48 protein-coding genes (2 of these 48 running past the window's edge) are annotated in these 57671 nt (G+C 42.7%); 12 read left to right on the top strand and 36 right to left on the bottom strand.

Annotated elements, in window-relative coordinates; genetic code table 11:
• From J0L60_07170 to J0L60_07160, 3 genes are all read left to right on the top strand, one after another.
• Positions 1-1737: the 3' portion of an HNH endonuclease gene (locus J0L60_07170; protein ID MBN8545899.1), read on the top strand. The gene continues 15 nt to the left of window position 1, outside the view; only the last 1737 of its 1752 coding nucleotides appear in the window; its start codon lies off the left edge, out of view; the stop codon is at positions 1735-1737.
• A gap of 268 nt (positions 1738-2005) precedes the next feature.
• Complete coding sequence (locus J0L60_07165; protein MBN8545898.1) at positions 2006-2254, top strand: DUF2442 domain-containing protein; 249 nt, start codon at positions 2006-2008, stop codon at positions 2252-2254.
• A 166-nt stretch (positions 2255-2420) separates the two neighbouring features.
• The gene (locus J0L60_07160; GenBank protein ID MBN8545897.1) at positions 2421-4295 is read left to right on the top strand and encodes a T9SS type A sorting domain-containing protein; all 1875 of its coding nucleotides are present in this window, start codon (positions 2421-2423) and stop codon (positions 4293-4295) included.
• Positions 4296-4342: 47 nt separating this feature from the next.
• Here J0L60_07160 and J0L60_07155 read toward each other — a convergent pair whose 3' ends face one another.
• Genes J0L60_07155 through J0L60_07140 form a run of 4 tightly spaced genes read right to left on the bottom strand, consistent with a single transcriptional unit; the run spans position 4343 to position 8258 of the window.
• Positions 4343-5743, bottom strand: a complete 1401-nt coding sequence (locus tag J0L60_07155; GenBank protein MBN8545896.1) for a ferrous iron transporter B — start codon at positions 5741-5743, stop codon at positions 4343-4345.
• Positions 5744-5800: 57 nt separating this feature from the next.
• Positions 5801-6568: a 50S ribosome-binding GTPase gene (locus J0L60_07150; protein ID MBN8545895.1), complete on the bottom strand. Its 768-nt coding sequence runs from the start codon at positions 6566-6568 to the stop codon at positions 5801-5803.
• Between the two features lie 2 nt (positions 6569-6570).
• Complete coding sequence (locus J0L60_07145; protein ID MBN8545894.1) at positions 6571-7587, bottom strand: metal-dependent transcriptional regulator; 1017 nt, start codon at positions 7585-7587, stop codon at positions 6571-6573.
• Positions 7584-8258: a metal-dependent transcriptional regulator gene (locus J0L60_07140; protein MBN8545893.1), complete on the bottom strand. Its 675-nt coding sequence runs from the start codon at positions 8256-8258 to the stop codon at positions 7584-7586. The genes J0L60_07145 and J0L60_07140 overlap by 4 nt, the downstream gene beginning before the upstream one ends.
• 110 nt (positions 8259-8368) lie before the next feature.
• Between J0L60_07140 and J0L60_07135 the strand changes: the two genes are divergently transcribed.
• Both J0L60_07135 and J0L60_07130 read left to right on the top strand, forming a co-directional pair.
• Positions 8369-8725, top strand: coding sequence for a hypothetical protein (locus tag J0L60_07135; GenBank protein MBN8545892.1), 357 nt, complete (start codon positions 8369-8371; stop codon positions 8723-8725).
• Positions 8726-8751: 26 nt separating this feature from the next.
• Positions 8752-9321, top strand: a complete 570-nt coding sequence (locus J0L60_07130) for a hypothetical protein (GenBank protein MBN8545891.1) — start codon at positions 8752-8754, stop codon at positions 9319-9321.
• On the opposite strand, the gene J0L60_07125 is transcribed toward J0L60_07130, so the two are convergent.
• From J0L60_07125 to J0L60_07075, 11 genes are all read right to left on the bottom strand, one after another.
• The gene (locus J0L60_07125) at positions 9322-11859 is read right to left on the bottom strand and encodes a SpoIIE family protein phosphatase (GenBank protein MBN8545890.1); all 2538 of its coding nucleotides are present in this window, start codon (positions 11857-11859) and stop codon (positions 9322-9324) included.
• Positions 11856-13535 carry a SpoIIE family protein phosphatase gene (locus J0L60_07120; GenBank protein MBN8545889.1) on the bottom strand — a complete coding sequence of 560 codons (1680 nt, stop codon included), beginning with the start codon at positions 13533-13535 and terminating at the stop codon, positions 11856-11858. Before J0L60_07120 ends, J0L60_07125 begins: the two co-directional genes overlap by 4 nt.
• 2 nt (positions 13536-13537) lie before the next feature.
• Entirely contained in the window at positions 13538-13969 is a 432-nt protein-coding gene (locus tag J0L60_07115) for an ATP-binding protein (GenBank protein MBN8545888.1), read from the bottom strand.
• 5 nt (positions 13970-13974) lie between these two features.
• Positions 13975-14331 carry an STAS domain-containing protein gene (locus tag J0L60_07110; GenBank protein MBN8545887.1) on the bottom strand — a complete coding sequence of 119 codons (357 nt, stop codon included), beginning with the start codon at positions 14329-14331 and terminating at the stop codon, positions 13975-13977.
• Positions 14331-16388: a SpoIIE family protein phosphatase gene (locus J0L60_07105; GenBank protein MBN8545886.1), complete on the bottom strand. Its 2058-nt coding sequence runs from the start codon at positions 16386-16388 to the stop codon at positions 14331-14333. The genes J0L60_07110 and J0L60_07105 overlap by 1 nt, the downstream gene beginning before the upstream one ends.
• Before the next feature lie 159 nt (positions 16389-16547).
• Positions 16548-18131, bottom strand: a complete 1584-nt coding sequence (locus tag J0L60_07100) for a hypothetical protein (protein MBN8545885.1) — start codon at positions 18129-18131, stop codon at positions 16548-16550.
• The gene (locus J0L60_07095; protein ID MBN8545884.1) at positions 18128-18733 is read right to left on the bottom strand and encodes an RNA polymerase sigma factor; all 606 of its coding nucleotides are present in this window, start codon (positions 18731-18733) and stop codon (positions 18128-18130) included. Before J0L60_07095 ends, J0L60_07100 begins: the two co-directional genes overlap by 4 nt.
• A 268-nt stretch (positions 18734-19001) precedes the next feature.
• Positions 19002-23390 (bottom strand): choice-of-anchor A family protein, encoded by a 4389-nt coding sequence (locus tag J0L60_07090; GenBank protein MBN8545883.1) that lies wholly within the window; start codon positions 23388-23390, stop codon positions 19002-19004.
• A gap of 405 nt (positions 23391-23795) precedes the next feature.
• Positions 23796-24206, bottom strand: coding sequence for a hypothetical protein (locus J0L60_07085; GenBank protein MBN8545882.1), 411 nt, complete (start codon positions 24204-24206; stop codon positions 23796-23798).
• 576 nt (positions 24207-24782) lie between these two features.
• Positions 24783-25457 carry a T9SS type A sorting domain-containing protein gene (locus J0L60_07080; GenBank protein ID MBN8545881.1) on the bottom strand — a complete coding sequence of 225 codons (675 nt, stop codon included), beginning with the start codon at positions 25455-25457 and terminating at the stop codon, positions 24783-24785.
• Between the two features lie 1388 nt (positions 25458-26845).
• Entirely contained in the window at positions 26846-28267 is a 1422-nt protein-coding gene (locus J0L60_07075) for a hypothetical protein (GenBank protein MBN8545880.1), read from the bottom strand.
• Between the two features lie 245 nt (positions 28268-28512).
• On the opposite strand from J0L60_07075, the gene J0L60_07070 reads away from it, so the two are divergent.
• From J0L60_07070 to J0L60_07060, 3 genes are all read left to right on the top strand, one after another.
• Positions 28513-28848: an STAS domain-containing protein gene (locus J0L60_07070; GenBank protein ID MBN8545879.1), complete on the top strand. Its 336-nt coding sequence runs from the start codon at positions 28513-28515 to the stop codon at positions 28846-28848.
• A gap of 18 nt (positions 28849-28866) precedes the next feature.
• Positions 28867-30135 (top strand): adenylosuccinate synthase, encoded by a 1269-nt coding sequence (locus tag J0L60_07065; protein MBN8545878.1) that lies wholly within the window; start codon positions 28867-28869, stop codon positions 30133-30135.
• 88 nt (positions 30136-30223) lie between these two features.
• A complete protein-coding gene (locus tag J0L60_07060) occupies positions 30224-31447 on the top strand; it encodes a HAMP domain-containing histidine kinase (GenBank protein MBN8545877.1) in 1224 nt (407 codons plus the stop codon).
• Here J0L60_07060 and J0L60_07055 read toward each other — a convergent pair.
• The 4 genes from J0L60_07055 to J0L60_07040 form a co-directional block, all read right to left on the bottom strand.
• Positions 31444-35433: a PAS domain S-box protein gene (locus J0L60_07055; GenBank protein ID MBN8545876.1), complete on the bottom strand. Its 3990-nt coding sequence runs from the start codon at positions 35431-35433 to the stop codon at positions 31444-31446. The two genes, J0L60_07060 and J0L60_07055, sit on opposite strands and share 4 nt — an antisense overlap.
• A gap of 201 nt (positions 35434-35634) precedes the next feature.
• Positions 35635-36537 (bottom strand): DUF58 domain-containing protein, encoded by a 903-nt coding sequence (locus J0L60_07050; GenBank protein ID MBN8545875.1) that lies wholly within the window; start codon positions 36535-36537, stop codon positions 35635-35637.
• 19 nt (positions 36538-36556) lie between these two features.
• Positions 36557-37096 carry a tetratricopeptide repeat protein gene (locus J0L60_07045; GenBank protein MBN8545874.1) on the bottom strand — a complete coding sequence of 180 codons (540 nt, stop codon included), beginning with the start codon at positions 37094-37096 and terminating at the stop codon, positions 36557-36559.
• A 285-nt stretch (positions 37097-37381) separates the two neighbouring features.
• The gene (locus tag J0L60_07040; protein MBN8545873.1) at positions 37382-38290 is read right to left on the bottom strand and encodes a Stp1/IreP family PP2C-type Ser/Thr phosphatase; all 909 of its coding nucleotides are present in this window, start codon (positions 38288-38290) and stop codon (positions 37382-37384) included.
• A 211-nt stretch (positions 38291-38501) separates the two neighbouring features.
• Between J0L60_07040 and J0L60_07035 the strand changes: the two genes are divergently transcribed.
• Positions 38502-39455 (top strand): hypothetical protein, encoded by a 954-nt coding sequence (locus J0L60_07035; GenBank protein ID MBN8545872.1) that lies wholly within the window; start codon positions 38502-38504, stop codon positions 39453-39455.
• A 2-nt stretch (positions 39456-39457) separates the two neighbouring features.
• Here J0L60_07035 and J0L60_07030 read toward each other — a convergent pair whose 3' ends face one another.
• From J0L60_07030 to J0L60_06975, 12 genes are all read right to left on the bottom strand, one after another.
• Positions 39458-40231, bottom strand: a complete 774-nt coding sequence (locus tag J0L60_07030) for a TIGR02757 family protein (GenBank protein ID MBN8545871.1) — start codon at positions 40229-40231, stop codon at positions 39458-39460.
• Between the two features lie 5 nt (positions 40232-40236).
• Positions 40237-40845: an N-acetylmuramoyl-L-alanine amidase gene (locus J0L60_07025; protein ID MBN8545870.1), complete on the bottom strand. Its 609-nt coding sequence runs from the start codon at positions 40843-40845 to the stop codon at positions 40237-40239.
• Entirely contained in the window at positions 40842-41366 is a 525-nt protein-coding gene (locus tag J0L60_07020; protein MBN8545869.1) for a hypothetical protein, read from the bottom strand. Before J0L60_07020 ends, J0L60_07025 begins: the two co-directional genes overlap by 4 nt.
• Entirely contained in the window at positions 41359-41658 is a 300-nt protein-coding gene (locus J0L60_07015; GenBank protein ID MBN8545868.1) for a hypothetical protein, read from the bottom strand. The genes J0L60_07020 and J0L60_07015 overlap by 8 nt, the downstream gene beginning before the upstream one ends.
• 11 nt (positions 41659-41669) lie before the next feature.
• On the bottom strand, positions 41670-42380 hold the full coding sequence (locus J0L60_07010; GenBank protein MBN8545867.1) for a hypothetical protein: 711 nt from the start codon (positions 42378-42380) through the stop codon (positions 41670-41672).
• Positions 42381-42388: 8 nt separating this feature from the next.
• Positions 42389-42685, bottom strand: a complete 297-nt coding sequence (locus J0L60_07005; protein MBN8545866.1) for a hypothetical protein — start codon at positions 42683-42685, stop codon at positions 42389-42391.
• Complete coding sequence (locus J0L60_07000; protein MBN8545865.1) at positions 42682-44904, bottom strand: hypothetical protein; 2223 nt, start codon at positions 44902-44904, stop codon at positions 42682-42684. The genes J0L60_07005 and J0L60_07000 overlap by 4 nt, the downstream gene beginning before the upstream one ends.
• Positions 44905-44908: 4 nt before the next feature.
• The gene (locus tag J0L60_06995; GenBank protein ID MBN8545864.1) at positions 44909-45634 is read right to left on the bottom strand and encodes a hypothetical protein; all 726 of its coding nucleotides are present in this window, start codon (positions 45632-45634) and stop codon (positions 44909-44911) included.
• Between the two features lie 11 nt (positions 45635-45645).
• Positions 45646-46272, bottom strand: a complete 627-nt coding sequence (locus tag J0L60_06990; GenBank protein MBN8545863.1) for a hypothetical protein — start codon at positions 46270-46272, stop codon at positions 45646-45648.
• Complete coding sequence (locus J0L60_06985) at positions 46269-46517, bottom strand: hypothetical protein (protein ID MBN8545862.1); 249 nt, start codon at positions 46515-46517, stop codon at positions 46269-46271. The genes J0L60_06990 and J0L60_06985 overlap by 4 nt, the downstream gene beginning before the upstream one ends.
• Positions 46518-46622: 105 nt before the next feature.
• Positions 46623-47819: a DUF5309 family protein gene (locus J0L60_06980; GenBank protein ID MBN8545861.1), complete on the bottom strand. Its 1197-nt coding sequence runs from the start codon at positions 47817-47819 to the stop codon at positions 46623-46625.
• Between the two features lie 10 nt (positions 47820-47829).
• Positions 47830-48237 carry a hypothetical protein gene (locus J0L60_06975; GenBank protein ID MBN8545860.1) on the bottom strand — a complete coding sequence of 136 codons (408 nt, stop codon included), beginning with the start codon at positions 48235-48237 and terminating at the stop codon, positions 47830-47832.
• 221 nt (positions 48238-48458) lie between these two features.
• On the opposite strand from J0L60_06975, the gene J0L60_06970 reads away from it, so the two are divergent.
• The 3 genes from J0L60_06970 (at position 48459) to J0L60_06960 (ending at position 52215) form a co-directional block, all read left to right on the top strand.
• Entirely contained in the window at positions 48459-48899 is a 441-nt protein-coding gene (locus tag J0L60_06970) for a thioredoxin family protein (GenBank protein MBN8545859.1), read from the top strand.
• Between the two features lie 85 nt (positions 48900-48984).
• Positions 48985-50934: a response regulator gene (locus J0L60_06965; protein MBN8545858.1), complete on the top strand. Its 1950-nt coding sequence runs from the start codon at positions 48985-48987 to the stop codon at positions 50932-50934.
• Positions 50935-51066: 132 nt separating this feature from the next.
• Positions 51067-52215, top strand: a complete 1149-nt coding sequence (locus J0L60_06960) for a glycosyltransferase family 4 protein (GenBank protein ID MBN8545857.1) — start codon at positions 51067-51069, stop codon at positions 52213-52215.
• Positions 52216-52236: 21 nt separating this feature from the next.
• Here the strand turns inward: J0L60_06960 and J0L60_06955 are convergent, their stop codons facing one another.
• From J0L60_06955 to fabF, 5 genes are all read right to left on the bottom strand, one after another.
• Positions 52237-52731, bottom strand: a complete 495-nt coding sequence (locus J0L60_06955; protein ID MBN8545856.1) for a glutathione peroxidase — start codon at positions 52729-52731, stop codon at positions 52237-52239.
• A 268-nt stretch (positions 52732-52999) separates the two neighbouring features.
• Positions 53000-53464, bottom strand: coding sequence for a TerB family tellurite resistance protein (locus J0L60_06950; protein ID MBN8545855.1), 465 nt, complete (start codon positions 53462-53464; stop codon positions 53000-53002).
• 14 nt (positions 53465-53478) lie between these two features.
• Positions 53479-55002 (bottom strand): 4-alpha-glucanotransferase, encoded by a 1524-nt coding sequence (malQ, locus tag J0L60_06945; GenBank protein ID MBN8545854.1) that lies wholly within the window; start codon positions 55000-55002, stop codon positions 53479-53481.
• A 21-nt stretch (positions 55003-55023) separates the two neighbouring features.
• A complete protein-coding gene (locus J0L60_06940) occupies positions 55024-56433 on the bottom strand; it encodes a T9SS type A sorting domain-containing protein (protein ID MBN8545853.1) in 1410 nt (469 codons plus the stop codon).
• Positions 56434-56457: 24 nt separating this feature from the next.
• Positions 56458-57671: the 3' portion of a beta-ketoacyl-ACP synthase II gene (gene fabF / locus J0L60_06935; protein MBN8545852.1), read on the bottom strand. Its footprint extends 40 nt past the window's final position; 1214 of the gene's 1254 nt are visible here — the last part of the coding sequence; its start codon lies off the right edge, out of view — the gene reads right to left on this strand; it ends in the stop codon at positions 56458-56460.

Raw genomic sequence — 57671 nt, 5'->3', positions numbered from 1 at the left:
CGATTTGGGCTGAGCAGATATATACCACCAGAAATCCGAAGATTACTTAGAAAAGAAGCTGGTTATGGATGTGTAATATGCGGAAACATCATAATTGAATATGAACATATTGAACCTGAGTTCAAAGATGCACTTGAACATGATCCGAATAAGATGACAATACTCTGTCCAGGATGTCATGCAAATGTCACCAAAGAACTAATAGCCAAATCGACTGTTTGGGAGGCAAAAAGAAACCCGATAGTCAAGAATCAAGGCTCTGCAACTCATAAACTTTTTGTTGGAAATGCTAAAGTCTTAAAGATCAAAATTGGAGACACAATTTTCAGCAATGCCAAATCAATAATTGAGATTGATGACAAAGTAATTCTTCAGATACTTCCACCTGAAGCAAAAGAAGCTCCGTTTCGAATAAATGCATCTTTTTTTGATGGTAATAATGAATTTGTCGCGGCGATCATCAATAACGAATTAAATGTTTTTTCCACCGTACTTGATTTTGAAAATAAAAAAAACAGATTTAGCATTTGGAATGAGAATGAAGAAAAACTCTTGGAGCTAACCGTTCTCGCACCGAATACAATTTCAGTTGAAGAAATCAATTTACGATATAACGGCGTATCAGTTTTAGGGAATACATCGGATGGTTTTCGAGTAGATAATGGACGAGAGAGCATTGAACTTCCAAAAGGTGAAACAATGATTTCAGAAGCAAATTATGGTATTTTTGTCAAAGGTGGGGTAATTAACTTGGGGATGGATAATGTGGTCAGATTAAACAAAAAAGATGGGAGTTCTAAATTATTACCAGGCAATTATTCTATCCACAATGGTAATTTGGGTTTTGTCACAAAAGAAGATGGGTCTCAAATGATTGAGTTTAAATCTCAAGGTCCAGACAGTTATATGACTATTGGTATGGATTCAATATCTGAAGAATTATCATCGAAAGTTCAATTTCCAAATTATGAGGGAAAATGCAAGTGTGGGTCAGAGAGATTTTACAATAATTGTTGTAAAGCAAGTTTTGACAAAATTGTTAAGATTCTGAATGACTTAAGAGTAATAAGAATGTTTAACAATGAAAAACTTAATAGATATAATTTTAAGTTCTCTGTAGAACCTGGTCTAACTCGACCTTATCATGTTTCTTATAATTCAGAATTGAATGAGGTAGAACTAAAAATTAAGGGGAAAGAAGTAATAAGTGTTGGACTAGTCGCAAAGGGAATGAGTTTTGCTCTAATCGCAGATAGATATAATAAGGTTTTTGCATTATTCAAGAATAAAAAAGATATAAACATTGTAGCTTATAGGCTAATCAACCTAATCTCTGATATTTTTTGTACTAATGTGCCCAGAAAACATAATATTGATATGGAACAATTCGGCCGAGAACATCTCTTTCTTTGTTCGAAGGAACTGGAGAATTTTGAATTTTTCACTCCTTGTGATGCGAAGATAATTATGCTAGCAAGCTGCTATTTAAATTTTAATTATATGTGTTTTTTCCTTCCAGAAAATGGAAAGGAAAGTATTCTTAATAAATTTGACACTTTGCCAGATAAATCGAAAATGGTGGCATTGGACTTAATTAGGATAATCAATCATAATGATCCATATTCAGTGGGAAATTTTCTAAATACATACATTTCTGTTTTGTCTTTCGAAAAATTTAATAAGTGCTACGATGATTACATCAAGGCAATTAAACAGTTTGATATTCCACATATTTGATTCTGAATAATATAAAGTTAATCAGAATTATTTGGTATTTGAAGACAAAACCAAAAGCAGCATTCAAATGGCTCCATTCGAAAATTTCCACAATAACTTGAATTATGTTTAAGAGCATCATAATGATTGAACATGCTCGTTTTATTATGGATTTCCTTTTTTTCAAAATAAGTAAGTTGGAAATTTTAGAAAGAAATACAATTTGGTATCTACGAATAAAGGTGAGCCCGTTTTTAAAATTGACCCTTTAAAATAGGTGATCGAAAATATGAATCCAAGAGTTGCATCTGTAAAAACATTGGAAAATTTTAGACTCCTGCTTACATTCACGAACGGTGAAGTAAGAGTCTTTAATATGACACCTTATTTAGATATTGGAATCTTTAAAGAGTTGAAAGATATAGCATACTTCCGAACTGCCAAGGTGTGCCTCGGGACAGTTCAGTGGCAAAATGAACAGGACCTTTGCCCTGAAACATTATATTTAGATAGTGTGCCGGTGGAATTGGGCACCTAAAAATATTATCTATTGAGAAAATCAATTGCTTCTGTTAGGAAAAGCAACATTGACACAATTGCCAAAATCTTATTGCCCTTCTCCCTGCCCCGCGATTTAGATAATTTGCTTATCTTAATCGAAATACTTAAGTTTCAACTCAATATTAATTATTTGCAGGCAAGAGATGAAAAAGTTGATAGCAGCAATATTCATTGCATCAACAGTATTGGCACAAGCCCCTTGGCAGGATCCGGGGTTAAAGATAGAGTACGCCCTTTCTCATAATAATACCACTTCAATCTTCTACCGCGACTACACTTCCATAACGAATAACAATGACCTTGTTATCGAAAACAAATTGTACAGAAAGAATATTAATTCAGGTGAGGAAACCCTCCTTTTTAGCAGCAAAACAATATATTCGGGTACAAATCTTGTTTCGAAAGTGGATGCGGAGTTTCTCTCATTTTCATCGGAGCATCCCGATAGCTTTTACATAGCGGGGCAAATTTCAGGAGATTCCACGGGAGCATTTGTAAAGGGGAAGGGAATTAATATATTCCACCCGAACAAAAAAATTGAGTTCTTCTTCGCTTCAAAACAGAATCCTGGGAAATTTTATGTGAAAATTGACGGCGCTTACAAGGTTTCGTATGATTACTGTAAGACTTTCCAGATACTTCACCAGGTCGAACGGTTTATCTGCATCTCCCCTTTCAATGACAACGAAGTAATCGCCTGGAATTCAGGTGGGATTGTGCGGTCAAATGATGGAGGTATCAATTATACTGATCTATATCAACCGATGTGGTCATATGATTCTGTATCAGTATCTTATACTCGTGACAGTTCATTCCTGCTTTTAACCTCCCGGTCTGTTTATGACTGGATGAACGAAATAAAGTATTCAACACAGGCAGGAAGTGCCGGAACATTCAATTCCGCACTGAAGAGTTTTTTTGGTACGATGCAGGTAATTCCTTATAAATCCCCTTCTGACAGTATCTATTTTTATCAAGCAGATACTCTTTACAGTAAAAAACTGGGAGCACCGGTTTTATCAGGACAAAAGGTGTCGAATATATTTGATACCAGAATTACCGGCACATCTACGATAATAGGATCGACTGATCTTTTCATCTCGACCACCAACAAGATATTCAAAAAAGCAGGTAATGTCTATGAAGAGGTGAAATGGATTACCACTCCTTTGCCGGAACCTGATTTTTACCCTTTGCATGTTGGCGATTTTTGGGTGTACAAGGTGACAGGCTGGTGGGCTGATACTTTTTGGTATCCCATTGACTATACAACCGTCACCCGTGTGATGAGAGATACCCTGGTACCGGGGTGGGGCAAGTTTTTTGTTTCTGACAGATTTAATTCAAATCCCAATTTCCCACAGCTCGAGATGAAGAAAGATAACGGGAAAATATACCAATTAATAAGGTGGGGATCGGATACAACCCATAATATATTATTGACTGAAGATAATTCTCTTAGAAAGGGAGATGTGTCCGATATGAGTGTTTTAGGATCCGGGAACATCTACTGCCGGGTTTCAGATATCAGTTTAAAAGAGCACTTTGGTAAAATGCGTGCCACCAGAGAACTTGAAATTAATTCTTTATATTGGTATCTGGTGAGATCAGTTGATGGTGTTGGGATTGTGGAGGCAAGGTCTTCATTTGATTTCGGAGAAGAGATTTTCAAATTGACAGGTGCTTATGTAAATGGCGTTGTATATGGTGACACCACTACCACCTCTATCGAAGAGGAGGAACAGACACCGGAAACATTCACGGTAAGTCAAAACTTCCCGAACCCGTTTAATGGCAGTACAAAAATCAGTTTTTCACTTCCCGCATCGGGGGAAGTGGTGGTAAGAATATTCAATATCCTCGGACAGGAAGTGATGAGGATAAATCCGGGTAACCTCCCGACAGGGAGGAATGAAGTGCTCCTGACAATGCCGCCACACTTCAATTCAGGAGTTTATCTTTGCCGTTTGGAATTCGGAGATAAAGCGGAGACCAGAAAGATTATTTATTTGAAATAACCGGCAATAGGGATTTTCAAGATTACATCTTCACCCGGTCTCTACTCCTACATCCTCCATATGGTAGCGATAACAAATGTGACAAGGAGCCCCAAAACTATCGGCATGAAGGTGGAAAAGATTGTCCATTTTGCAGAGCCCGTTTCTTTATATATGGTGTAAATTGTCGTTGAGCATGGATTGTGCAACAGAGAAAAAAGCATGAGATTAATTCCCGTGAGCATAGTCCATCCGCCGTGCTGGAGAAGAGCTGCCGTCTGAACTTCGTCAAGATCAAACATGACACCCGCTCCTGCACCCGCACCCGCTACTTTTGCTGACATTACCGTCAGCATCAGAATTGTCGGGATTACGATCTCATTCGCCGGGATGGCAATTATGTAAGCGAGAAAAATGACCCCGTTAAGTCCAAAGAAGATTGCAACAGGATCGGCATACTTGATGAAATGTTCTGCAATCGAAAGATCACCGATATGAATGTTTGCAACAAGCCAGATAACCAGTCCCGCTGGTACGGCAAACACAATAGCTCTCCACAGCACAAAAAGTGTCCTGTCGATTAGTGAAGTGTAAAGCGTCTGCAAAATTCGTGGTGGTCTGTAGGGAGGCAGTTCAAGACTAAAAGTGGAGACTTCCCCTTTCAAAAATGTTTTTGACAGTGACCATGAAACAAGCAGGCTTAAAAATATTCCAAGAAGAGCCACAAAAACTACCGCACCGGCTGATGCAATACCTGCAAGCCAGGGAGGTGCCACAGTTCCGATAAATATTGATGCAATGAGTATCTGAGTGGGCCACCTGCCATTACAGAGAGAGAAATTGTTGGTGATTATTGCTATCAGTCTCTCCCGGGGTGAATCAATAATTCTTGTTGCGACAACTCCGGCAGCATTACAACCGAATCCCATACTCATTGTAAGTGCCTGTTTTCCGTGAGCTCCTGCCCGCCTGAAAATAGAATCAAGATTAAAAGCCACTCTTGGGAGATAGCCAAAATCCTCAAGGAGTGTAAAGAGCGGAAAAAACACCATCATAGGCGGGAGCATTACGCTTATAACCCATGCTCCTGCAAGATATGCTCCATCAATAAGTACCCCCGAAAGCCACCACGGTGCTCCGATATTTGTAAAAAGTTCCTTTAACCAGGGATGACCCCACTCAACCAAAAGAGTGGCAAGCCAGCCAGACGGGTAGTTTGCTCCCACAATTGTTATCCAAAACACGATAGCAAGCATCAGAAGCATTAGTGGGAAACCAAATATCCTGCTTGTCACAAGTTTGTCTATTGTGGTATCGAGCCTGAAGGCTTTTTTTGAGTCACCAAACTTTACTGCTCCCCCTGCTATTGAAGCCGCCTCGGAATAGATTGACTCGACGAGGCTGTCGTGAAAATTTTCACCTCTCTCGATTCTTAAATTTCTTGCTGTTTCCAGAATTTCTTTTTTCATATCTCTAAAATCTTGTGTTCAATACTGTATGGAATCTTCCAAACCAATTAAAATTTTTCATCTGTAAAGTTCTGCAAATTCATCATTTTCGATTGCGTCGATAATTCTTTGATCCCCTTCAAGAAGGCGGATGGCTACCCATCTTGCATTGGGAAGGTCAGGGTATTCTTTTTTTATTTTACTCGTCAATTCAGTTACTGCCGAGGAAATCTCGGGTGAGAGAGAAGAAACTTTTCGGGGTTTACAAATAAAATCCCCTTTTGCCACCTGATTAATATAAGAAAGAAGTGCAGGTATGCCCTCTCCCTGTCGTGCGGAGGCGGGAACCACCGGGATTCCCAGATCCCGTGACAAACTTCTTATATCGACTTCAATACCGTTTCTTTTTGCTTCATCCATCAAATTAACACACAAAACCGCCTTATCCGTAATCTCGAGCACCTGCAACACAAGATTGAGATTCCGCTCGATTCGTGTGGCATCTGCAACAATAATCGTAACATCTGGTTTTCCAAAAAGAATAAAATCACGGGCAATTTCCTCATCGGTACTGGTTGAGAGGAGTGAGTAGGTTCCGGGGAGATCAACTATTTTATATCTGCTCCCGTCATACTCAAATGCTCCCTCGGCTCTTGCCACAGTTTTACCGGGCCAGTTACCTGTGTGTTGCCTTAAACCCGTAAGGGAATTGAAAACAGTACTTTTCCCTGTGTTCGGATTTCCCGCAAGGGCAACTACAAAATTGAACTTGTCAAGATTGAGTCCAAGCCTCTTTAATGAGGCATTTTGATTTGCCGGACAGATTTCACATGCTCCGCCACTCATCTTTAAGCAACCTTTCTTACATTTTTCACAAAAATCAGTCTTGCCTGTTCCAATCTCAATGCAGCAACAGCGCCTCGAACCCTGTAAGCAACGGGGTCACCGGAGGCACTTGACATCTCAAACGAGATAGTGCTGCCGGGAACAAATCCCAGATCCATCAACCGTCTTCGCTGCTGTCCCCTGAGCAACTTTGAAACCTTGTAGATTTCACATTCAAAGCCTTTTTTTAACTTATCCAGTGTAACCAGTTCAAGCGGTTCACTTTCCGATTCTGGTATTTCCATAATCGTCACATTGGAAGTGAGAAGACGCGTGAAGATTTTTTCCTCGCCATCAGCCACAAAAACAGTTTTTCCGTTCTCATTTTCCAGAACCCTGATTGTCAAACCCGGATAGACATTTTCAGCAATTATCTGGTTGTAGACCTCCTGTGGTTCATCCTCAATATGCGTAACTTTGGCAAATGTGTTTCCTGCTGAATCCCTTAGTAAAATCCCTTTTCTCGGTGGCACAAATCCTTCCTTGTCAGGAATCGGATCGCCATCCGGATCATAGAGTGGATTGCCAAGTCGGGAGGCAAGCCTGTCAGCTTCCTCCTCGGAAATTTGATGCTCACGGGCTTCCGCTTCCCTGTGCCATTCAATGCTCGGGGTACCTGTTTTGTCCGCAAGATAACTCTCCCAAAGTCTGTGGATTCGAATGACCTTCAGGGCGTAGCTTCTTCCTGTATCAGTCAGTTCTATTTTTTCATCCTTGACCGAAATAAGTCCGGAGGATTCGAGTTGCTCCCTGAGCTCATTCGATTTTTTTCTTCCTGTCCCAAGTGCTCCACCAATGCTTTCACAGGAACCGTTCCCCTTTTTCGACTCGCAGTCGTAGAGATGCTTCAGTGCATTCTCAAGCAGTTCCTTTTCGATAAATGCCTTTTGCCGTTTCGACCGGAACAGATTTGCCAGTCCGGGAATCATCAACATTACGGCTCCCGACACCAAAACAGAAATTTCATGGATCATTTTCATTGGTCATCCTCCACAGGTACAAGGAAGAGATTCCCTGCCACCTTTTCACTAAGACTGTGAGTAACATTCCCGATAATGACAACAGTTGAGTTGTCGAAAGCAAGCTTTGATTTTACTGTAATTTCCTTATTTAAAGAAAGTCCTATTCCCGAGAAATAATCCATCAGCTCCGAGGAACTGTCGATCACCCTGACAAGTTTGTAGCTCCTGCCTGCTTCACAAGTATGAAGCGGAACAACTGCAGGCACTTCGGGCATGTTTCCTTCCCTGTCAGGTATCGGTTCACCGTGAGGATCAAACTGAGGATGCCCCAGATACCCGTCGAGTTTCTCAATGAGAAAGTCGGAAGTGGAGTGCTCCAAAAGTTCTGCCTCGGCATGTACCTCGCTCCAGGTGAGTCCAAGGATATCCCTGAGAAACAGCTCCCAGATCCGGTGTCGTCGAATGATGTTCAGGGCTTCTTTCCTTCCCTCTTCTGTAAGGGACATTCCCCGGTATTTCTCATAGTTCAGGTATCCCTGCTCTGAGAGTCGCTGCACCATTTCGCTGGTTGCTGCCTTGGATACATCGAGGCGGCTCGCAATCTCTGTGGTCGAAACTGCGTTACCATCACTTCCTGATGAAATCTGGTAGATGGCTTTTAGATAATCTTGTTTTGATATTGTTGGCATAAATTAAGATAATTTGTTATTTAAATTTAGGTATTCCTAACATTTTATACAAGGGAAATTAAAAGACATGCTGTATTTATTTTGAATAATTTAATTGCTATTTTTCAGTTATGAAATTTACTCTCTTTACTTTCTTGCTCGCACTGGTCGGAGTCACCATAGCAGGTGGGCTTATCGGTTATCTTGTCAGAAAGTTTTTTATGAAAGAAGAAAATCAGAACCGGAATGCTGAAGAGGGTATTCAGGCATCGATCGAATATTTCAAGAAGCGTGAAATCATCCGGTGGAGGGGTTCCCTGATTTTATTGCTTTCTGTTGGATTTGCCCTGATAGCTCAACCGGTTGCCTGCAAAATCGGAATCAATCTGAATCCCTTCAACCTGTCGCCTGATCATCAATTTTTCATGCTGGTCTCGGGTGGTGTTTTGATATTGACAGGGCTTTTGTACCTTGCTAAAAACAGATAATTTTAATTGCTAAAACAGGAAAAATCTTGAATAAATTTCTCAGCCGGTCAGTTTTTCTAATTTTCACCTTTTTGATTTTTAATACCACATTGAATGCACAATTTATTAAGCTTCATAAAATTGGAGTTGGCACCGGACTTGGCGTGCTGAAAGGAAACACACCTGAGGAATTTGGTTATTCCGCTCAGGCGTCGGTTGATTTCAAACTCTGGTTTTCTGAGAAATATTATTTCAGAACTGCTGCCTTTTATGCAAGGAAGTTTTCGATTTTGCTGCCAGAAGACAGGTTCGGGAGGAACTACCCTTTTGTGCAGGGGTTCTCACTCAAATTTATGGGGGAACAATTAGTGACAACGCGCATTTCCATAGAAGGTGGTGGCGGACTGGCTATGATAAATGACCGCTCATTTCCCGAGGTCAATTCATGGTCTTTCGGTAGCGGAATTTCCTTCCATACAGTCTTCTACTTTTTTGATAAAACCGTGGAATCTAGAGGGTGGTCTCTACACGCAGGTGTGGAATGGAACATCGGATTTTTTAATACTGTCCCCGAGTTAAATACCATTCAGGCACAGTTGCATTATAATTTTAATTAGCTACTTCACCCTCACTATCAGCGCAGTTTCATCATCATAAGGTTCCCTGTCACCTCTGAAACTTAAGAGTTCTGAAGAAATGACATTATACTGGTCTTCAGGTGACATGTGATTTGTGGAAGAGAAAATTTCCTTGAGCCTGTCGTCTCCGAAAAGTTCGTTTTTGTTGTTCATCATCTCGGTGATTCCGTCTGAGAAGAGCAAAATGGAAGTGTCGGGATGCAACTCCAGACGAACCTCTTCAAGATGCTGATCGAAGAGTTCTCCTCTGTCCAGACCAACCGCAAGACCTTTCGGCTGCAAAAATTTCGTTGTTCCATTATGTGAAATCAGTACGGGTGTGTGTCCTGCCCTGCATACCCTGAGGCAGTTCAAATTTGTATCAAGCCCGATAAGCGTCATTGTGATAAACCAGTTTTTGCCGAGCGAATCGTAAATCTTTTTGTTCAATTCCTTGAGGATTTCAGCGGGTGTCCTGTCAACTGTGCAGAGCATCCTGAGCATCGCCTGCACCCGGGTCATGTGTATAGCAGCCGGAAGCCCCTTACCGCTGACATCTCCTATCACAAGGAAGAATCGTGAATCGGAAACCTTGATGATATCAAAATAATCACCACCAATGTGTGAAGCAGGAATCATTCTTCCGAACATCTCAATGTTGTCACGAACAGGGAAAGATGCGGGGAGGAGAGACTCCTGAATGCTTTTTGCAACATCAATATCCCTCTCGAGCTGGGCTTTCTTTGTCTCTTCAAGGTAAAGCCGGGCATTTTCAACTGACACGGCAATCTGGGAGGCAACAGAACTGATCGACTCAATATCTTTCTCTGCAAAGGGATTTCCGTTATATTTTTCACCAAAAGCAATAAAACCAATCAACCTTCTGCTTACTTTCAGAGGAATAATCAGGACAAAATGTTCCTGTCTGAACCACGCTCTGTCTTCTTTGTTGAAAATGCCGAACGACTCGCCGGTAATTCTCTTCTTCTTTCCCTCATCCAGATAGATTTTATATTTAAGTTCGAAATCGGCGAGTTGTGTGGAAAGGGTTTCTCTTTTTTCACTGTTTCCAAACTCTGTGGCGAGGTGGAACGAATCGTTATTTGTTAGATAAACCGACATTTTTCTTACAAGAATCAGGTCGCGGAAAGTATCTCTGACTGACTTGAGGATGTTTTCCAGTCCCACAATATTGGCAAGTTCTTCACCGTAACTAAGCAGTATCTGATTGTTAAAATACTGATCAGGGAAAAACCGTTTTGTGATAAACAAATGGAATTTATCTTTGGTCCTCTGAAAAACAAGGGCAAATATCACAAAACTGAGGACTGCGACAAAGTTCTTGTACTCCTCCCCGAATATGGTGCCCGCTCCCTGACCGAACCCGTAAATAGAGAGGAAATAGATTACCGCAATGCTGATGGATACACTTCCATACAGGATCGAATTTTTTACAACGATGCTAACATCCATCAACTGGTATTTGAAGATGGCAACCGCAAAAGCAATCGGTATAAGGGTCAGTGTGAGCAGAACTACATAAAATTCAGGATTATTGTAGAAAATGAGAGCATTTCGCGGGGCATAGACGAAGAGTCCCACCACACTTAAGAATCCTAACGCATAGACCCCAGTCAACCAGCGGAGAGGCACCCCTTCTTTTTTCTTCCAGTATTTTACACTGCTCCCTATCAAACTGATCAACCCAAACAATAGTGAAAACACATTCAAAAGATTCACGATTCCTTCTGGATTGATATACGACATCTCATAGTCAGTATAATTAAGCCTCATATGAGTCAGATAAATCGCAAACAAACTCGGGATCATGAAGAAGGAATAGAGTATGTAATGAGAATACTTGTATTTAAGAAGTACACTTTTATGCGGAAAGATCAGGAAAAAGTGGACAAAAATACCCGCCGTGGCACAACTTATAATCAGCCATGGATAGTAATACAAAACGGGAACAGAAAATTCCGGATTGAGGTAGAGAAGGTGATCTATAAATGCTCCCCTGCTCGCATATATCGTTCCGAACACTCCGATGAGATAAAACAAAGTCTGAACCAGACCGTAGGGATTCGAGAAGATAACAAGATATCCCACCATCAGCCAGACAAAATAGAAAATGGCATAGTAAAGATCGGGGTAACTGATAAGTTTTTTCACGAAGACCTTGGTCGTAAAAACCTTGTCGCCCCTCTTTATGGTATATTCAGCATACTGCCCGTAGTCAAGTTTGTTCAGAATCTGTTGAGCGTTGTAAGTGTCATAAACAGGCTCCCCGTTGAGCTTGAGCAGTATATCCTCATTTTTAATTCCTGCCAGATCGACCACACCGCCGGGCTTCACATCTCTGATGTAGATGACCCAGTTTCCGTTCTTCCCTTTGCCGGCAAACCATAGACATTCATCGTTGGAAGTGGTGTTCACAAAAATGAGCTGATAGATACTCAAAAGACCGAGCAGGGCAACCAGCAGAGTTGCAGCATTTATAATAAACTTTCGTTCAAAAAAGAGGCTGTTTATCTTCACTTCTTTTTTACCTTTATCACGATGATTGTGATATCGTCAGACTGAAAAGCACCATTTGCAAAGTCATAGACCGAATGACGAATCCTGTCGAGAATTTCACCTGCGGGAAGTGCTGCCGACTCCCTCACCAGCAATTCGAGAGCCTCATCGCTGAATTCCTCATCCTCGGGGCTTTTAGCTTCAGTAACTCCGTCGGTAAACAAAACGAGGAGATCGTCCTCCTGAAGCTGAATTGTTTCGGTAAGATAGGGTGTAAAAGTTGGCATGACACCAAGAATGATACCTCCCTTGTCGAGGTAAGTTATCTCGCCATCCCTGATAAGAAGCGGAGGGTTGTGCCCTGCATTTACATAGGAAAATTCAAGATTACTGTTATCGAGGATCCCCCAAAAGAATGTGATAAATTTTCCGTCCGAAGTATTATCTGCCACCAGGTTGTTTATCGTCCCTGTGGCATCATCGATGGCAACATTCTGAGTACAAATCGATTTCAAAAATGCCTGCAGGTTTGCCATCAGAAGAGCGGCGGGAACACCTTTCCCCGACACATCCCCGATCGCAACAAAATATTTATGCTCATCCTTTTTGATTATGTCATAATAATCGCCCCCGACCTGTTTTGAAGATATCGATGTGGCGGCAATCTCATAAGCCGGCATAAACGGTATCTCTTTAGGCAGAAGATTTTTTTGGATGTCTTTTGCGAGCTCAAGCTCTTCTTCAAGCTTTTGCTTTTCAAGGGCTTCCCTGAAAAGTCTTTTGTTCTCCAAAGATATTATTGCAAGACTGCCGATGGAGTAAATAAATTCAATGTCAGTTTCAAGAAACAACTGCTGGTTCGCCCTTTTACCGAGCAAAATGAGTCCCTTTGCTTCATTTTGAATCTTCATCGGGACAACAATTTCAACCTTGAGTGATGTGAGGTCAGGATGAAGTTCATCTATCTCATCACCGAGGTAGTGAGTATCGATACTTTTAAGAGCGAGGGAATCTGCAATATCCTTCAATTTCCCCTTGGAAATGGTGGAATCAAGAATTTTCGCTTTCCTCTCTTCAAAAATAATTATGGCATAAACGGAGGAGAGAAAATGCCCGAGAAGAGAGTAAGCAAGAAGTTTGCTGATGCGGGACTCTTCGGTAAGAAGTCCGAATTCCTTGCCGAGTTCAAACAGTGAACTGAGTCTGTTAATCCTTGAATCAAGGTTACGGTTAACCTGTTTAAGTTCCGTTATGTTAAGTGAATTTTCTATCGCCGTGGCAGCAATGTTCAAAATTGTTCTGATAAAATCAAGTTCATCGCTGTTATAAGGCTGCTTCGTAATCTTTTCACCCAATGCGATGTAGCCAAGTTCTTTCCTCGATGAAGATATTTTCTCGACTACTGAAACACCAAGTTTTGAGAAGTACCCCCCCTCAACGAGTTGATCTGAGAACCGGTGACCTGCGGAATTAAACTCCTCCACCAGTTGATGTGGAATTCCTTTTGCGGTTTTTATTTGTGCAGTACCGTTTTCTTCGATAAGCACAAAACCTTTGGTCGTCAGGAATTTTCCAAGACAACTGAAAAGGAGGTTGTTCAGGGTAAAGTCGAGATCAAGACTCGAGTTTACAATCCGGCTGAACTCCACAAGAGCAGAGAGATTTCGCTGGAGTTTAAGTGTTTCAGTATCGGGCATCTTCAGGCAATTTTCTTTTTAAGAACGAGTTTATTGTACTCACCGGTCACCGAGAAATAATCAACCTCATCCATCAATATTTTCATAAGATGGATTCCGAGTCCGCCCCGCTTTTTCTCCTTCAGATATGCAACCATATCAGGATACTTCACCGAGGAGGGATTAAATCCCGTTCCGTGGTCGGTAAGAATTATCGTGCATTCGTTTTCATCACAGATGAAGGTAACCACAATTTCACCTTCCGGGCTGTTTTTGTACGCATGCCTGATAATATTTGAAGATGCTTCATCAACTGCAAGAATTAACTTGTCAACGACTTCCTTGCTGATACTGAAATGCCGCGCGGAATTACCCACGAATTCCCGAATCAGCGCAAGGTTTTCGGTGCTGCTCTTAACTCTCAACTCCAGGTTGTTAGCATTGTTGTTATTCACTTTAGTCAGGCACCTTGTTGTTTAAATTTCGTGAGAGCCCCGTCGACATCAGGAAGAATATCGTAAAGGAGGGGGAATCCCAAAAGATCAAAAATACTGTAAACTGTGGGTTTCATGTTGGCGAGTTTAATGTCGCCTCCATTCTCGCGCATCGTTTCAATGTAAGCCATAAATACACCAAGACCGGCGCTTGAAATATATTCAAGGTCCTGAAAATTGACAACCACTTTATACTTGCTTTTGTCAATCAGTCCGGTGAACGCCGATTCCAATTCAGGCGCCGTATGAGCGTCAAGATAACCGGTGAGTTCAATAATACTGCACTCACTTGCCTCTTTTAAATTGGTTTTAAATTCTGCCATTATTGTTTCTCCGTTTTAATTCTTTTCAGGATCACCAGCGTAATATCATCGTGCTGTGGTTTTGATCCTGCAAATTCAGTTAAATCTTTTACTATCCGGGAAGCGAGATTGTTCACACTTCCGTTATTCTCTGATAGAACAAGAGATTTTAGCCTCTCTGTTCCGAAATCTTTCATAATTTCATTTTTCATCTCATTTACCCCGTCGGTGAAAAGCACGAGCTGCTCCCCTTCGCTTAAGACGAAACACTCTTCAATGAGTTTTTCCTCGAAAAGCCCTGTAAAATTCATTCCGAGACCAAAACCCTGTGGAACTCTCTCCGTGATACCGGTGTCCGATTTGTGTAAAACGGGACAATGCCCCGCCCTCGCAATTGTAAACTCCCCCGTTTCCGGATTGAAAATTCCGTAAACAGCGGTTATAAACACCCTGCGGTCCAGAACCTTCTGTAAAACTTTGTTTGCCTCCACCAGAATCTCTTTGGGAGTAAATTTCATTGTGGCAAAAGATTCGAGTATCCCCTTAAGCTCCGCCATCACAAATGCAGCGGAAATACCTTTCCCCGAAACATCTGCAATTACAAAACCCGTCATCCCGTTTGGAAGTGAAAAGAAATCATAATAGTCACCCCCAACCTCAAATGCCGGTATAAATACAGCGGCAATCTCATATCCCTTTATTACCGGAAGTGAAGCCGGTAGAATCTTTTGCTGCATTTCCCGGGCAACATCGAATTCTTTTTCCAGTCTTTCCTTTTCGATTGACTCCTGAAGCAGGTACGAATTCTCAATCGCAACCGATGCATAATCTGCGAAAGTCTGAATGATGTTTCTCTCCTCGTCGTCATACTCGACTGCATCTTTTTTCAGCAGAATGAGCATTCCGTGTGTCCTCGAATACGAAATCATCGGCACCACATACACAAAAGAGTACTGTTCATCCGTCATCTCGCTCCGGTAAAACTCCTTCAGGTCGAGCATCAGGATCCTTTTTACCGTGGTCAAATCATGTTTAGAGGTGAGGAAAGCTGTCACTTTCTCCGCCGTCACGAATCCAGTCCCCTTAATACCTTCGGTGCGGTTCTTGTCGCCAAAAAGAAAAAGCCATGAAGCATTCGCCCCTGATACATCCAGTGCCAGGTCTGAAATGGTGTCGGATAACTCCTTCGCATCAAAAACCTGATTTATCAGTTTACTGAAATACTGCAGTGACGAAATCTCCTTTGTCCGCCTGTCAAACGCTTCCGCTGTAGGAAGGTGGAACAAAGTAGTAAAAAATAAAACGCCAAAATAAATTATTCCATAAACGGTTATTAGATTATTGAAACGGTAAAAAGCATGTGAGAAACCGGAGAGTAAATTATTGAATCCTGACTGGTCAGAAGACACCGAAAGATAAATTATCAACAGTGCTATCATCAGAACCGAGATCAGCAGCAACTGCCTCTTCTGTCTTTTCTTCAAAAAAGCAATCCACGAAATCTTTAAACTGTTCATGAACATCAAAATCGTGGCAACCACATAGAAGGTTATCTGGATGAACTCGTAATCTGTAAATCTCTTTTCGGAAGTGAATGAAGTGGCAACCGTCAGTGCGATAAAAATAAGCATCGCGTTGAAATAGATGTTCAGATTTTTGCTCTGCTTCAGAAAGAAGAGGTGCCTGAATATCACGAGTGAAGCCACTGATATTATTATTGTCGTAGTATGGAGAATAAGTACGAGCGGCAACACATCCAGCCCGATCAGTTTTTCATATGATACTGATGCTATTGGGAACAGACTGTCGATGGAATTGTAAAGGAGTTTCAGAAAAATACCGATGAAAGTAAGAACAAGGAGTGCAGTGACAAGCCAGGTGGGTTTTGCCTTGTACGACGAAGTCAGCTTTATCGATTCGGATACGAGCACAAAAAGTATGGCGACAGATCCTAACTCCAACACAAGCACGGTCCCAAAACTGTCTCCGGAGATGAAGAAAGTTCTGAAAATGCTAAGTACTACAAATCCGATAATTCCGGGAAGTAAAAACCGGTTGAACAGTGGTGGTATCTGCAAAGAGTGCTCTTACATAATTTTCTGGTAATTGGTAAATAAATTACCAAAAAAGCCCGTCTCTGCAAAATATTGAGTGATGAACGGCTTGGTTTAGTTATGAATTATGAGTTTTTAGTTATTAGTTGCATCTACTCATAATTCATAACTAAAAACTCATAACTAAATAACGACTGCCTTCTTCTCTTTTTTTGGCTTTGGTTTTAGCTGTTTCATTTCGTCGCGGAACTTGTCCATCTCTTCGCGGAATTTATTCATCTCTTCCTGGAACTGTTTCATGTTGCCGTCGAAATTTTTGAACGGGAAATTGAAATTGAATGTGGAATCTTTCCCTTTGAATTTGAAGATCATCAAAGAGTCGAGATTGCCGAGTCCTTTTAAGTCTTCAAGTTTTTCAATCCCCTCGGGGACAACTATTTTGAATCCCGCACTGTCCTTACCGGGGAAATGCATATCGAAATTGAAGCCCTTTGTGGTATCAAACTTGAATTCAAAGATATTTCCTGAACCCGGTACACCCATAGAATCCAGCTTGAACTTAAATCCGAATGGCTCTCCCGGTTTCGAGCCTTCGAAGTTGAAACGAAGGTCGAGGTTTTTCATGCTCAGATCTACGAGTGAATCGAGGCGTTTAAGCACCATGATATCGGGAGTTGCGGCTTCAAATGCCCCTTGCGGTATATCAAACTTCAGAAAATTCGTATCAATGAACACTTTGAATTTGGTGGATTTGGAGGAATCACCGTTTTTCCCGTAATACCCGCCAAATTTGTGTTTGCCCGTGTTAAAGTTTTCTGTTTTGTTAGCAAAGATTGCTGTTTTGTTGGCAACCGGTATGTTAAATTTCGGATCTTTTGTGTTCACCTTGATCGAAGCAATAAACACGGTATCAGGATTGATACAGACATAATCATCTTCATTTTCAGCAAAGTCGATATCCGAGAAAGCAGGCATCGATTCGAGGAAAGCAGCCGGCATCACCTTTGCAAGTGCCTGGTTTTCCGCTGCGATAGCCATAATCTCAGCCTTTAGTGCTTTATTATAGTTCCACAAATTAGCATTTACAGCTACCGTGTTATTCTCGTTTACCAGGATGGCTTTACGAATCTTGCTCTCATATTTCTTCAAAACACCATCCAGCTTGGTTTTCTGATCCTGATTCAGATTCAGCTTTTCGGTGAATTCTTTCAGCGTAATCTTTGAGTCGCCTGCCGTCATTTGTCTGATTGCAATTGAAGCTCCATCTTTCGATCCGTCAAGGCTGATTACATTCGTCCCCATTGAATCAACAGGCAACACTTGCGAAAACGCAAAATTAAAGATGTCATCTCTCGAAAGTTCATCCTCCTGGAAGTAGGGTCTGAGGTTCTTTGTATAAAACTCTACAATATTCCCTTTCTGGTCTTCCACTAGGTTATCGAGGAATTCAGGACTCACTCTAAAGAAAAACATCAGGACAACAGTAAGTACCGCAAGTGATGCTGCAGGTTTTACGAAGGGCTTCCATTTGGCAGTCTTCCTGTTCTCGGTTTTTATAAATTCGTTGAGTCTTGTATAAAAGTAATGGTCCTCAGGTAGTGGCGGCAGTTTCCGGACTGTCTGTTTGATTTTCGCCATTTCCGCATATTTTTCTTTGTACGCAGGGGAATTTTGTACTTTTTCCCTGTAGATAGCCGCCTGATCCTCTCTCAGTTCATTGTCGATCAATGCGGAAATATTCTCAAAATTTTTATCAAATTGCTTCATATTAATTCCTCGCGCCAGGGTTCTAAAATCTTTTTTAGTGCTTCGCGTGCTCTGAAAATTCTTGATTTAACTGTGCCGATATCTGTGCCCGTTGTCTCTGAAATCTCCTGATAGCTGAGACCTTCAAAATCACGAAGAATTAAAGGCTCACGCAATTTATGCGGAAGTTTCGCAACTGCATCCCGTACCATTTCGTTTATATCGAAGTTATCTTTATACCCTCCGGAATCGGGGAGATTGTCTCCTTCATCACCATTAAAAGCTGAAAAAATCGACATGATTTTTTGCTTTCTTACATGATCCCGAATCTTGTTAATGGTTATCGTATACAACCATGTGGTAAACTGCGATTGAAAACGAAACTGTTTCAGCTTCCTGTAAACAGAAAGAAAAACATCCTGACTGATATCATCGATGGATGATGTGTTGCCAAGATTCAGATAGATAAGATTTCTGACTTTCTCTTTGTGTCTGACCACCAGATCTTTAAAAGCCGACTCCTCGCCGTCCTTAAAAGCCTGTATCAGAGCAAAGTCATCTTTCAGACTGAATATATTCTGTGCTGGTTGGGGCATATCTTCATTATTTTGTTTTTCGTTCATAGCTTTTGACGAGCTCCTAAAAGTTTAAGTTCCACGATTGTTGAACTTTGTTTTGCAGAGGATGTGCAAAGATAGGAAAAGAGTTTAAAAGAAGCCAGTTGTTTGTGCTGAGTGGTTTGTGATCATGACATGTGACTCTATTAAAAAACGAACAAAAAAAAGGCTGCCCGTTTCTCGCGGACAGCCTTCAAATTTGAGAGTGTTACTGGATTATTGCATTTTTTGAATTATTGCATTCCATTCGCCTCTCTACACACATCATCCATCATCATTTCATTAAAGTCATTTTCCTGGTGATGCTTACATCGTTTCCGGTCAATCTGTAGATATAGATACCTGAAGGCAGATTTGAAGCATTGAAGTCAAGTGAATGAACACCTGCCGTAAGCTGCTCTGCTGCAAGTTTTGCTACAAGTTCACCGGTGATGCTGAATACCGACACTTCATAGAATCCATCTTTTGGTATGCTTACATTGATTCTTGTAGAAGGATTGAACGGGTTAGGATAGTTCTGTGAAAGATTGAACTGTGTTGGAATCTCAGTCTTTTCTGATTTCACATCTGTAACACCTGAAACAGCCATGTAGATCGATCCATTTGCTGTTCCTGTGTAGATTTTTCCGGTTCCCATTCCGTCAGGTGTGCTGCCGTTTGAAACGATAAGGAGTGAGCTTAATCCAAATCCTCCCATACCGATGCTCGACCATGTGTTTCCGTTGTTGGTCGAAGCGAAAACACCACCTGAATAAGAAGCACCAAATACATTGTCTGCTGCATCTATTCTGAGCTCGTATACATATGTTCCGGGGAAGCTTGTTTTGGTCCAGCTTGTTCCACCGTTGGTTGAGCGGTAAAGTCCGTCACCATAAGTTCCGGCGAAGATGTCACCGTTTGAGTTCGAAGCCATTGCCCAGATGTAGTTGTATCCTACAGTCTGTGATACCCAACTGGCTCCATGATCAACTGATTTGAAGACTCCACCATCGAATGTACCGACAAATACTGTGTTGTTGGCTGTTACAGTTATTCCCGTTACAATAAGGTGTGTTCCAAGTCCTGTATTCGACTGTGTCCATGTAAGTCCACAATTGTTGGAGACATACATTCCCTGTCCCCAGGTTCCTGCGAATACATTTCCAAGAGCGTCTATCCTGATTGTGCGGACATCTTTGTATTGAAGTGTGCTGAGTGTCCATGCGGTTCCGTTATTGGTTCCAATGTAAACACCTGTCACGGTTCCTGCAAGAAGTGTACCATTAGGATGGGTTTCAATTGCCCATACTGCGCCTGAGTAAACCAGCGGGTTAACATGTACCCAGTTTGGATTGTTGCCGGTTCTCTTGTAGATATATCCACTTGCAGTACCTGCATAGATATTGCCGAGGTTGTCTGATTCGAGACATGTAACAACCTGACCTGAAGGTATGTTACCGATCTGCTGCCAGTTACCTGATCCGGAGCCACCACCTGTACCGCCGCCACTTCCACCACCGTTTGATGGGAAATTAGCTACAGCGGATGCAGTATTGTTGGCTGTGTTGAGATCAGAGATGTTTGAACCTGTGATCGAAGCAACATTCACGATGCTCTGATTGGCAGGGATGTTTCCAAGGAACGGAGCGAGGTTGAACTGTCCGCTTCCTGTCATCGACTTAACAATCGTCTGTCCGGTTATGATACCTGCAGGGAAGTTAAGTGCTGCGAGAGGTGCAAGAACCGATCCTTTTACATCTATTCCCGAGATTGTAAGGGAAGTTGCCTGCGGGAAGTTGTAAAGTACATTGTTCATCGCAGTACCGTTAACGAACAATCCACCATGCCAGTTGATTGTTGTTCCTAGGATATTGACCACTACTGCTGAACCGTTTGGTACATTTATTTCGAATGTATGGGCTGCATTAAGATCACTGCCGTTAACTGTAAACACATTAAGATAAGGATCATTGTGTGTAAGGTTCACAGTACCCCACTGGAAAGTGGTGGTTCCGTTTACCGCATAACCGCTAAGCTGTGTGCTGAGGTTCTCAAGATGAGTCTTTGCTGCGGCAAAGTCGATTACTGAAGCGTCATGTCTTAAAGTGCCTTCGTCTATTGAAACGGCTGATATTGGAAGATTTGTAAGACCGCCGTAAGCTACATTACCATTGTAAACACGACCACTTGTGTAGTAAAGGTTTCCGCCAACAACCAGAACATCCTCTGCTCCGTTTGAGTTTGGAAGTTTGTCGCCTACACTGTAGTTTGACAGGTTTGCATTTCCACCAACTGCAAGTTTACCTTCGGTATCTGCAGATGGCTGAATAATGTTTTCAAGAACAAATACATTGTACGGTCTGGCTGGTCCAAGATCGATATTTGCATTGTTCATTGCTGAGCAGTCAACTGTTACATCAATTGTAAGAGTAGCTGAACTTCCGTTCGTAAGAGTTCCAACAGTCCAGTTTCCTGTACCTGATGTGTAGGCTCCCTGTGAAGCAGTTGCTGATACATAGAGAAGTCCTGCAGGAAGTATGTCACTTACAGTTATGCTGCCCGCATCGGCAGGTCCGTTGTTGGTAACTGTGATTGTATAAGTGAGGCTCTGTCCGCAGGTCAAAGTTGAGCTGTTTACGGTTTTTGTGATCTGAAGATCTGCTGCTCCGTAATAGAGACCTGCATCGTTTAAATTGTCGGTTGTTCCGCCAACAAATGTTTTGCATGCTGTTTTTCCTGTTAAAGGATCAACATCAGAGTCAGCATTGTCATCTGAACCCTGATTCTGAGGAGAAAATACATAACCTGAAGGAGCTGTAAATTCAACATAGTAATCGCCTGCAGGGATGTTGTTGAAGTGATACAGTCCGTTTGCATCGGTGGTTGTTGTGGAAACAAGAACTCCGAGGCAGTTATATAATTTAACTGTAACATTTGGAATACCTGCTTCGCCGTTGTCCTGTACACCGTCTTTGTCGATGTCGTTCCATACCTTGTCACCAATGTTTACAGGAAGCTGGTTAATTCCGGCATCAAGTGTAAGATTGGTCTGTCCGCCTGAAATATTGAAGCAGGCGGTCTTTCCGGTTGTAACATCTGCATCTGAATCTTTTGTATCATCAGATCCGGCATCTTTTGGTGAGAAAACATAACCGGAAGGGAGAACGAATTCAACATAGTAACTTCCCCCGCCAATGCTGCAGCAGAACTGGTAGATTCCGTTTGCATCGGTTACAGTGGTAGTAATCAGAGTATTGTTACAGTCGTAAAGTTTTACTGTCACGCCGGGGATTCCGGGTTCATTTGCATCCTGAATACCATCATTATTGAGGTCTTTCCAAACCTTGTCACCAATGGTGATGAAGTTTACATAGAGACCTGCATCAACTGTTGTTTTGTTTTCACCTGCTGCAAGTGTGAAACAAGCAGTTTTACCGTTTGAAGGATCAGCATCCGAATCCAAAGCATCGTCTGATCCGGCATCTTTGGTTGTAAAGATAAATCCTGTAACCTGGCTGAATTTTACATAGTAGCTTCCGGGTTGAACATTAGAGAAGAGGTAGTTGCCGGAGGCATCTGTTGATGTGGTAGCTACGAGGTTATCATCGCAAGTGTAAAGTTTAACGGTAACATTCGAGATACCGGCTTCGCCGTTATCCTGAATGCCGTTGTGGTTTGCATCGTTCCATACTTTGTCACCGAGTGATGCAGGTGCTGGTGGTGTTACATAAAATCCGGCATCAACTGTGATGTTGTTCTGTCCGGCAACTAATGTATAGTTTCCGGTCTTTCCGGTTGTAACATCCGCATCTGAATCTTTTGTGTCATCTGATCCGGCATCTTTTGGTGATGCAGTATAACCTGATGGCTTTGTGAATTCAACGAAATATGTTCCTGCTGAAAGATTGGTAAAGCTGTAGTTGCCGTTGGCGTCTGTGGTTGTTGTGCCGACAAGTACATTTGCCGAGGTGTAAAGTTTTACTGTTACATTTGCGATTCCTGCTTCGCCGTTATCCTGAATACCATTCTGATTTGCATCATTCCATACTTTGTCACCGAGTGATGCCGGTGCTGGTGGTGTAGTCGGGCATGTAAGGAAATTTTGATTAACTGTACCGTTATCAAAGTTTTCATTTATCGAAGTTGCGGCATCGTTGATTTGAGAAAATGTGTAAGGAGAGCTTCCACCGCCAATCTTGGTGTTGGCAATTGCCAGGAACTCACTGACAGTTTTTCCTGCGAAAGTACCCGTCGTGATAACGAGATCTTTTAGCTTCAAAGGATTGGTTCCAAGGTATCCCGCTTCATCATATTTTACATTAAGAAGAAGCGCCATTACCTGTCCGCCAAGAACCCCTGCGGAAGTTGAGGTTGGATTGCTGTAATTCGCATTAAACGCTGCAGAGGTTCCACCTTGAGGCAGGAAATCTTTTACTGCTGACGCACTTGTAAACGAGGCAGTAAAATTGCCGCCCATTACTGCGCCCGATGGAAAAACTGCATTGAAGTATGCATCTCGTATTCCACCCGGGGTGCTGTTGGAAGGACTTCCCCATCCGCCCTGTGTATAGGTCATGAATCCGTTCAGATTGCACGATCCCTGGGCTTGAAGATTCCCAACAGAAACGAAAGTAAACAGGATCACGAGGATCGCGCTGTTTATCAAAGTTTTCGCTGTTTTCATGTTATAGTCCGATTAATTAGTTATTTGAAAAATCGAACTTAATACAGCAATAATTGTGCCAACAGAAATTTTCTTCGTTTTTAGCTTGTTTTCTGCATTTTTCCTTCGTTTTCAGGCTGAATATCGAATATGTAACGCTTCTGATTTTGCCTGAATTTAAATTTGTAATTACGGCACAAAGTGTCTCATTATGAAGCATTTTATTTGTCGACGGATTGGGAAGTGGATTTGGGGTGTAAAAATGCCCCTGATTATTCAGTAAAATGAATGAAAGGGGGATTTCTCAATTGTATACGGTTATTTGTGGAAATATTTGTTTATTCTCATTATGATACAAAAAAAAGGCTCCCCGTTATCACGAGAAGCCTTTAATTCCGGGGACCGGATCTAAAAATTATTAAGTCGTTATGACCAGTTGGTGTTGATGTTCGGCCTTTCAACCACACTTTGCGACTGTCTCTCAAATGTATAATTAACGACTTTGTACCTGGTGAGCGATGCAGTTCTTGGAGCAGGCTTGGATGAACTGATTTTTACCGTTTTCGAAGTGATCTTAGGTGGTTCCACCCTGCCAATTGTCAGAGCTGAAACCGAAGGTTCACCAAATGTATGCGACTGAATATGCGTGGAGATTTGATAATCTTCTTCAATGATCACAGGTGACTCTTTGTAGGGAACCTGAACCTTTGCCCTTTCTACATAAACAGGTGTTGACTTCCCTCTCATCTTGTATGCCACAAAACTGCCAAGAGCGAATACAAATATTACCACAAATGTTCCTTGCGCAATCAGTATCGTTACATCTGTTAAATTCATCGAAATGGTTTCCGTATAAAAATCTGTTAGCTGATCAGTAATCTGCCGTGGTATTCTCAGTCTCCACACCGGGTGAAAAGCACATATCTCTTGGAGATCGTTATGCAATTCGGCAAACACTTTCTATTAAATGCATCTCTATACTTACAAGTTTCGTGCCAACTCGATTTTGCCCAAAAACCATTTCTTTTTCAGACAGTCTAAAACTGCAATAAAGGTCAAAATCAGAAGAAAAAGCCATTTCTATTTTTCAGATATAACAAATTTTAACCATAAGCAACTGTACCATTTAAATACAGTTTTTTCAGAAAATGAGGTAGATATTATTTTTTCGAGGGCAGGGCAGTAAATTTCCTGCGTTTTTGGTGTGAATTGCGGTTTCTCATAATTCTACAGGGAATATCTGCAATTCTCATAATGAGACACAATCCTGGCGGTTAAAAGAAGGTAGCAACAAATAGTACTAAAAGAGAATTATTAAGGAGATTTCTGACAGATGTACAATTTTTACAAAAAAAAAGGTCGTCATCCTCGCGAATGACGACCGAAAATTCCTGCACTATTGAATTATGCAAATTACTGCATCAGAACAAGTTTCTTCGTCTGAGAAAATTCACCGGAACTGAGGGTATAAAAGTAGACTCCGGAACTTAGTCCTCGCGCATCAAAACTGATTTCATAGTTGCCTGCTTCTCTTACTCCATCAACGAGAGTCGCAACCTCTTCGCCTGTCTCATTGTACACCTTCAGAGAGGTCATCCCTGAAACGGGTAACGAGAAGCGAATAACAGTTGTCGGATTGAAAGGATTGGGATAGTTTTGACCAAGTTCAAACTGTCCGGGAACAGAAATTACAATTTCATTCAGAAGCGAATAGATGGTTTCCCTTCCGTCAAAATCGCGTTGAATAAGCCGGTAGTTATATGTCCCGGGTGTGAGATTGTTATCGGAAAATCTGTATTCTACAGGCTTGGTTGAAGTTCCGGCACCCTGAATTTCGGCTGCTTTTATCCAGGAACCGGACGCGGATTTTCTCTCAAGAGTAAATCCGGCGTTGTTCGTTTCGGTTGCTGTTGACCATTCGAGAATAACAGAATTTCCCGACACAGTTGAAGCGAAGTTTGAGAGTTCCACAGGTACAATAACATTACCAAGAGTACCGTTTGTATTTATTTTTTGCCCGTAAATGCCATTTCCAACTCTTTTGTCAGTCCAAAAAGCGAGACCTGCATCGGAAATATCTTTCACCATCTGAAGTCGTCCCTTGTCAGACACAAGCGAAGAGAGGGGCATTGTGCTTCCCCATGCGTTTGTACCGCTGGAGTTGATCATCAGTCCCTGAACAGTGTTGCTGAGTCCGGCTGAATTTCCGACATTATAAACAATATACGCCGAGTTGGAGATTGCTGCAAGATCATATCCGACAATATTGGCTGTGCCTGTCATCGCCCTCAGGGTGATGCCATCATCGGTAAACTGTCTTACACCTGAAGCACTAAACTTCTGTACCGCGAGTCCGTCCTGATTCTGGTCGGAATTTGTGAATCTCCAAAAAGCCATAACTTCATCTGAACCGGTAAGTTTTGCCGCCACAGGGTTCCATTTATGAATTCCGGAAGTGGTGGCACATTCCGCTCCATTTGCCGGGAAAGCGAGGGTTCCATCAGATTTCACTCTCTGCACCCACGCACTTTGGAGATTTATCGAGTTCCGGTCGTCATGCCATGCGACTATCACGCCATTGGCGCCATCAGATTCTGAATATTGTGCTGTAAATGCCATAACCTTTCCAAGGCTTTGCACCCAGACTCCACCGGTACCCCACTGTGCAAAACCGGAAGAATTAAACTTCTGTGCAGCCAGCTTTACTGTTTGGGCGGGGAAATTTCCCGTTGTCACCTTGTGTGAAACTATTACAGATCCGTTATCAGATGGTACTATTTTCGGAAAATTATACCCCTCTGTTGCGGACCCGTAGATGAGAGGAGTTGCTCCCCATTGTTTTGCACCGGTGGCATCAAGTTTTTGCATGTACACTTTATAGGGATTTACTGCATAAATCCAGGCTACAACCACATTTCCATCGGAAGTTACAGCAACTGTGGGATTGGCTTCGTATCCTGTTCCCGATGAGAGAGCCACCCCGTTAGCTCCCCACAAAAATTGCCCGGCTGGAGAAATCTTGTATGCAAAAACATCGAGATCCCCCGATCTTATGTCGGTGAAAACAACAATCGCATTGCTCTGAGCGTCACATGTTAGATCGTAATCCACCAAAGATGAATTTTGTGGATTATTGGAAATAAGCAGACCCTGTGAGCCCCAAAGTTTTACTCCCTCGGGGTTGAGCCGTTGCATGTAAACTGCATAACTCCCGCCTCTGCTGTCAAACCATGAAATGTAGGTGCTGCCATCGGGGCAACTGACAGATTTGGGCAAGTCCTGCTCACCTGTTGTGTCGGCAATCATCAGGTTGACAGTCGGGTCTGATGACCACTGTGCCAGACCCGAAAATGACAATGCAGCGAAAAACAGAATAAAAAGCAGATATCTTTTCATCGCGGACTCCTTTTCCGGTTAATTAAATGTGATGTAACTATTAAATTCACTCAATGGTGTTTGAAACGATTGGATCGTTATTATTTTCCTTTTGAGTTTTTCTCCGTAACTTTTTGACCATAAACGAGGTCTTTTCCTGTCCTTTTGTCACTCCAGACTACAATCGCAGAATTCGATTTATCAAGATCTGCACCAATTCTGCTCCTTTCTGATTCGACCGATGATACATTGAATATCCCGCTTGAATTTTTAAGTCCCGATGAAGGAAGTGTAATCCCCTTGATGGTGGATTTGAACCCTGTAAAATCGGAACTTATATAGAAAAGGGATGCTGATTTCGCAGTTCCAACCACATCAAAATGACTGTAACGGGCTATTCCAATTTTTTCAATTTCCACACCGTCATCGCCCCACAGCTTCTTTCCCTTGGAATCGAATTTCTGTGCGTAAATACCCTCTTCTGACTGGCTGGCATTAGCCATCTTCCAAAAAACGACAATTTCATTGGTCGCAGAGAGTCGGCATGCAACGGAATTATACTTGTTAAATCCTTTCTTTGAAGAGAATTCCGCACCATCTGCAGGAAATGCAAAAGTTCCGTTCGGGTTTATTCTCTGAACCCATCCGCTCTGTATGTTCGTCAGGTTACGGTCATCATACCAGGAAACTATCGCTCCGTTTGCACCGTCACTCGCAACAAAAGGACTGCTAAATTTCATCGCATAACCAATTGACTGAACGGGGACACCCCCTTTTTTCCATTCAATGCTTCCTTTTGCATTAAATTTCTGGGCAAAAAACCGGATCGACTGCCCCGGAAATTTCCCGGTGGAAACAGAATGTACCATAATTACGGAGCCTTTGTCGGATGGAACGAGTAACGGAGTCAGATAGCCCTCCTCATTATTACCGCTTCCGTAGACAACAGGCTTGTCACCCCACAATAATTTACCATCTGCTGATATCATCTGCATGGCAATCTTGTCAACTTCATCTGATGCATTCCAGGCAATTACAAATTTGCCTTCTGTTGTTGCTGCGATCGAAGGGTTAGTCGCTGATCCACTCCCGGAAAGCAGAAGCAGTCCGTCAGCACCCCAGACAAATTTCCCCGCCGGTGATATCATATAGGCAACGGTAGCCATGGATCCGGTCCTGACATCGACAAAAGCAACTACTGCATTATTATTTTTATCAGTAATCAGAGAATAATCAACAAGATATGTGTTTTGTGGATGTTCTGAAATGAGAAGACCCCCTTCACCCCACTGTTTTTTACCTGCAGCATCCAGCCTTTGCATGTAAAGCTTGTATCCGCCATTCCCGTTTGCAAACCAGGAGATGTAGCTGCCACCGTCAGGGCTTGTCGCCACTTTGGGCAAGTCCTGTGACATGGTGGTATCGCCAATTCTGTAATTCTTTGCAGGGTCAGCACTCCACTGGGCAAATGAAGTGATCGAAATCAAAATTAGAATTAAAACGAGTTGAAAAAGACGATGCATTCCGTTTTCCTCAATATTGTGGCTATTAAATGTTAATTACAATTGCAATCGGCAAATTATCATAAAAACAAATAAAATAAAAGCAATTCCTGCTCAGTTTACTATTTTTTCTGTCAAAATTAAAATTATTTAATCACCCTTTTCGATAAATTTTAAAAAATTATTCTTTATATTTTAGTTCTGTAAAAATGTAATTAATCATTCAATAGCTTAAAAAATCAAAGAACCAAGAAACAGGAGTTTCTATGAAAATGAAAGTAACTGAACGGTATGAAGCCATCGTCATTGAACTTAAGGGCAATGTCCTTGGCGGTCCCGAAGCTAATGAGTACAGCGATACCATCAAAAAATTCCTCTCCGAAGGGAAAAAGAATATCGTTGTTGATCTCGGAGAAGTAAAATTTATGAATTCATCCGGTCTCGGCATGCTTATCGCAGGTTTGACCACGGTGAATAAAGAGAATGGTAAACTTAAACTCGCCAATGTTGAAGAAAAAATCCACAGCCTCTTGGTAATTACCAAGCTGGTTACAATTTTTGAAAGCTATCCTTCTGTTGAAGACGCACTGGCAAGTTTCTAATTAAGCAAAAAGAGCATTATGAGTGTAACTGTAATTGTTGGCGGACAGTGGGGCGATGAAGGCAAAGGCAAAATTGTTGATATTCTAAGCGAATCCCATGATATCGTAGCACGATATCAGGGAGGTGCGAACGCCGGCCATACAATCCAGATTAACGGTAAAAAATTCGTCCTCCACCTCATCCCTTCAGGGATTCTAAGGGACGATGTTATTTGTGTTATCGGAAATGGTGTGGTTATCGACCCCGCCGCCCTGCTCGAAGAAATCGAACTTCTGAGGCAAAACAACATTTCAGTTGAGGGAAGACTTTTTATAAGTCAGAATGCCCACCTCATAATGCCCTGGCATAAAATTATCGACTCCCTGAATGAAAAAGGGAAATCGAAGATCGGAACAACTGGTAAAGGTATCGGTCCCTGTTATATCGATAAATATGCGAGAAAGGGAATCAGAATAATCGACCTTCTCGATCCCGTCAAGCTTGAACGAAAAATCAGGGAAAATCTCGAAGAAAAGAATAACCTCCTCGCAGATTACTATAAAAGCGAACGGCTCGATGTTGAAAAGATTGTGGAGACATACCTTGCCTTCGACAGAGCAATCGACCCCTACATAAAGGATGTTCCTGCTTACCTGAACAAAGCTATTACTGATGGCAAATCAGTATTGCTCGAGGGTGCCCAGGGTGCCCTTCTCGATGTCGACCACGGTACATACCCTTATGTGACCTCCTCCCACCCCACAGCGGGAGGTGCATGCACAGGAACAGGTATTCCACCTACAAAAATCGAGGAAGTGACAGCAATTATTAAAGCCTACACCACACGCGTGGGTGAGGGGCCTTTCCCTACAGAACTCCTCGATGAAACAGGAGAGAAACTCAGAGCCAAGGGGTTTGAGTTTGGAGCGACTACAGGAAGACCGCGGAGATGTGGCTGGTTTGATGCATTCCTTGTTAAATATTCCTCCATGGTTAATGGCACCACATCTGTTGCCCTTACCAAGATGGATGTTCTCGATTCATTCCCGGAGATAAAAGTCGCTACAGGCTACATCCATAAGGGAAAACTCCTCTCCAACTTCCCTGTTGATTGCGACATACTGAACGAATGTGAACCTGTTTATGAAACGGTCGAGGGTTGGAACTGTGACACCTCCGGCTGCACTTCATGGAACGATCTTCCCGAAAAGGCAAAAAAATATATCGACTTCATTTCTGAAAAAGCAGGCATGAAAGTCGCCATAGTTTCAGTTGGACCTAACAGGGAGCAAACCTTCTTCGTCTGACAATCTGACGATATTTATTTACATTTTCTTCTTCGTCTCTATCCATTAATTTGGTATTTCCAATTTTACAATTTCCCGGAGACAGACTGTGAAAATGTCGGGCGGTCCGGCTACCGCTAATATCAAAATGGCTCTTATTTTTGCTGCCCTGCTTATTGCTGCCGGTACTCTTTACTATACCCATACCATCGTACAAAAACTTCAAGCGAGAGAAAGACAGATAGTGCAGCTCTATGCCAATACTCTGGAGTATATTGCGAACTCCGAGGACAATACCGATCTGACCTTCCTGCTTGAAAATATTATTCAACCGATCGATTTCGAGGTTATTCTCTCCGATGCAAAGGATAATGTCGATATATCGGGGGCACAGAATTTTCGTAATGTAAAGATGGATTCCACTCTCTCTAAAGACAAATTGCAAAAATTCTTCAGAGATAAGATAATCTCGATGGATGATGCCAATTCCCCCATCCTCGTAAAGCATGTTATGGGAACCGACACTCTCGTGCTGAACAAAATTCATTTTGGTGAATCTACTCTCGTAACCCAGCTCCGGTTTTTCCCCTATGTGCAGATGCTCATTGCATTTCTCTTCATAATTACAGCCTATATAGGATTCAGTCAGATAAAAAGAAGTGAACAGAGCAACATTTGGGTGGGAATGGCGAAGGAAACCGCCCACCAGTTCGGTACCCCTCTTACAAGTCTCATGGGATGGATCGAACTGTTAAAATTGAATTACAGCGATCCCGACAAGGTACTCGACACCGCAGAGGAGATAAACAATGATGTTCATAAATTGAGCAGAATAACTAACAGATTCTCCAAAATCGGGTCAAAAGCAGAACTTAAAAAGGAAAATGTCAAGGACAGCCTTACCGAAATTTACGAGTATTTCAGTAGAAGGCTTCCGCGGCTTGGTAAAAAAGTTGATCTGGTTCTCCAGGGTGATGACCAGGCTGAGGCTTTCATCAACAAGGAACTTTTTGGCTGGGTTATCGAAAATCTTATCAAAAATGCACTCGATGCAATCGACCACTCCACAGGCAGAATTGTTGTGAATGTGGTTCAGGTGAAAAACAAAATTGAAATCGATGTAACCGATAATGGAAAAGGTATCGACCTGAAGAGAAGAAAAGATGTCTTCAGACCGGGTTACAGCACAAAAACCCGGGGGTGGGGACTCGGCTTAAGCCTCTCAAAAAGGATTATTGAAGAGTATCATGCCGGAAAAATTTTCGTCTCAAATTCAATTCCTGGTGAAGGAACAACATTCAAAATTATCCTGAATAGAGCAGGGAATTCCTAATCCTTCATCAGTTCATTGATGCGGGATATAAAATCATCCCTCTTGAATGGCTTCTCGACGAAACACTGGAATCCTGACTCGAGAAACCTCTGTTGATCTCCGGGGAGTGAAAACGCTGTAATTGCAACCAATGGTGTCTTCTGATAGACCTCCATCTCCCTGACGATGTGTGCAATTTCCACTCCGCTCATACCACCAGGAAGATTGATATCAAGGATCAATATGTCAAATTTGTCTTCGCTTAGCAACTCCAGAGCTTCTTCACCGGTATGTGCTACTGTAATGTCATAACTCTTTAGGAGGTACATCTTCATAAGGTTGGCACAGACTGCATCATCTTCGACGATCAGAATCTTTTTCTTGTCCGGATTATCACTTTCCTCATCCTCACCTGTCACTTCATTCTCTGAAATAAAACCAATTTCAAATATCGAACCGGAACCAAACTGACTCTCAACTGTAAGTTCACCAGCCATCAACTCCACATACTTGCGGGCAATGGTAAGCCCAAGACCGGCTCCCTCATATTTTCTTCCGTTGCCCTCACTTACCTGTCTGAAAGGTTCAAATATCTGCTCTTTCATTTCGTCAGGAATACCTATACCTGAGTCGACAACTTTCAGGAATGCAGTTTTTTGTTTCCCGCTCCCCGAAATACCGGTAACCACCTTGACAAATCCTGAATCTGTATATTTGATGGCATTGTTCATGAGATTTCGCAACACCTGCGACAGAAGTTTCTCATCCAGCAAAGCCAGCGGTGCCACATCGCTAAGTTCAATCTCATACCTCAACCTCTTTAACTTCGCTGCTTCCTCAAATTCCCTGAAAATTTTCTGCGCCAGCGAGTTCAGATCGTGAACAGAAAAGAGAGTGTCTGTCTTGTCGGATTCGAGATTTGAGAGGTCAAGGAGCGAATTTAATGTGTCGCGAAGTCTCTCGCCTCCATTAACTATTGATGAAAGCATCTCCTTGTTCCCCTCATCTTCAACTTCATCCATGAGGATTTCTGCGTAACCCATAATATTGATAAGTGGTGTACGCAATTCGTGACTCATGTTTGCGAGGAAAATACTTTTCAACCTGTTCATCGTCTCGGCTCTTTGCCGGGCATCATTCAATTCTGATTCACGCCGTTTGATGTCTGTTATGTCTCTGAAAATTGCAAGCAGAAGCATCTCACCGTCGTCATATTCCATGAACCGGCTCAGGATGTTTACCCAGATCTTGTCACCGTTTTTCAAGTGAAGTAACGATTCCTGATAATTGGGTATCGACCTCGCTGCAAATTTCGCTTTGTATCTCTCTCGTGCATTTTGATATGCAGACTCATCCAGATAATCGGTAAATATTTTCCCGGTCATATCAGCCTTTGACAAACCAAACAGCTTGCAATAGGCTTCATTTACCATCACGAGCTTCCCCTCGGAATCTGTGAGCCTCATCGGATCGAGAGAGTGTTCCCACAATGTATGGAATCTCTTCTCCCGCTGTGTCAAATCCTGTTCCATTTGTCGTTCCACAGTGATATCATTTTTGATCGCCAGATATCCTGTTATAATACCCAAATGATCTTTAATCGGTGAAAGAGATGCAGATTCCCAGTAAAGTTCACCATTCTTCTTCTTGTTATGGAAAACTCCCTTCCACCCCTCACCTGTGGAAATGGTTTCCCACATGGTTTTATACTCATCCGGCGGTGTTTCGCCTGATTTTAATACTCTTGGGTTTTTCCCCTTCACTTCCTCAAAACTGTAACCCGTAATTTTCTCGAATTGCGGATTGACATACTTGATGTTGCCTTTGGTATCAGTAATAACTATTGAGGCTGTATTTTGCTGTACCGCAAGCAATAAATATCTGTTTTCAAGGTCGGCAGCATTCTTGGAAACGACACTTTTTATCGACTCGCTGAAGAGTGTAAAATGATCCAGATCCCCTTCATCATAATCAGTCTGAGAAACCACTCCAATGGCTATTTCAGGGTACTTCATCTCAAGTGCTGGATATCCAATGAAATGATTAATGTTGGAACCGTGCGAGCCGTAAACTTCCTTTATTCTCATAAAAGGCGTATCGGAATTAAACAGTTCTGACCACTCAGTTGCGATCTGACTCGTTATAAATTCATCGTACCGGAAAGCACTGCTCAGCAATATCTCATCTTTGTAATGGGCAACCAGCACTTCCCCCTCATCGAAGAAAAAGGCTATGCTCTCTTTTGCTTCAGTTACTGCTTTTGCCTCTTCAGCAATTTCACCAAGAAACTCAAGGTTGTTTCCGGAGAGACTCTCTTTGAGCCTTAACAGTGACTCCAGCCTGAGTCTGTTTAATTTTCTTGTCCTCTCGGATTTTTTCTGAGTTGTAACATCGCGAATAAGACAGATAAGTGATCTTTTTTTATTTATTACAACTTTACTCAAGGTGAATTCAAGGTATGCCCTCTTATCTCCGGGTTTGCCCAAACTGACAGAACCCGTAAAAATTTCACCCCCGTTTACTTTGTCAAAAAGTCTTTTCTCTTCCTCTTTCTTCAATTTCAGGAGTTGAAGGAAATTATAATTGGCATTTTCACCGGCTCCAATCAGATCTGCAGCCACCAGATTGTATTCGATTATCCTGAACGAATTAGGATCAAGAAGGAGTATCCCTTCAGGTGAATGGTCAAACAAATAACGGTATCTCTCCTCTGCGGAGCGGGCGGCTGTCTCTATCTGATGCTTCTCGGTTATGTTTTCCATTGAACAATAAAAACTGATTTCAAACTCGGAATTTTTTCTCATTTTGAAGTGAACAATGATTTTTTCTCCGGCCGAATTTAAAAATTCCAGTGTGTCTTCAAGATCATCTTTTCCTGAAGCAATGAAGCGGTCAAATTTTTCGGCTGAGTCTTCCGTAAGCAGATCAGTTATTTTTTTATTCCTGTTACAATCCCCTTTATCATTGAACATTTTGCAAAATTCATCGTTGCAATCGACAATAATTCCGCTACTGTCGAGGATAATGTATGGAACAGGAGCATTTTCGAAGATTGCCTTAAGTTTTTTCCTCCCGTCCTCAACCAGCCTGAGACTTCTTTTCTGCTGATTTAGCGACACCAGGATAAACAGAGATATCGATGCGATTACAGAAGCATAAAGATTCATATCAAGAATGGTGGTCTTCAGTTCCTCTTCACGATATCTGAACAATCCCTCATTCTCAAGCAGGTTTGCTACAAGAAGGAGAAAAAATCCGAGAAGGACATAAAAATTTGTGCGGGTTTTGAACCTGAAAAGTGACCATATTATCCCGGGCATGGCAAGATATTTAAACAAAAATTCCCGCTGATCGCTCATCTGGGTCTGAGCGAATATTGCAATTCCGAGGATATAAAGGGCAAGAAGAAATCCCTCTGCCAGCTTTCTGTTTGGGACTTTTGCGATTTGAAAACTGATACCGGTCTTCGCAAACACAAAAAAGGCAGGAGTAAGATAAAGTATACAGACCCACTCTGCAGTAGCCCACACCTTGATCACCTCGAGGGAACTGGCTGTCTGGTTTGTCAGCAGACTCATGGATATTGCCCCCAATGTCGCAGCCACAAGACTCTTAACAAATCCGCTGACTATGAAATAAAGGATCTCAAATGTATCATCGAACTCTAAAAGATTTGGACTTACGCGAAGCAGGAATTCATACTGTAAAAAGGAGGTGCCGATGTTGGCAAGACTAAAAAGGAATGATAGCAGAAAGCCACTGCCATCGTACATATTAAGAAGAGTATGTGGAATTATCGCCAAAATATAGATCAGAGGATGATCTTTACGGTCAAAATAATATAATGCAGCCAGTAAAACTGCACTTGCCGGCCAAAATGGAGCCACCTGCTCTACCCCAAGATGAATCTCCACTCCAACTGCCACAAAAATGGCATAGAGCAACATGAAGATTGTCAGTTTTATTATCTTGTTTTTCGTGTACAGTTCAGTACCTCCGGGAAGCAATTCTTCCCTCTGATATGGCTTCTAAAAAAATTAAATACCCTTTAACTAAAATAGTAATTTTTCTTACTAATTTTCTTTAAATAGTACATTAATTACTTTTCTTATTAATTATTTTTAATAAAGTATTTCTATCTGAAACTTAATATTTGCAGGCGTTTTAGGGTGTGAGGACGGTCATCCGGCTTTCATGCTGCCGGCAGGTTAGATTCGCTTTCTAAGAAATGTTGAAACCGGCACATCGAACGGCTGCGAAGTGTCGATCAAATTGTAATCGATTCCACTGTTCAAACAACCTGATTTGATTTTGGAGGTAAACGACTCGAAAGCTTCTTTGTATGCTTTTGCAATCTGCTGTGGCTGTGTTGAAATCTCCGACCCGGTTTCCATATCCTTGAAAATGGCATCTTTTGTGAATGCAAAACTTCTTTCAAGCGGATCAACTATTTGAAAAACCACCACCCTGCTCTTGGAGATAGTCAGTTTCTTAATAGCTTCAAGTATCTTTTCAGGGTCTTCGAACAAATCTGAAATTACAATAATCAACCCTCTTCGGGTAATTTTATCTGCAATTCCTGCCACCGACGCCGCTGTATCAGATATGCCCGATCCTTCGGCTGTTGATAACGCTTTCATTATCTCATCAAGGTAAATCCGGGTTGCTTTTGGAGGGAGTATTTTTTCAATTTTGTTACTGTAGAGGTATAAACCGGCAGCATCGTTTTGTTTAATCAGCATGTATGACAAAACTGAGGCGAGTATCTTTCCGTATTCCAGTTTTGAGATGTTGCCTTCAGAGGCAAATCTCATGGAGCCGCTTGTATCCAGAAGAATATGTGCTTTGAGATTTGTCTCTTCTTCGTATTGCTTTATGAAATAACGGTCGGTCTTGCCATAGATCTTCCAGTCAACATCTTTCAGGGAATCGCCCTGAATGTAGGGTCTGTGCTGGGAAAATTCGATACTAAAACCGTGATAAGGGCTTCTGTGCAAACCAAGCATGAAGCCCTCTACCACAAATTTTGTTTTTATGTCTAAAGAGGCGAGCTTTGAAATAACTGCCGGATCAAGATATTTTCTGTGATCCTCGTTCCCTTTCAACGCCATCTAATGGTCAGTTGCCGGCTTATGGATGTGCAACTTCTTTATTGCCGTCCTTGGCTTTTTTGTCCTGTTCTTTAAGTTTTTCATTCAGGAGTTCTTCGGGGGTCTTACCCAAAGTTGCCATGTCATCTTTTGCAATCTTTGAAAGTTCATGATCCGGAAAATTCTTGATCAACAAATTGTAATTCTCGGTTGCATTCTTGATATCATTCAACTCGTTGCCGTATATAAATCCGGAATTGAAAAGAGCTATCGGTGCATAAGGTGATTTTGGAAATTTCTCGAAAACTTTTTTGTAGTTTTCAACCGCAGAAAGTTTGTCTTTTGAGGTCTCTGCCACTTCGGGCATGCGATACAGATTTCCAAGATTAAAATATGCAACTACAAGGCTGTCGCTTTCAGGCATCTCTTTTATCATGGTCTCGTAAACCTTGATTGCATCCTTGAATTTTTTGCCCTCAATCAATTTTTTTGCTTCATCAAGGTATGTCTGTGGATTCTTTCCGCAACCTGCAAACAACAATACCACTAACAAGGCTGAAATAAACGATAATTTTTTCATTTTATTCTCAATTTTTCACAACATATTTAAAAATAATTCAGCTGTAAATCTAATCACCAAACACCTTATAAAAAAGATGAATTTTGATGGACGAGGGATGAATAGTGAAGGTTGAATAGCGAGGGATGAATTGCGAAGGTTGAGTAGCGAGGGATGAATTGCGAGGGATGAATAGCGAAGGTTGAATTGCGAATATTTGTTTTCAGCCTTCAGCCTTCTTCTCTCAGCCCTCCTACTTCAGCCTTCTCCTTTCAGCCTTCAGCCTTCTCCCTTCAGCCTTCTGCCCTATCTAAAAAAGAAGTTGTAGGAGAAATATCCAAGAACAAACACAAGCAATATTGTTGTGATATAGAGGAACCAGATAAAAATATTCTCATATTTTCTGGGTTTATGGACGGGATTCTTATCTACATATCCCAACGGAAGATTACTGCAGCCGGAAATTTCAATCAGTTGAATTGTTATGTTATCCTTCCCGCCGTTGGCATTGGCGGTATCGACAAGAATCTGAGCTGCCTTTTCAATGTTGTTTTTCTTGAGGATTGTTCTGATCTCCCTCTCGGAGACCTCACCGGTGAGTCCATCAGTACAAAGCAACAACCTGTCACCATTATACAGCTTAATAAAATCAGATACTTCGGCGGTAGCTGCGGCACGGGGTCCCAGTGCCTTGGTGATGATATGTTTCTGCTCGTGATTTGCAGCTTTTGAAGCCTTTATTTTTTTACGGTCAACGAGTGACTGGACAAGAGAATGGTCTTTTGTTACCGGAAAAAGTTTCCTGTTTCTGTAAAGATAAATTCTGCTGTCACCTAAATGTGCAAGAGTAAGTTTATCATCCATGATCAAGGCAGCAACTGCAGTCGAACCCATCCCCTCGTACTCGGGTCGCTCCAATGCTATCTGTCTTATCTTTGTGTTCGCTCTCGCGAATGCAGCCTGTAATTCCTTGTACGGTGTGTAATATTCTGTCACACCGTCAAAATGCTCAAGAATTGTATCAACTGCCGTCTTCGAAGCAAGTTCACCTCCGGCTGAACCGCCCATACCGTCGCATACTACAAAGAGGAATCCAAACTCACCTGAAAGGTAGCCGAAATAGTCTTCGTTTCGCTCTCTTTCTTTTCCTGGATCTGTTATCGCTACGGTTTCAACCTGAACATCAATGCGTTCCCGGTCTAATTTCTTGGTCATATTAAAGGTTCAGATTTTTGCACATAAGTTTCTGTATTTATCATCGCAAATTATGAAAAAAATTTTTACATTGATGTGATATTTAAACAGAAATTTGAAATTTGCGATGGAATATCTTAAATTTGAAATTACTTCTGTACGAAAAGCGAAAAGAGCTTTTTAACGGTCTTACTTTGCACAACTTAAAGATGTAAAACGGAGTTTTGCTCATATGTCCCGATCATCACTATTTACTGCCCTCCTTTTGGGCATAATGTCGGTCATAACGCCTGCTCAAAAAAGTGATTCGACTAAAGTAACCTACCCCCCCGGTTTTACGGTCGATTCACTATCGGGTCCGGTCCCTGAGCTTATTTCCACTTCGCCGGCAATTCCCCGTGACCTCTACACAGTCGTTCTGCATTCAAGCACAACAGAAGCTGAAGCAAAAGGGAACGCCAAAGCATGGGCAAACAAAGGACTGAGTATCAAAATTTTTGATGACCCGGCTTTCAAAAAAACAAAATTCAAAGTAACAACAGGATTTTTTAAAAAGAGACTCGATGCCGAACTCCTGAAGCGGGACCTGATCAAGAAATATAAAAACCGAAAATTCTGGGTCAGACAGGTGGATAACCTGATGAAGGAACTGATCTTTAATCCTCCGGTTGTAAAAAAGAATCCGGCAGGATATAAACCTGGGAACAAGGATAATTATTCAATTTCACACCTTGATGATGCATCCCTTTCTGGTCTGTTGAATACCGCAACTTCCCTGATAATTTACGGTATTGATGGAAGTGAAGAGGGTGTGAGCACTCTGGCAAAAGACAATACTCCATTTATACATGTGGAGTTTTTAGGAGGGAATGTAACATCAGCCTCCCTGCAGATGGTTTTTCCAAAAGGGATGGCTCCCTACTCAAGATTTTTCTTCTCTTTTAATCCGGTGAAAAACTTTAATCCTGCAAAGGCTCCCGTGCTGATTACCATGCCCGACCGTGCCAGGCTAATGAAGATCAAAAAGTTTATCGACACTGACCCCTCAACAAACAGTGAGGACAAAAAAAAGCTGACCACAGCTTTAAACTCGGTCAGCAGACAACTCGTTTTCAACAATCTGAGAATTTACCTCTCCAAAACCGACAGTAAATGGTACTTCTGCGGCTTTGAAGAGATAAAATAAACTCAGAACTTCAGCTTCCTCATGCTGATGTGACAGAGGGCGAAATCGTATTTTACGGGATCATCAGGATCGAATTCCCTGAGACGATCTGTAATTTCTGCCGCTGTCTTCCATGATGAATCATTTCTTCTCGTGAGTCCGAGTTCCTTACTGATTCTTGCGATGTGCAAATCGAGCGGAATTATCAGATTCTCTTTCCCCGCCTCTTTCCAGAAACCGAAATCAAGTTCGTCCTCCCGCACCATCCATCTGAGGAAAAGGTTCATCCGCTTGCAGGCACTTCCCCTGTCAGGTTCAGGAAAGAAATGACGGAAACCTCTCGTCAGTCTTCCCGACCTCTCTGCAAAATCAATAAAAGACTTGCTGAAGTGCTGAATCCCCTCTTTCAGACTGCCATTCCTGTCAAACCCCTCCATAAAAAGCGGTTTTAATCCCGTTCCGCCATATTTTGAAATAAAATACTGAATCCCCAGCAGAAGTGTTGCCACATCCTGTGAGGAATAAAACCGGTAATAAAATCCTTCGACCCTCTCCTCAAGATGCACAGAATCCTTCAGCATCTTAAAGGGGGAATCATCCAGCAGTTCAAGCAACCGGTTTACATTTTTAATTATCTGATCGACCGAACCATAAGCGAATTTAGCAGCAAAAAAAGCGGCGAGCTCGATGTCGTGTGGTGAAGTGAATCTGTGGGGAATCTCCAAAGGGTCGGGCGAGAGTTTATCCCGTCCGAATGCTTTATAGTGGAATTCCAGTTTTTCTTTTAGGTCTGACAATCTAATTACAGATATTTATTTAACAGTATTTTAAATTTATTGATATTGAATGCCGGTGTGACATCGAGCTTGCCGGAATAGAGATTGCAATGTTTTACAATTCCCTTATATGCAAGATACGAAGGCGAATATTCAAAATTGTCCTGCACCGACGGTTTTATATCAAAATAACAGCAAAGCCCGGCACATAGTTTTGCGGTTGCTTCATATTGGGCTTCTGTAAATCCCGCAAAGTATCGAAAACCCCGCCATGTGGACTTAAGATCAAAGACTTCCCCTTTGTATTCCTGCCAGCCCGAGCCGGCATTCCAATGAAATTTTCCGTTGATCTCCTTCAGATAACCCTCATTTGCTATCTCAATTCCGATGTTTCTTGAATCATAGGCTGAACCATTCCCGGTGTGATATGCCCAATAGCATGCGGGGAAGAGTTCGATTACTTCACCCGATTTATCGATTGCAAAGGCCGTGGCTATTGCACCTTTTTGCAAATTCCACCAGTCACCGACCCCCGTTGCAGAAGATGAAGCTGTCCCGTGTAGTACAATTTGAGCCTTCGGGAAAACTTCTCTAATAAACTCTCCCTCATTTAAGTGTTTTATTTTTCTTTTCATAATCCTATCATTACCCCCATTCCGATAAATATGTCTGTTTGTTTATTACGCAATCCGTACCCCGGAGCTATGACCAGTCCGAAATGGACCCATTTATTTAGAATATCCGGCTCCTTTTCGATATAAACAGTTTCCACCTCCCTCACCTTCCTTTCTTTGAGTCTCGCTTCAATCTCAAAAAACGAATTTGCATCAAGCGGAGCGGGTGACCTGTATCTTATCCCAAGAGAAAGTGATGAATCAAACATCACGGTATCCATTGAGGCAGCAAATACGGGAGCACGAACCTCCTCCTGTGACGAATCCTTTGAAGCGATAAATACTTCTACTGTATCCACCGTAAAAACCGGCTTTACCTTCTCAATTGTCCGATATTTGATTGTGTAAACAGTATCTCTGACAACTCTCTTTTCAATGATTTGTACTCCCGTTTGCGTGCTCCCGGTGTTGTTTCGTGCCAAAAACCAGAAGATCAATGCTCCCAATACAACACAAACTGCCAGTGCTATCCACCTATTCAATCTTTTTCTCCTCCCGGATATACTCGAAAATCCGCCTGATTGTGTATTCACCGATATAAGTATAAAACAGAATGCTGAAAGATGCCACAAGGAGAATCGACAAAACCGAAGTTGTTATCTCCCCTGTTGTAACATCACCAAGCAGAGTGACTACGGAAGCCGTAATTACCAACAGCCACCTCTTTCTAATATACCCCTTTGCAATCATGTATGCAGCTTCCGTTATAATACTGGTTACAGCACCGTAGAGTGCCAGATACCATACACCCAGAAGACCAAACAATATTTCCATCGATTCCTCCCTCATTTTTTTGATCCGAAGATCAGATTATTTAATTCGTCTGATGCACCAAGCGCAAGCCCGCCACCCGCAATTCCCAAAAGACTGCCAAGGATTGATCCAATTACACCCCCAATACCTGTCTTTCCCTCTTCATAAGCGAGTTTCTTTAAGTCAAGTTCATCTCTTAACATTCTGTTTCTGTCGCCCGACAGTTTCAGATTTCCGAGTAAAGAAAACAAATCACGCTTCGACTGTCTGTCACTCGCTCCGAGAGAGGCGGAAACCGACTCTATTCCAAGCAGCTTGTTTATGGCGTCTTTTCGACTCTCCTCATCGAGTGCAGCAATTTTGGTAACCAGCGAATTTTTGGCGTCCGACTCACTCTCATATATTTTATTCATGGTGTTTGCCGCTACCCCCGATTTGTTTAGACCTGCCTCAACAAGTGATCTTTTTAATTCATCGATCGCTCCACCTCGCGATTTCTCCAGTTCTCTTATTCCAAGAGCTCTCTGTTCGGCAAGAGCCTTGCTCCCCGATGTCACTTCATCATTCAGAGTCTTTTTTATTCCGGAAATACTTGTATTGTAGCTTCCGGCGATTCCGTTGTTTCCGAACATCCCTTTGATTGAGTCTGCCGAAACACTCCCGGGGAAAACACTCCCCAAGGCTGATCTCAGCAGTTCCTCCATTATGTAATTGTAGGTGTCGCCACCTGATGCTCCGGGCATATCCCCTCCTAATTAATTTTAACCCATTTGCTTTTAACTAAAATATATTCACTTGTCTCTTCCCCCGAATCGTATAAGATTCTCGTATGCTCCGGGATTGACTCCGGATTTGGGAGCACAGTTGTTATATATGGAATTGATGCCACTTGCAGCCTTTCTCCCCCCGTGAATAGAAACAATATTTTAATCCCCTCCCGTCTCAGGAGAAAAAATGTACCATCATTGAAACTGCCGTTTTCCGGCAACCGGTCGCCGTGTGCAACAGCAGGTGCAAACCAGTTGCGCATCTCTTCAACTGTCATCATGCCCTGACCCTCCTCGTTTCAAGTTTTATCATTCTTAAAATTTTTATTCCGGTTCCCTTAATCTTTACCGCAATTCTCCGGCAATACTCCCCCGCTCCCGTCATTTGTGACACAGGGGTAATTTTGATCAACTCTGACTCCTCTGTGAGTGAATACCCCGTGGTTAGCTCACCTGAATCGTTTTGAAGTGTAACCGCCAACTCACCGGGGAGTGATTCAAAATATATCCGCAACATTCTAGCCCTCATCAAATCCAGCCCCTGATATGAAAATGCCCTGCCGGTGAGCTCCACTTCCACCTCTGTATCCAGTTCCCCAATGATATCAGAAGCAAAAAGAAGAGAGTGGTACTCACAAATTGTGCCTCCCTTCCAGGCAAGAAGCAGTCCTTCTGCCCCTCCGGCGAAGGTCGCTACTCCTTTCAGACCCGGATGTGTAAATTTATACCAGGAACCGATCTTCTCATCAAAGATGAGCAGCATCGCCGATCCTTCCTTCATCTTCACCGGAAAACAGCACCACCCCCTCTCTGATAGCCAGACAGGCCGATAGAATGAATCAACCTGTGACCATGTCTTGAGCAGCAGCTCACCCGGAGAAGAAATCTCTCCTCCACCGTACCTCCTGATACTTCCATTGGAAAAGAACCAGATTCCGCTTTCCGTTCGAAGAATGGAATTTCTGTCCCTGACACCGGTCTCATCATTCAATGTTACTACACGCCAGGTTACAGGATCACCAGTGGTATATAATTTACTTATGGATGCACCGGAAAAGATCAGGATTCCATCAACATCATCGAAAATGGAGATGATCCCTGAATAGCTCCCCTGTGGAAGGGAAATGACATTCTCGGGTAAAAATGAGAAATAATTTCCCGGTTCAGAAAAAGCCAATGTGGAAGGGAAATGGGTTATCTTTATATTATCGTCAAATGTCTCGGAACCAAGTCCGTCATCACCGAGAGTATCAGTGAATGCAATCTGATTCAGCGTGAGTTTTACAGGATGTCTGAAAAATGTGCTCCCGTCCTTTTTGGTTCTGTAGAGTCTTTTCTCAATTATTCTTGTGGATTCTGCAGAAGGAAGAAACGGAATGTAATTCAGAGTGATTGATGCCATGTTCTCAAACTCTTCACCCGGAGTCAGGATTAATGGTGTCTCGATGTGCCTGCTTGCAGTACCGTTTGCATCAACATAGACAATGCGATACCTGTATCCTGAAGCATTGCAAATTTCTCCTCCCGTTATCAAACCTGTACCTGAGAATACCCTGATGCCGGCTCCATCATTTGAAAATGGAGGTTCAAAATAGTTGATTTCCTGCATTCTGATATTCCCGGTGAACAACCTCCCTTTATTAAAGCAGAATGACAGACCTGATGGAGGTGAAGTAAATTTTGCGATCTGCCACGATGAAAGATCATCATCATGCGACTTGTCGGTATAATCAATCTCATCAGGCGACAGCACTGCCAGTTCGTAATAAATGAAGGGTGAACTCGAGAGAGAGGATGCAGTAACGGCCTTGGTTCTGAAAAGTTTTTTTCTGACCACCCTGGGATCGGAAGGAACGGGTAAATTGCTGATCTCCACTCTGTTGGTACTGCCTGAAAAGCCGGTTGAACCGGTTGTATGCGACCTGAAGGCTGTAAACGGTTGTGATGGAGAGGAGAAATCCCCTTCTCCGGATTCGTAAACCACTACATAGTTATACCACCCATTTGAAATGCTCCCGCCTGTATCGTGCTGCACAACAGTAACGGGAGCATCACCCGATATTACAGGCGGTTCAATTGCCAAAGATGTCACTTCCTCAAATTCCGTTCCACCTGCAACCCTGTTCGAGAATCCGCTGTAAACCAGTGTTCTCCCATCACCTGTTGCCAGAGCTCCACAGATTTCGGAATGCTCCAGTCCTGAACAAACCTCATTCCACGATTCCGTCCCCTCTTTTGAAACATAAAGTTTCCCCCCGGCAATTGCTGCAAGGTACTCACCGCCGGCAGCCCGTTTCAACGAGAAGAGTCCTGAGATTTCAGAAGGCAGGGAAGGAAGGGAGGAGTTTCTCCAACTCCCCCTCCTGACTGGAATTCCACCTTTTCCTTCACTATCGAGTACCAGATTTATCATCTCCTGCACTTCACCTTCTTCAAGCAACAAGGGATCCATCACCTCGTTTATTCTCTTTACAGCTCCAGCCATTATCCATCTGTCCATAGTCTCAATAACCCATATTGTATCTGATATTTTCCGGAAGACCTCTGATATTCTCCTTTGCAAGCCTGCCGCGTTCGCCCTGCTTCTCGAGAAATTTTTGATATGCCGCTGAAATCTCACTCTGAATCTGTTTTGTTTTTACCTGCTTTGCCTCAAGATTCCCCAAAATCCCGTCGATCTCAGCAACCGCCTTCTTGATTACATATTCCTCAAATTCCATGGGTATCGAGGTTTCATCATTGTCATTTACGAGATCTGCTGCAGCTTTGTAATAATAAGCCACAAGTGAATTGACCTCTACAGGTGCAACAAGCACCTGATTTGCAAGTCGCATGAAAACTGCCGATCCTGTGGTCGGTGACAGCCAGGTGTTGTCAATCTGCTCCTTGAATCTCTCCAGATCCACTTCAAATGCAAGACCGTGCGCAACGCCATCACTGCATTCGATGAAGATAATCGATCTGGGACTCTCCAGCATCTGTGGGAAATTCTCCTCATTCAATGCAACCGATACAACGGGCTTTCCGACAAAGGTCGTCGAGCGGATACTCTCGCTCAAAACAACTCTCGTCTCCCACTTTTTCATCCCCAGTCCGTTCAATTCTGTCTGTATCGATCTTTGTGAAAGATTAATTATTCTGTTCAATCTGTTAACAGGAAACAGCGGATTCCCCTGCACATTCGCATCTATAACGATCTGATCCCTGAGTTCTGCCAGTGTTGATGCCATTTTCCCCTCCTTTATAATTGTGACAACAGTTCAATTTTATTGGTGAACATTCCAAAAAACCTGCCGGCTTCTTCACTCTGTTTATCTTTTTCGAGCAGAAGTGCTGCGGCATACGAAATTATTGCTCCTGAAGCATTATCGGGTAATTCACAATTTTGTTCTTCTGATATTCTGCTTCCCTTTCTAATGTAGTTTATTACCACACTGCCGTTTACCGGCGGTACTTCGAAGACCAGTTTACCTCCTCTTAAAAAGGCATACAGGTTTGCCCCATCCGGTTTCAGGAAACGGTTGTGCTCCCGGGAATATCTTGCCATCGAAGTGCTCCGGATCATGCAAGGTTTCAATGATGCTCCCGTTGTGGGAGCACACTTAACTGACAAAAGGTACATGAAATCTGACGGGAGCACAACATCTGCCGCAGTAACAGGTTCGATTGTCTGCTCGGTTTCAAGTGGTGTAAGAAGGAGGGGGAGCTCTCCTTCCACTCCCCCCTCGGCAAAGACAAACAGACAGTAGTTGACCACCTCATCCTGACCGTCATTCAAGGCATCCATTACCTCGGCGTCACTCCAGAATCCTGCCTCCCTCTCATCAAGAAGCGACCTGACCCTCGTGATCATCTCTGCCGTTGTCATTTTTTCTTCCCCCTCTCACCTGTTTTCCCGGTTACTCCCCCTACTGTCTCATTCCCTGCGACCTGCTCAACCCGTATTTCCCCTGTCTCGTGATAGTCCCTCCCAAAAGCCGCAGACCCTTTTAACGCTGCTATCGATTCCTCATCATCTGTGAAGTATACTCCTGTAACCCCCTCGGGAACAAATGAAAACTTCTTCCCCGCCAGCGTTATTGAATATCTCCTGTATTTACTTACGAATTTCATTTCTGTTTTTCCTTTCTTTTTAAGAACTTCAGAACCTCAGTACTACGGAACCTCTGTCTTCTGTTAATCTGAAGTTCCGAGGTTCTGAAGTTCCGAGGTTCTGTCCTACACCGCTTTCCTCAGTATCCCGTGGCATTCTTCGTTGTGGATTTCGATGCCAAGGTCCATGAGTATCTTTGTGGTGGTTCCATCAACACCGGGGGTTTCCACTCCTTCCTCGATTCGGAACTTTCTGCTCCCCTTTTTGTCGTTTGCCATAAAACGAAGTTTAACCTTGTCGGCATCGATTGTGAATCCGTAATCGGTGAATTTCCCGTCCATCACAGGATTCCAGATTATGTCCACACTTCCGAAGGGTGTAAGATACTCCCTGACATTCACTCCGTAGATCGAAACAGTCGGATTTGGATTCAGTTCATACCTGCTCTTTATGAATTTGTTGATTTCAGAAAGCTGACCACTGCCACACATGTGAATTTTCCTGTTAGATCCCTTCTGAAACACTTCTCTCAAATGATCATCGAAGGTATCTTCATCGAGAGCAGGAGAATAACTGTTCACATTGCTAAGTATTCTCCCAAGGAAACCGTGCCCCCAAGTGGTTCTGTAATTACCGGCGGTGGCGTATCCCTGACCGGGTGCAAAAAGAAAATAGCGCTCTGCCTGAAGCTTCATCTCCTCAATTTTCTTTGCAACCAACGCAGGATGATCGACTCCGTCAGTGTAGTTTTCTCCCGCCTGATGTCTCCCCGTCGTTGCGACGCTTTCACTGAAAATGTTCAAATAGTTGAATTTCTCCACTTCCTTAACGCTTACAGCGGTTCTTACACCTGAATATTCTGAATTTCGACTGCCGATGATTTTCAGATACATTCCTTCAGTCTGGAGTGATGAAAGATTTGAGCTGCCGTCGATGTGGGTGAGTACTGCCTGATTCGTCGACTTTGATGAAACAAAAGCCATCTGATCGGTTTCTTCTATGAGTACAATATCATCCAGATTGAAGATTGACAACGAATCGCAGTTTGAGGCATTCAGTGTAATTGTTGCCGGTGTGCCAAGTGCCGAAATGGTGGTTTTGTTTGTGGTCTGGTGCGGAAAAAGTTCACTCTCGAACCAGGAGAATTTTGCGAACGGACTCCTTACTTCCTTCGATTTACGCCCCGAGAACCAAAGGAACTGAAGCAGTGGTGTCTGATATGGTTTTAGTAAATAAAGTATCTTCTCCACATCGGGTACTGCATTGGCAGCATTCATTGTTGATGAAGATACCACACCTGAGTTGATTGACTCGTAAGCCATGTTTCCCTCTCTAATTTGTGATTTGGTTGATTATGCTTTTTAATAAACGGCTGTTGCCTGCCACAGAGTGTCTCCCCGAACTCCCTGTTTCCATCGGAGGGCGCAGCCTCTCCACCCTCTTCAATGTCTCTTTCACTTTTTTAATGACTGTCTCCCCTTCCTCTTTTTTCCTCCTCTCCAGGTCCGCAAGGTTTTCCTTATGCTCCCTGAACTTTTTTAGCTGAGCTGCGAACCCCGCCGGATCAACGGACACCACTTCAAAATATCCCGGATACTCCCTGTCCCACTCGGGGATCAATTCGGAAGCATCCGGTGATCCGAGAGTCTCGCTTATCCCCCGCTTAATCTCATCAGCCTTCTCAGCAGCGACTGTGGAGATAAGCTCACTGAACCAATTTTTTAACTCTTCCTCGTTCATAATTACCTTCAAAATTTACGATGCAAATTTAGGAAGTGCCGCCCGCCCTCTCAATATTAAAGATTTACACATCTATTGTTACTACAAATCATCAAAACTCTTTATCTTATGATCTTTTTTTCATAAATTAACATGATGAATTAAAAAATTGGTGATTTATGTGCAGCAGTAAATGGACATGCTATTTTAAGTACTTCCTGCTCCTCGCAGCTTTCCTTGGAATGTCTGTTTTTGCCCAGGCAGGAAAAGTTGAACGGGAAAAGTTCGACCCGACTCGTAATCCCGTCGAGGATCTGAAATCTGCAGTAAAGCAGGCAACCGAACAGAATAAAAGAATCCTGCTCGATGTGGGCGGTGAATGGTGCATATGGTGCCACCGGATAGATGAGTTTGTGGAAACAAATGAAGAAGTTAATTCCGCTTTCCACAATGCTTTTGTGGTTCTAAAAGTAAATTTCAGCCCTGAAAATAAAAACGAGGCTTTTCTCTCCACTTTTCCAAAGATCGAGGGATACCCCCATTTCTTTGTGCTGGAAAGTGACGGGGAACTGTTGCATTCACAGAATACAGGTGATCTCGAATCAGGTAAGTCCTATTCAAAAGAAAAATTTCTCGAATTCATTACCGCTTACAAAAAAAATGTCACCAATGCTCCACAGTAAACCAACTAATCATTTCCTGAATAATTATTGGATTACTGCATTATTGGATTATTGCATTACTGATTTAAACCAAAATTAAAGAATCTTGAGTCTGTTTAGAAACTATAAAAGAGAATTCGAAGAACTTCTTCAGAAGTATGAAGACCTCCTTGAAAAACATGAGGATCTTGTTGCTGCCAATGGAGAAATAGAACGGTTATCGAATGATCTTGATTCTAAAAATGTTGAACTCGCTGATCTGACCAGAAAAGTAAATGACCTCAGAAATGAGGAATCCGACCTCTCTATCCTCGTCTACACAAAAAGAAGCGAACTCCAGAAAACAGAAGAAAATCATCGCCAGCTCTCCGGTGATTTGGAGTCAAAATCGCAACTTCTCTCACAGCTTGAAACTGAAATAAAGGAAAAGAAACAGGAAACCGAGGTATTCTCGAAGGAACTGGTCACACTTCTTTCCAAGGTTGAATCTGCAAGAGTTGAGTTTGAAGAATATGATGAGGGACTTAAACTCATAAGAGAGGAGGAGTCAAGCAAAAAAGAGAGTATAATCAGCCTCCAGCAGGAACTCGAAGAACTTAAATATAACAAGGAAAAATATTCAAACCTTGAAATTCTGCGCGTAAGGTACGATGAAGTTTACGACAAAGTACAGGATATCCTCAAGGAAAGAGCAGAACTCGAATTCGAACTCCGTGACCTGGAGCAGATCAAGAAAAAACTGATCGAAGACATCAATAAAATGCGCAACGAAATGTTGCATCAACGGGCCGCTTTCGAACAAAATGTCGTTCAGGAAAGAATTTCAATCGAACGGGAACTGATGCGGATGAAATCAGACCTCGACAATGCTATCAAACAAAGGCAGGAGCAACTTGCCCTCCTCGATCGTGAGTTCTCTGAAGCAAAAATAAGATATTCCAAAATATCCGCTGCCGCAGATCAGGTTATTGAAGAGCTACAGGAAAATGAGAAAAAACTCGAGATGATCAAAATTGAGAGGGCTAACCTGAATGACGAGGCAACCGCTCTCTCGAAAAAGGTGGAAACTCTTCTGAGTAAGGCCTCCGCCCTCGACGCTGAAGTTCAGTTGCTCACCAGACAGGTCGACCGGTTGAACGAAGAGCGACAAATCACCTCCGGACTCCTCGAGCAAATCAGGGGCTCCATACAGGGTCTATCAGGCTCCAAGGAAGCCATGATTGACAATATCACACGCCTTAATCAGCAAATGAACGACAAATCGATCGCCTATACAAAAAGCAACGATGAATATCAGGAATTGCTGGAACAGATCCAGGCAAAGAAAATTGAAGCAGTCAATCTCAAAGGCATCATTGAGATAAGGAACAGAAAACTTCGCGATATCGACAGAGAACTTTCATCTCTCGAAGCTCTCCGTGATGAATATGAAGCCGACTTGAAACAAATACTCGACCTTCAAAAATCTCTGAGTAACGACCTCACCAATTCACAGGAAGATGTGGATGCACTTCAGGATACTCTGACTGCCATCAGAAAGAAATTCTCCGAGATTATTAAAATCAGGAAAGCCCGACAGGAATCTGCCAGAAGAGAACGGGCTCGACAGGAATATGAAGAGGAAGACGATTATCAGGATGACCGGAAACCATCTCAAATTCCATATCAGCCTGAACCCGTCGATGATGAATTCCTCAAAGCCCTCTACGCTGACAATGACAGACAGGCTCTTGAAGACATGACCAAGATACTTCAAAACAGCAGAATTGCTCTGACAACGGCTGACTCGGGTGTCACCGCGTTCGATGCACTTAAATCGGAACCTTACGACCTTGCCTTCTTTGATATGAATCTTCCCGGCATGTCTCCGGTTGAAATAATCGAACGAATGAGATCGTCAAATGTCTATAAAACCATTCCTATATTTGCTGTACTCGATGCTCCTGACGACAACCTCTCCCGTCTTGCAATGAATGCAGGAGCAACAAATCTGCTCTACAAACCTGTTTCCCCGGAAATTCTTATCTCCGAACTGAAGAAATATCTCCCGGTCTGACCCCCTCATGCATAACCGAATGTCCGGTACCATCTTAAATCCATTCCACCAACAACCTCCATTCACACCCATTACTGCATTACTGCATTATTGGATTATTGGATTATTGCATTATTGCATTATCGGATTAGCATGCCTCTCCTCCACCTTATAAACTCAGTTGCAAGAGGTGGACGCGAACTCTATGTCCGCGATCTTATACTCGAACTTCAAAAAGCCGGGGTTGAGAATTTCGTGGTTTGCAGAAAATTTTCAGTAATAGATGAAGCCTGCGAAAATGCCGGAATCCCTGTAATCCACACTTCAACGAATCTTAAATTTTCTTTTATTGAGGTGCTCCGGCTAAGAGCGTTTATCCAAAAGAATGGTGTAAATGTCATCTTTTCACACACACGAAACGATGTTTTCACGGGAGCACTGCTGAAAAAGCTTACGGGGACTAAACATCTGCACGCTGTTTACATGGGTACGGGTCCGAAAAAAGATTTTGTTCACCGTTTTGTTTATGGAAGTGTGGACGCGCTGATAACCTCTTCGGAGTTTTCAAAACGGGAATGCGAAAACTATCTTCCCGTCCCTACCGGAGCAGTAAATCTTGTCAGATACGGAAGACATACAGGGAATTATAAAGTGTCTGTTGAGACAAGAAACCGGATCAGAAGAGAAATGAAGACTCCCGATGAAAAAATTGTTGTTGCCGTAATGAGCAGAATTGACAGTGGCAAGGGTGTGGGAATTTTTGCTGAAGCACTTCAGTACCTCGAACCGGGAATTTCCTCAAAGGTGGAATTTTGGATTATGGGAGAACCGACAGTAAAAGAGGTAGACGATACTGGAAAAGTCGTTTACGAGGAACAGGCTGACCTTCTCTATTCAAAATTGAAAGAACTTGCCAAAAACAATCCGGCATCCCTGAAACTTATTCCGTTCCAAAAAGATTATATCTCTTGGCTCTCTGCAATGGATATTTTTGTGCTCCCGACTCATAACGAAATGTATTCCCTCTCGGTTATCGATGCAATGATGACAGGACTGCCAGTGATTGGAACCGATGCAGGTGGAACAACAGAACAAATCGGAAATAATGAGAGAGGAATACTCGTGGAACCGGGCTCAAGCAAAGCCATAGCGGAGGCAATTTCAGAATTTATTAATCATCCCGAAACCATTAAAATAAAAGGGGACAATGCCCGTCTATGGGCATCATCCCAACACAACTTCAACACAACAATCGGCAAGATACTTTCCCTGCTCCCAAATCAAAAACAAATCAGCTCATAGATCATAGTTCATATCTAACAGCTATTTTAATGCCTTCTCAATCGCAGAAGTAATTTTCTCTCCATCCGGTTCATCCTTGCTTACAAATCTCTCGACAATTTCACCTTTTTTATTGATGAGGAATTTCTCGAAGTTCCACTTGATGTCCTTTTTACCGGTAACACTGTTGTCTGTCAGCCATGCAAAAAGCGGGGCTTTATCTTCACCGAGCACTTTTACCTTGTCCATCATGGGAAATGTAACCGAAAATTTCGTTGAGCAGAAATCCTTTATCTCTTCGTTTGAGCCGGGTTCCTGTCCGCCAAAATCGTTACAGGGAAATCCGAGTATCACGAGTCCCTGATCCTTGTATTTCTTGTAAATATCCTCGAGACCTTTGTATTGACGGGTGTATCCACATTGGCTGGCAACATTCACGATCAACACAACCTTGCCCTCATAGGCTGAGAGATCTACTTCCTTGCCGTCTATGTCCTGCACCTTAAAATCACCAAGTTTTTTACCCGAATATTCCATTTCACTCCTTTTTACACCGGAAATTGAATTTGAGCTTGCTTCACTGCTCTTTGAAGTGATAAATCCTGTTACCACAACAACCATTACGACTGCGAAAATAATTGACAGATATTTTTTCATTTTATCCTCCTGAAAATTTAACATAAACAAACGGTAAAATAGTTCATTTTTCACCCTCACTACATGCCTTATTTCCTGTTTAAAAACAAAACAGCCCGGATAATCATCAATCATCCGGGCTGAATAAATTTACGACTTTATCTCAGGATTATGACTGCTCCCGTTCCACATCTTTTTTGATGGTCTCCAGGGCAATCTTATTTATTCCAAGAGCATTTGAAATAGTCGAGAACAATTTGACTTCGTGTGCACTCAAATCAGAGTCCGCCAGCATCAGAGAATACAGATATTTCATCAGATCATATTTCTCATCAAAATAGAAATTATCATCTATGAATTTAAGCGTCTCTCTCACCTGGGTTTCTGGAATTATCTGACCCCGGCACTCAACAATCAACGATTCCACCTCTTCGGCAGAAATACCAAATCTCTTCCTGAGCAGATAAACTATTTTTTTATGCTCATTTTCGGTAAATTCGTTATCAACATGTGCCATCAGAACAAGAAGCGCCGCTGTGGCAAGCTTTATATTCGCCTTGTACTCGGGGGAGTTCCGGTTTATTTCTCGTTTGCCGTCAAACTTCTTCTTGAATACCTTGTCAAATAGTCCCATATTTACTGCTCCTGTCAGTTCCCGTTTTCAGGTTTTGGTCGCTCAAATATTCTGGTCATGTAATTGTAGTAGGCTGCCAAATCACTTGTGAATGCCTCTTTTCTTGCTCTCCATGCCCAGTTTCCGCCACCTAATCTGCCGGGATAATTCATCCGGGATTCTGTTCCGAGATTCAAAACATCCTGCATCGGGATCACAACAGTGTTTGCCACTGAAGCATATGCCGATTTAATGGCAGCAGATACCATCGCTTCGTGCTTATAGCAATTTAAATAGTCCTGAGCAAACTTGTAGATGTCATTTGCCTGTCCCTTTGCTGAATCAAAATATCCACGGGTTGTGTCATTGTCATGCGATCCGGTATGAACAACGCAGTTTTTGATGTAGTTGTGAGGCAGAAACTTCGATTCCATTCCGGTTCCAAATGCAAACTGCATAATTTTGATTCCGGGGAAATTGAATGTATCGCGGAGCTTTTCGACCGGCGGAGTGATTACCCCAAGGTCTTCGGCAATTATCGGCAAATCTCCAAGATACTTTTTAACCGTCCTGAAGAATTTCATTCCCGGAGCCTTTATCCATTTGCCCGTCTGGGCAGTGGGTGCATCTCCCGGAATCCGCCAGTATGCTTCAAATCCTCTAAAGTGGTCTATTCTGGCAATATCGACAATTTTCAGAAGTGCAGAGATACGGTCTCTCCACCACTTGAAATCATCCTTTTCCATCTCTTCCCAACGGTAAAGCGGGTTGCCCCAAAGCTGACCTGTTGGACTGAAATAATCAGGCGGCACACCTGCTACCCAAATCAGTTTGCCCTCACCGTCAACTGTGAAGAGTTCTTTGTTTGCCCATACATCAGCACTGTCGTATGCAACAAATATCGGTAGATCACCGATTACGGTGATTCCGTTTTTGTTAGCATAGGCTTTTATTTTCGACCACTGATCGTAGAAACAGAACTGAAGAAACTTCTGATAGTTGATACCCTCAGCAAGTTTTTTCTTCCACTTGGGCAGTTCTTTTGGGTCTCTTATTGCAATCGATTTCTCCCAGGTGGTCCACAAGGCTCCACCATGATACTCTTTTGCTGCCATAAAGAGTGCATAATCCTCGAGCCACTCGGCATTGTTTTTGCAAAACTTGTTGTAACTCTCTTTTACGCTCTTTTTGGTATTGTTTTTGAAGCCTTCATATGCCTTAAGCAGAAGTCCCTTTTTGTAGTCTATTACCCAACCATAGTCTATCAGATCAGGATTAAAAGCGGGAACTTCCTTTGTATCATCTTCTGTGAGGAAACCCTCCTCTACCAGCACATCCGGAGATAAAAGCAGCGGATTACCTGCAAACGCTGAGAAACACTGGTAGGGTGAATCACCATAACCTGTCGGTCCCAGGGGAAAAACCTGCCACAGGGTTTGACCTGCGGCAGTAAGAAAATCGATAAAATTATACGCTTCGGGTCCGAGATCACCAATTCCATACTTCCCCGGAAGGGAAGTCGGATGCATCAGGATTCCCGCTGCTCTTTTAAATTCCATGTGAATTCCTTGTATTTAACGCTATTTCATTAACATCATTTTTTTGGTCAGTCTGCCGGTCATTGTCTCTATTGTGTAGAAATAAACTCCACTTGTGAGGCCTGAAGCATCAAATACCATTGAATGAGTTCCGGAACTCTTGTATCCGTCAAAAATCTCTGCAACCTTCTGACCAAGCGAATTTGAAACATACAGTTTTACATTCGATGCTTCAGGAAGACTGAATTTGATGAAGGTTGAAGGGTTAAACGGATTAGGATAATTCTGATCGAGTGAGAAGTTCACAGGGTTGGATACAACTCCATCTTCCACGCTTGTAGGATCGAAATATTCAAATTTGTAAACTGAACGACTGCCACCATCGGCGACAAATGCAGTTCTTGCATCTTTTGACAATACCACATCACTTGGTGCGGTCAACGGGGCACCTGTCGGATCAGGATTTGAGGAGCTGAACTGTGCAGGGAGTTCGAATACAGGGTCGGCAAAGTTCACGATTACATTGTAACCTTTTACCCAGCGTCTGGTTGAATCTGTACCGGCCACCCAAAGAATACCGTTGTTGTCAACATCTATACCGTTGGGGATCGCACTGGAGAAATCGAGATCACGAGCCAAATCGGATATTTTTGTACCTGTGTAAGCCTGTGGATTGATCTGGCTTCCGCCTGTCCACATGGCGATACCGCCCGTTACTTCACTTGAAGATCTGGAGTTTCTGGTTGTGAACCATGGTGTTTCAGGATTGGTGTAGTCACCATTTCTGTTGAGTGCAACATCTCTCACAACATCGGAACCGTTGGTTGGTCCACCGGGTACAGGAGGATATACAGTCAAAGGTACCCACGATCCTCTTGCAGGTGGATTGAGTCCGTAGCTGAAATTGTAGAATCTGATACTGGTCTGGAATGAGATACCGGTAAAGAGAATGCTGTCTCTTGTCAAGGCTGCACCGTGAAGATAGGTACCGTAGCCTGCTCCATTGATATTAAATCCAAATTTCTGAACGAGAGTTGTGTCGCCGTTTGGATAGAAATACTGGGCAGCCACTGTGTTGGGAGCAGTTCTTGGGTATGGAATGTTCGAGTTGATCAGGATGTCTCTGTTCAGAGCAGTAATACCTCTGATGGCACCGATATTTCCCGTAAGTGAATCTGAATCACCATTGTAATCGAAATCGATCATTTTCTTCATTACTGTGTCACCCGGAAGCAGGTAATAGATTGCGTTGTGAGTATTTACTGTGGTTGCTTTTGATGTCACTACATAAACCACTCCTGCAGAATCCATAGTAATCAGGTATGGTCTTGCAAAGGCAGTATCAGATGGCGGAAAATGGATCTGCTTTGTGTAGTTCCACTTCTCTGTCTGGGAATAACCCGTAAGGCTTATTACAGCCATTAAGAGTAGAATTGAATATATATGTTTCATAGGAATCAAGCCTTGTTGTTGTTGTTATTCATCATATTTCTTAAAGATCACTGATGTATTATGACCGCCAAATCCAAATGCGTTGCTCATGGCATATTCAACATTCTTCTTCTGAGGAGTGTTGAATGTGTAGTTGAGATCACAATCGGGATCCGGAAATTCAAAATTAATTGTGGGGGGAATTGCACTGTTTCTGATCGACAGAATTGTAGCGATCGCCTCAACAGCACCCGCAGCACCAAGAAGATGCCCGGTCATGCTCTTTGTCGATGATACATTCATCTTGTATGCCTGATCACCGAAAACAGCTTTAATCGACTGTGTCTCGGCTATGTCACCAAGTCCGGTCGATGTTCCGTGCATGTTTATGTAATCTATTACGGATGGATCAAGCCCTGCATATTTCAGTGCTCTGTGCATGGCGAGTCTCGCCCCCCTTCCCTCGGGATCGGGAGCGGTTATATGGTATGCATCACCGGTAAGTCCGTAACCGACCACTTCAGCATAAATCTTTGCACCTCTCTTCTTTGCATGTTCGAGTTCTTCAAGCACAAGTGCACCGGCACCCTCACCCATCACAAAACCGTCGCGGGTTTTGTCGAAAGGTCTGCTTGCAGTTTCGGGCGATTCATTCCTTTTCGAGAGTGCCTGAGCGGAATTGAAGCCCGCAACGCCAAGTTCGCATATTGGTCCCTCGGTTCCGCCACATATCATCACTTCCGCCTGACCTTCTTTGATCAGCATAAAGGAGTCGATAAAATTGTGGTTTGAAGTGGCACAGGCCGATACAGCACAATAGTTTGGTCCTCTGAAACCATACTCGATCGAAACCTGTCCGGAAGCAATGTCGGGAATAAGCATCGGAATAAAGAAAGGAGATACACGGTTGGGTCCCTGTTCGGCGAGTATCCTTGCCTGTTCCTGGAATACATTCATGCCGCCAATACCTGATCCAATCATCACACCTGTATCATCTTTATCATCTGACGACATCTTTTCTGGATCAAGTCCGGCATCTTCAAGTACTTCTTTTGCAACCGCCATGGCATACTGACAGAAAAGATCCATGCGGCGTACTGCCTTACGGTCAATATAGTTAAGGGGATCGAAACCTTTTAGTTCACAGGCGAATTTGGTTACCACTCTTGAAGTGTCAAATTTTGTGATCTCTGCGGCTCCACTCCTGCCCTCCATCATTCCTTGCCAAAATTCATCAACACTAAGTCCAATCGGAGTGA

It is taken from the genome of Ignavibacteria bacterium, from assembly GCA_017302895.1.
Lineage (GTDB): Bacteria > Bacteroidota > Ignavibacteria > Ignavibacteriales > Ignavibacteriaceae > UTCHB3.
This window is presented reverse-complemented; position numbering and strand designations above follow the sequence as displayed.

Excerpts from the sequence above, each read along its gene's own strand:
- J0L60_07165 (MBN8545898.1), top strand. The coding sequence starts at position 2,006 with ATGAATCCAAGAGTTGCATCTGTAAAAACATTGGAAAATTTTAGACTC.
- J0L60_07160 (MBN8545897.1), top strand. The coding sequence starts at position 2,421 with ATGAAAAAGTTGATAGCAGCAATATTCATTGCATCAACAGTATTGGCA.
- J0L60_07155 (MBN8545896.1), bottom strand. The coding sequence starts at position 5,743 with ATGAAAAAAGAAATTCTGGAAACAGCAAGAAATTTAAGAATCGAGAGA.
- J0L60_07150 (MBN8545895.1), bottom strand. The coding sequence starts at position 6,568 with ATGAGTGGCGGAGCATGTGAAATCTGTCCGGCAAATCAAAATGCCTCA.
- J0L60_07145 (MBN8545894.1), bottom strand. The coding sequence starts at position 7,587 with ATGAAAATGATCCATGAAATTTCTGTTTTGGTGTCGGGAGCCGTAATG.
- J0L60_07140 (MBN8545893.1), bottom strand. The coding sequence starts at position 8,258 with ATGCCAACAATATCAAAACAAGATTATCTAAAAGCCATCTACCAGATT.
- J0L60_07135 (MBN8545892.1), top strand. The coding sequence starts at position 8,369 with ATGAAATTTACTCTCTTTACTTTCTTGCTCGCACTGGTCGGAGTCACC.
- J0L60_07120 (MBN8545889.1), bottom strand. The coding sequence starts at position 13,535 with ATGCCCGATACTGAAACACTTAAACTCCAGCGAAATCTCTCTGCTCTT.
- J0L60_07110 (MBN8545887.1), bottom strand. The coding sequence starts at position 14,331 with ATGGCAGAATTTAAAACCAATTTAAAAGAGGCAAGTGAGTGCAGTATT.
- J0L60_07100 (MBN8545885.1), bottom strand. The coding sequence starts at position 18,131 with ATGAAGCAATTTGATAAAAATTTTGAGAATATTTCCGCATTGATCGAC.
- J0L60_07095 (MBN8545884.1), bottom strand. The coding sequence starts at position 18,733 with ATGAACGAAAAACAAAATAATGAAGATATGCCCCAACCAGCACAGAAT.
- J0L60_07090 (MBN8545883.1), bottom strand. The coding sequence starts at position 23,390 with ATGAAAACAGCGAAAACTTTGATAAACAGCGCGATCCTCGTGATCCTG.
- J0L60_07085 (MBN8545882.1), bottom strand. The coding sequence starts at position 24,206 with ATGAATTTAACAGATGTAACGATACTGATTGCGCAAGGAACATTTGTG.
- J0L60_07080 (MBN8545881.1), bottom strand. The coding sequence starts at position 25,457 with ATGGTGAAAGATATTTCCGATGCAGGTCTCGCTTTTTGGACTGACAAA.
- J0L60_07075 (MBN8545880.1), bottom strand. The coding sequence starts at position 28,267 with ATGCATCGTCTTTTTCAACTCGTTTTAATTCTAATTTTGATTTCGATC.
- J0L60_07070 (MBN8545879.1), top strand. The coding sequence starts at position 28,513 with ATGAAAATGAAAGTAACTGAACGGTATGAAGCCATCGTCATTGAACTT.
- J0L60_07065 (MBN8545878.1), top strand. The coding sequence starts at position 28,867 with ATGAGTGTAACTGTAATTGTTGGCGGACAGTGGGGCGATGAAGGCAAA.
- J0L60_07050 (MBN8545875.1), bottom strand. The coding sequence starts at position 36,537 with ATGGCGTTGAAAGGGAACGAGGATCACAGAAAATATCTTGATCCGGCA.
- J0L60_07045 (MBN8545874.1), bottom strand. The coding sequence starts at position 37,096 with ATGAAAAAATTATCGTTTATTTCAGCCTTGTTAGTGGTATTGTTGTTT.
- J0L60_07040 (MBN8545873.1), bottom strand. The coding sequence starts at position 38,290 with ATGACCAAGAAATTAGACCGGGAACGCATTGATGTTCAGGTTGAAACC.
- J0L60_07035 (MBN8545872.1), top strand. The coding sequence starts at position 38,502 with ATGTCCCGATCATCACTATTTACTGCCCTCCTTTTGGGCATAATGTCG.
- J0L60_07025 (MBN8545870.1), bottom strand. The coding sequence starts at position 40,845 with ATGAAAAGAAAAATAAAACACTTAAATGAGGGAGAGTTTATTAGAGAA.
- J0L60_07015 (MBN8545868.1), bottom strand. The coding sequence starts at position 41,658 with ATGGAAATATTGTTTGGTCTTCTGGGTGTATGGTATCTGGCACTCTAC.
- J0L60_07010 (MBN8545867.1), bottom strand. The coding sequence starts at position 42,380 with ATGCCCGGAGCATCAGGTGGCGACACCTACAATTACATAATGGAGGAA.
- J0L60_07005 (MBN8545866.1), bottom strand. The coding sequence starts at position 42,685 with ATGATGACAGTTGAAGAGATGCGCAACTGGTTTGCACCTGCTGTTGCA.
- J0L60_07000 (MBN8545865.1), bottom strand. The coding sequence starts at position 44,904 with ATGGACAGATGGATAATGGCTGGAGCTGTAAAGAGAATAAACGAGGTG.
- J0L60_06995 (MBN8545864.1), bottom strand. The coding sequence starts at position 45,634 with ATGGCATCAACACTGGCAGAACTCAGGGATCAGATCGTTATAGATGCG.
- J0L60_06990 (MBN8545863.1), bottom strand. The coding sequence starts at position 46,272 with ATGACAACGGCAGAGATGATCACGAGGGTCAGGTCGCTTCTTGATGAG.
- J0L60_06985 (MBN8545862.1), bottom strand. The coding sequence starts at position 46,517 with ATGAAATTCGTAAGTAAATACAGGAGATATTCAATAACGCTGGCGGGG.
- J0L60_06980 (MBN8545861.1), bottom strand. The coding sequence starts at position 47,819 with ATGGCTTACGAGTCAATCAACTCAGGTGTGGTATCTTCATCAACAATG.
- J0L60_06975 (MBN8545860.1), bottom strand. The coding sequence starts at position 48,237 with ATGAACGAGGAAGAGTTAAAAAATTGGTTCAGTGAGCTTATCTCCACA.
- J0L60_06970 (MBN8545859.1), top strand. The coding sequence starts at position 48,459 with ATGTCTGTTTTTGCCCAGGCAGGAAAAGTTGAACGGGAAAAGTTCGAC.
- J0L60_06960 (MBN8545857.1), top strand. The coding sequence starts at position 51,067 with ATGCCTCTCCTCCACCTTATAAACTCAGTTGCAAGAGGTGGACGCGAA.
- J0L60_06955 (MBN8545856.1), bottom strand. The coding sequence starts at position 52,731 with ATGGAATATTCGGGTAAAAAACTTGGTGATTTTAAGGTGCAGGACATA.
- J0L60_06950 (MBN8545855.1), bottom strand. The coding sequence starts at position 53,464 with ATGGGACTATTTGACAAGGTATTCAAGAAGAAGTTTGACGGCAAACGA.
- malQ (MBN8545854.1), bottom strand. The coding sequence starts at position 55,002 with ATGGAATTTAAAAGAGCAGCGGGAATCCTGATGCATCCGACTTCCCTT.
- J0L60_06940 (MBN8545853.1), bottom strand. The coding sequence starts at position 56,433 with ATGAAACATATATATTCAATTCTACTCTTAATGGCTGTAATAAGCCTT.